We start from the raw sequence: 56732 nt of genomic DNA, 5'->3' as shown, positions 1-56732 counted from the left end.
GCGTCGAGCTGCAGCGCAAGAGCGGCGCCAAGTGGGAATACGTGCCCTACAAGGGCGGCGTGCAGGCCGTGCTCGACACCGTGTCGGGTCAGACGCAGGTGCTGATGAACGGCATGCTCGCCACCTATCCGCATGTCCAGAGCGGCAAGCTCAAGCTGATTGCAGTGTCCAAGCCGACGCGCATGCCGCTGATCGGCAACGTGCCGACCATCGCGGAGCAGGGTGTGCCCGGCTACGAGTCGGGCACATGGCAGGGCGTGGTCGCGGCGCGTGGCACGCCCGATGCGGTGATTGCCCGCCTCAACAAGGAGCTGGTCCGCATCATCCGCACGCCCGACATCCGCRCCCGCCTCGCGGGGCAGGGCGCCGAGGTCGTGACCATGACCGCGCCCGAGCAGGACCAGTTCTTCGCGAAAGAACGTGCGCGCTGGGCTCAGGTGATCAAAGAGGCCAGCGTCAAGCTCGACTGACCGGCCACCACCCCTTTTCTTTTTCCTCATCCAAATCTTCACTGGACTTTTCCCGATGAACCCGCAAGAACTCAAGACCATCATGGGCTCCGGCCTGYTCTCGTTCCCGTTGACCGACTTCGACAGCAACGGCGACTTCAACAAGAAGGGCTACGTCGAGCGTCTCGAGTGGCTCGCCCCCTACGGCGCGAGCGCGCTGTTCGCCGCAGGCGGCACCGGCGAGTTCTTCTCGCTGACCGGCGACGAGTACCCCGGCATCATCCAGGCCGCGGTCGACACCTGCCGCGGCGTGGTGCCGATCATTGCCGGCGCCGGCGGCCCGACGCGCTTTGCGATCCAGTGCGCACAAGCCGCCGAGAAGGCCGGCGCGCACGGCATCCTGCTGCTGCCGCACTACCTCACCGAAGCCGGCCAGGAAGGCCTGGCCGCGCACGTCGAGGCCGTGTGCAAGAGCGTGAAGTTCGGCGTGATCGTCTACAACCGCGCGTCCAGCCGCCTCAAGCCCGACACGCTGGCCGGCCTGGCCGAGCGCAACCCGAACCTCGTCGGCTTCAAGGACGGCGTGGGCGACATCGAGGCGATGGTCGCGATCTACCAGAAGATGGGCGACCGATTCGCCTACCTGGGCGGCCTGCCCACGGCGGAAGTCTATGCAGCGGCCTACAAGGCCATGGGCACGCCGGTGTATTCGTCGGCGGTCTTCAACTTCATCCCGAAGACGGCGATGGACTTCTACCACGCGGTCGCGGCCGACGACCTGCCGACGCAGCACCGCCTGCTGAAGAACTTCTTCATGCCCTACCTCGAGCTGCGCAACCGCACGCCGGGCTACGCGGTGAGCATCGTGAAGGCGGGCGCCAAGATCGTCGGCCACGACGCAGGCCCGGTGCGCGCGCCGCTCACCGACCTCAAGCCGGCCGAGATGGAAGAGCTGAAGGCGTTGATCGCCACCCTCGGCCCGCAGTAAGCGGACCGGCTTTGCAGTCGGCAGCACAAGACACAACAACAGGAGACAACGACATGCTCGTCAAAAAACTTTTCCTCATTGCCGCTTCGGTCGCGATGTTCGCGGGCTGCGCCAACATCGCGCCCGCCGGCGGTGGCGGCGCATCATCGGCCCAGCCTGCGGTGGCTGCGGCTGCCGAGCGGCTGCGCATCGCGATGGTCGATCCGACCGCTGCAGCGCTGGGCGCACTCGTGTCCGACGACCTGAGCTACGGCCACTCGGGCGGCAAGGTCGACACCAAGGCCAGCTTCATCAGCGACCTGCTCGACGGCAAGTCGGACTTCGTGAGCATCACGATCACCGACCAGACCATCAAGGTGGTCGACGCCAACACCGCCATCGTGCGCCACACGCTGGCGGCCGACACCATCGATTCGGGCAAGCCCGGCAAGGTGGCGCTCAAGATTCTCGGCGTCTGGCAGAAGCAGGGCGGCGGTGACTGGAAGCTGTTAGCCCGTCAGGCCGTGCGCATCACTTCCTGATCGGTTGCGCGAATGAAGAAGAGAGGTTTTCTGGCGACGGGCCTCGCGCTGGCCGTCACCGCGCTGCTGCCCCTGCATGCCTCGGCGCAAGCCGACGCATGGCCGCAGCAGAAGCCGGTGACCATCGTCGTACCGTTCCCCGCCGGCGGCTCCACCGACATGGTGGCGCGCGCACTGGCGCTGCAATTGCAGACCAGGCTCGGCGGCAGCTTCGTCGTCGACAACCGGCCCGGCGCGACCGGCACGATCGGCACCGGCCAGGTCAAGCGCGCGGCACCCGACGGCTACACGCTGCTGGTGTCCTCGCTCGGCGCCTTCGTCGTCACGCCGCACCTGCAGAAGAGCGTGCCCTACGACGCCACCAAGGACTTCGACTACATCAGCGTGCCCGTGCAGGCGCCCAACGTGCTGGTCGCCAACGTCGCGCGGCCCGAGCACACCGTGGCCGATGTGCTGGCGCTGCTGCGCAAGACGCCCGGCAAGGTCTCGTTCGCGAGTTCGGGCAACGGCTCGTCCGACCATCTCTCGGCCGAGCTGTTCTGGCAGCAGAGCAAGACCGAGGGCGTGCACGTGCCTTACAAGGGCGGCGCTCCGGCGGTCAATGACCTGCTGGGCAACCAGGTCGACTTCTCGTTCCAGAACGTGAATGCCGTGCTGCCGCACATCCGCGCGGGCAAGCTGCGCGCCATTGCCGTCACCGGCGACAGGCGCTCGCCCGTGCTGCCCGACGTGCCCACGCTGGCCGAGGCCGGTGTGAAGGGCGCCGAGGTCTACTCGTGGCAAGGCATGGCCGCGCCCAAGGGACTGCCGTCCGCCCTGAAGAAGAAGCTGAGCGACGCGGTGATCGCCGCGATGCAGGACCCCGAGACGAAGAAGCGCATGCTCGACCAGGGCCTCGAAATCGTCGCCAGCACGCCCGAAGAATTCACCGCCTTCCAGCTGCGCGAATGGGCGCGATGGAAGACATTGATCGACACTCGCCATATCACTGCAGACTGAGGCACCGAGCCCGAAGATGACAAGTCCTGAATCCGTTGTTTCCAAAGTCGTGTCGGGCGCGCCCGTCGTCACCGGCATGCGCGTAGTGCCCGTCGCGGGCCACGACAGCATGCTGATGAACTTGAGTGGCGCGCACGGCCCGTTCTTCACGCGCAACCTGCTGATCCTGACCGACAGCGCCGGCCACACCGGCGTCGGCGAAGTGCCCGGCGGCGAGAAGATCCGCCAGACGCTCGAAGATGCGCGCGACCTCATCGTGGGYCAGCCCATCGGCCGCCACAATGCCGTGCTCAACAGCCTGCGCAGCGCCTTCGCCGGGCGCGACAGCGGCGGCCGCGGGCAGCAGACCTTCGACCTGCGCGTGACCATCCATGCGGTGACGGCCGTCGAAGCCGCGCTGCTCGACCTGCTGGGCCAGTTCCTCGAAGTGCCCGTGGCCGCGCTGCTCGGCGAAGGCCAGCAGCGCGATGCGGTACAGATGCTCGGCTACCTCTTCTACGTGGGCGACCGCAACAAGACCGACCTGCCGTACGAGACCGATCCCGGCGCCGGCAACGACTGGTTCCGCCTGCGCCATGAAGAGGCGATGACGCCCGAGGCCATCGTGCGTCTGGCCGAGGCCACGCATGCGCGCTACGGCTTCACCGACTTCAAGCTCAAGGGCGGCGTGCTGCGCGGCGAGGAAGAAGTCGAGGCGATCCGCGCGCTGCACGAGCGCTTTCCGCAGGCGCGCGTCACGCTCGACCCGAACGGCGGCTGGCTGCTGCAGGACGCGATCCGCCTCTGCCGCGACCTGCACGGCGTGATGGCCTATGCCGAAGACCCGTGCGGCGCCGAAGGCGTGTTCTCGGGCCGCGAAGTGATGGCCGAGTTCCGCCGCGCCACGGGCCTGCCGACCGCCACCAACATGGTGGCCACCGACTGGCGCGAGATGGTGCACAGCCTCTCGCTGCAATCGGTCGACATTCCGCTGGCCGATCCGCACTTCTGGACGATGCAGGGCTCGGTGCGCGTGGCGCAGCTGTGCCAGGCCTGGGGCCTGACCTGGGGCTCGCATTCGAACAACCATTTCGACGTGTCGCTCGCGATGTTCACGCACGTGGCGGCCGCCGCGCCCGGCAAGGTCACGGCCATCGACACGCACTGGATCTGGCAGGACGGCCAACGCCTGACGAAAGCGCCGCTGCAGATCGAGGAAGGCTTCGTGAAAGTGCCGACACGAGGTGGCCTGGGTATCGAGCTCGACATGGCCGAAGTCGAGAAGGCCCACCAGCTCTACCTGAAGCACGGCCTCGGCGCCCGCAACGACGCGCAGGCCATGCAATACCTGATCCCCAATTGGAGCTTTGACAACAAGCGTCCATGCATGGTCCGATGAGGGTTTAATCTCGGAATCCCTTTCCGCAGCCGGGCCCCATCGCTCCGGCTTCTTTCTTTTTTCATTTCGCAGCAGCAAGGACCCCTCATGCAAAACTTCGACAACCTGATCGCAGGCGAATGGCGTGCCGGCGCAAGCTACAGCCCCAACGTCAACCCCAGCAACCTCGCCGACGTGCTGGGCCAGTACACGCAAGGCGACGCGGCGCACGTCGATGCCGCGGTAGCGGCTGCCACCGCCGCCTTCCCGGCCTGGGCCACCGGCAGCATCCAGGCGCGTTCCGATGCGCTCGACAAGATCGGCACCGAGATCCTTGCGCGCAAGGAAGAGCTCGGCACCCTGCTGGCGCGCGAAGAAGGCAAGACCAAGGCCGAAGGCATCGGCGAAGCCACGCGCGCGGGCCAGATCTTCAAGTTCTTCGCGGGCGAATGCCTGCGCCTGTCGGGCGAGCTGCTGCCGTCGGTGCGCCCCAACATCGGTGTGGAAATCACGCGCGAGCCGGTCGGCGTGGTCGGCCTCATCACGCCCTGGAACTTCCCCATTGCCATTCCCGCCTGGAAGATCGCCCCGGCACTGGCCTTCGGCAACTGCGTGGTCTTGAAGCCCGCCGACCTCGTGCCGGGCAGCGCCTGGGCGCTGTCCGAAATCATCAGCCGCTCGGGCATTCCGGCTGGCGTGTTCAACCTCGTGATGGGCCGCGGCAGCGTGATCGGCGAGGCGCTGGTCAACCACCCCGGCATCCATGCGATCAGCTTCACCGGCTCGGTGGGCGTGGGCCGCAACATCGCGGTCCAGTGCGTCACCAACCACAAGAAGGTGCAGCTCGAGATGGGCGGCAAGAATCCGCAGGTGATCCTGGACGACGCCGACCTCGCGCAGGCCGTGGAGCTGAGCGTGCAGAGCGCCTTCTACTCGACCGGCCAGCGCTGCACGGCGTCGAGCCGGCTCATCGTGACCGAAGGCATCTACCCGAAGTTCATCGAGGCGATGAAGGCGCGCATGGCGAAGATCAAGGTGGGCGATGCGCTGGCGCAGGGCACCGATGTGGGCCCCGTCTCGTCCAAGTCGCAGCTCGAGCAGGACTTGAACTACATCGAGATCGGCCAAGGCGAAGGCGCCACGCTCGCGGCCGGCGGCGAGCGCCTCAAGCTCGAGACCGACGGCTACTACATGTCGCCGGCGCTCTTCAGCGAAACGGCCGCTGCGATGCGCATCAACAAGGAAGAGATCTTCGGCCCCGTCGCGAGCGTGATCCGCGTGAAGAACTACGAAGAGGCGCTGGCCACGGCCAACGACACCGAGTTCGGTCTCTCGGCCGGCATTGCCACCACCTCGCTGAAGTACGCCACGCACTTCAAGCGCCACAGCCAGGCCGGCATGGTGATGGTCAACCTGCCGACGGCGGGCGTGGACTACCACGTGCCTTTCGGCGGGCGCAAGGGCTCGAGCTACGGCCCGCGCGAGCAGGGCAAGTACGCGCAGGAGTTCTTCACCACGGTGAAGACGGCCTACACGCTGGCCTGATTTTTCTCCGTGCCATCGTGCCTGCGGCGCATTGCGCGCCGCAGGCCGAGCGCGAGCAGCACGCCGAGCACGCCCGCCRCCGCGACGATGGCGGCCGCGGCGGACCAGCCCAGCGCATCCACCGCGCTGCCGACGGTCACGGGGCCGACCATCTGGCCCAGGTTGCTGCCCAGCATCAGCAGGCCCACGGCCATCGGGACGAGCCGCGGGCTCGGCGCCACCGTCGCGGACGTGCCGATCAAGGTCGCGGGCAGCATGCCGCCCACGCCTGAAAACACAAGGCACAGCACGAAGGTCGGCGTTTCGCCCAGCAGGGGCAGGAAGATGCCGAGCGCCGAGACGCTCATCACCGCGCTCGCCACGGCCACCAGCACCCAGCGCGCCACGCCGCGCTCCAGCAGCATGCCGGCCGCGAGGTTGCCCACGATGTTCGCGCAGCAGGCCACGGCGCTGAGAAGTCCTGCCGTGCCCACGCTCACGCCCATGCGCTCGATCAGCAGCACGGGCAGAAAACTGAAGAGCGCGAAAAACTGCAGGCTGTAGATCGCAAAGGACGCCGCGATCAGCGTCGGCGCGCCGGCCCTGACGGTCGCGGCCGCATCCCGGCCCACGCCGCGCCACGAGGTTGCCGCCGCGTCGTCTGCGTGGCGGGTGTCGCGCGAGACAGCCAGCAGCACCAGCACCGTCAACGCACCCGCCAGCGCCGCATTGCCCAGCCAGAAGCCGCGCCAGCCTTCGAGCACCGAACCGATGAAGAGCGCAATGGCGATCCCGGCCGGCATGAAGCAGCTCCAGATCGCGAAGGCGAGGTCCTTGCCGCCCGGCGCGACGATGCGCTGGAGCACCGCCGGGCCGGCGATGGTGATCAGCACGAATCCGAAACCCTCGATCACGCGCCCAAGCAGCAGCGCCGCAATGCCGTTGGCCAGCGCACCGGCGGCACTGCCGATGGCGATGGCCAGCAGCCCCGTGAGCAGCAAGCGCCTGTCGCCGGCGCGCGCGATCCATGCGCCCACCGGAATGGCGCCGACCACGCCGAGCAGCGAGAACATCGCCATCAGCCAGCCGATCATCGACAGGTCGAGCCCGAAGTCGGCGCGCAACTGAGGCACGGCGATCGCGACCTTGCCGACCTGCAGGGAGGCGACCACGCCGGCGATCACCACCATGCCCACGCCGAGCCATGGGGTCGCGGAGGGCAGGCGCCGGGCGGCGGCGGGCGGGGTGCCGGACATTTCAAGGGGTTGCTGCATGCCTCGACTGTGGCCTGAACCGGATATCAATGAAAGCAAATAAAATCGTCCAACTCAATCGATTGAACAGATCATGATCGACGTCCTCACCCTGAGCCAGATGCAGATGTTCGCGGTGGTGGCGGACGCGGGCAGCTTTCGTGCCGGCGCCGCCAGGCTGCACCGCGTGCAATCGGCCGTGAGCCATGCCATTGCCAATCTCGAAGCGCAGCTCCAGGTACGGCTCTTCGACCGCTCCGGCCACAAGCCGGTGCTCACGTCCGCGGGCCAGGCGCTGCTGGGCGACGTCAGGGTCATCCTGTCGAAGGTCGATGCGCTGCGCGCGCGCGCGCAGGGGCTGGAGCAGGGCATCGAGCTGGAGCTGTCGATCGCCATCGACACGCTGGTCTCGCCGGCCCTGGTGGCCGAGGCGATCCGCGGGCTGCATGCGGTCTACCCGAGCATCGCGATCCGCGCCGAGTACAGCTCGATGGGTGGCACCATCGATGCGTTGCATTCGGGCCGGTGCAACCTGGCCATTGCAGCCTTCGGCCATGCCGACGAAAAGATCAGCCGCGAATTCGTGATGCAACTCCAGATGGTGGCGGTGGCAGCGCCTTCGCATGCGCTGGCGGCCTGCGCGGGCCGGCGGGGTGGGGCGAAGGACCTCGACGCGGCGACTGCCGAGCACGTGCAGATCGTGCTCGAAGACCCGAGCACCTTGAGCGAAGGGCGCGATTTCGACGTGCTCTCGCCCACCACCTGGCGGGTCAACGACATGTACATCAAGCTCGCGCTGCTGCGCGCCGGGCTCGGTTGGGGAAAGATGCCTTCATGGCTGGTGGCGGACGACCTTGCGGCCGGAACGCTGGTGCATCTGCCGGTGGGCCGGATCGGTCCCGGCGGACAGACCGACCACCAGGCCTACTTCTGCCACCGCAGCGACAAGCCGCCGGGCGCGGGCGCCACGCTGCTGCGCGACTGCTTCATGGCGGAAGCGAAGAAGGCGGCGCGCGCCGGCGGCGCCGCATCAGGAACTCCACGAGTTCGAAGATCCCCTCGCTCAGCAGCGCCAATGCCGCCGCCGGCAGCGCCCCGGCCACGAGCAGCTCGCGGTCGTTGAGCGCCAGCCCCGTCACGATGCGTTCGCCGAATCCGCCCGCGCCGATGAAGGCCGCGATGGTGGCGGTGCCGATGGCAATGGCGGTGGCCGTTCGCACACCGGCCAGCAGCGTGGGCAGCGCCAGCGGCAGCAGCACGAGCTGCAGGCTTTGCGGCGGCGTCATGCCGAGCGCAGTGCCCGCGAGGCGCAGGCCGTTCGGCACTTCGGAAAGACCTGTCACCGTGTTGCGCATGATCGGCAGCAATGAGTAGAGCGTGAGCGCGATCAAGGCGGGCGCCGTGCCGATGGCGCCGAGCATCGAGATCAGCACCGCGAGCAGGGCCAGCGACGGCACGGTTTGCAGGATGCTGGCAAAGCCCAGCACGACGGCACGCAGTTGCACATGCGGAAACACCAGGATCGCGATCGGCACGCCGATCAGGATGGCAACGCCGACCGACACCGCCACGAGCAGCAGGTGCTGGCGCGTGAGCTGCCAGAGGTCAGGGCCGAAGAGCTTGGCGGTGAAGCCGCGCCGGGTTTCCTGCGGCGGTGCCGGTCCGGTCTTTCCGGCGCTGGCGAGGAAGTCGCGCGCGATGGCGTCGAAAGGCACGCCCTGCAGTTCGGCGCGTGCGTTCATCGCGATCATTGCGTGCTCGTCGACCTTGCCTTCGAGTGCCTGCAGCGCAGCCCATGCCTTCGGCAGCCGCTTCGGCAGGTCGAGCTTGTAGAGCACCACCGCGTCGTAGCGCGGAAAGTATTTCCTGTCGTCTTCGAGCACGCGCAGGCCCAGGTGCTCGATCTTGGCGTCGGTGGTGTAGATGTCGATCGCATCGATCTGCTTCGCCGCCACCGCTTCGTAGGCCAGCCCGTGGTCGAGGCCGGTCGGCGTCTGCGTGAAGCCGTAGCGCGCAGCCAGGCCCTTCCATCCGTCGGCGCGGCCGAGGAACTCGTTCGACAGGCCGAGCTTGAGTTCGGGGTGCTTCGCCAGGTCGCTCAGCGTGCGCAGGCCGAGCCGGTCGGCATCGGCTGCGCGCACCGCCAGTGCATAGCCGTCGTTGAAGCCGAGCGGAATGGCCACGCCCAGCCCCATCGGCGCGAGCGCCGCATTCATCGCCTCGCGCGTTTCCGCCGGCGAGCCCTTGAGGATTTCCAACGCAATGGTGCCGGTGTATTCGGCATAGAGGTCGATGGCGCCCGAGCGCAGCGCTTCGTAGACGATGGCCGTGTTGCCCAGGCCCTGCCGCACGACAGGCGGCGATGCAGTGTGCGGCGCTGCCGTCTGCGCGAGCAGTTCAGCAAGGATGTACGACTCGGTGAAGCGCTTGGAGCCGACGCGCAGCGTGTCGTCGGCGGCCTGCGCCGGTGCGGCGGCAAGCCAGGCCATCGAGAACAACAGGGCGGCGCGCCGAAGGCTGCGGAGCAGGTGCATCCGGGCCAGTGTATCGACATCCCTTCGTTTGGCGTACCCGCCGATTTCCTACACGCCGTGGTGCGCGGAGCCGATGCCGCGGGGGCGCGATGGGCCGCACAGTCGGTCGCCATGAAGTCCAAGCGCTCCAGGAAGAAATCCTCTCCAACCACCTTGCCGGGCCCCGATGTCCACGGCCTGCGCGAACTCCCGGGCCTGCAGGTCGATGGCTACAGCCTGCAGCTTCGCGACAAGGACGGCTTCGTCGGCGACCAGGCCAGCCAGACCGCTTTCAGGGAACTGCTCGAGCGCTGGCGCAAGCGCCGCCGCAAGACCGGCAAGGATCCGCTGGGCGTGTCGCATTCGCGCGACCTCAGCAAGGAGAAACTCGACCGCGCGCTGCAGGAAAAAAAGGCGTCCGAGGCCGCCGACGTGATGCATGGCGCCATCGAGGAGTTCGCCGAGGAACTGGCGTCCGTGATCCAGCGCTTCCTGCGCCAGCCTTCCTGGCAGAAGGTCGAACGCATCGTGATCGGCGGCGGCTTTCCCGAGAGCGACGTGGGGGAGCGCGCGATCCTGCAGGCCGACGCCATCCTCGAAGAGATGGACCAGCACGTGCAGCTTGGACGGCTCTCCCACGACGCCGACGACGGCGGCCTGATCGGCTGGGTGCATCTGACGCCCCCGGCCATGCTGAAGAAGCACGACGCCATCCTGGCCGTGGACATCGGCGGCACCAACGTGCGCTGCGGCATCGTCAAGACACGCCACCGCAAGGCGCCCGACTTCTCGCTCGCGAAGGTGGTGCGGCGCGAGAAATGGCGCCACGCCGAGGAGGAACCGAACCGCGGCAACATCGTCGAGCACATCGCCGGCATGCTCGAAGGTATGGTGCGCTACAGCGAGCGCAAGAAGATCCGGCTCGCGCCCTTCATCGGCATCGGCTGCCCGGGGCTGATCCGGCAGGACGGCTCGATCGCGCGCGGTGCGCAGAACCTGCCCGGCGACTGGGAGAGCCACGCCTTCCATCTGCCGAGCGCGCTGTGGCGCCGCATGCCGATGATCGGCTCGGGCCCGACGCTGGTGCTGATCCACAACGACGCGGTGGTGCAGGGGCTGAGCGAGCTGCCCTTCATGCGCGACGTGCGGCATTGGGGCGTGCTGACCATCGGCACGGGACTGGGCAACGCGAGCTTCACCAACAGGCCCTGAGGCCGCACCGGAGGGCCGGCCCTCGGGCCGGGCTCGAGGGGGCAACGGCAACAGGCGCARGGGTTGGGGTGCTCATTCCGATCGCTTCTGCGCAGCTTGCAATGCGAAGGATCTGGTGCTCTCGTTACCCCGAATAAACCGCATGCTTTCACTCTTTACTTGCGGGGAGCTGAAACTTCCATCACCTCACCGCCCAGCGCCTTGTAGACCGCCACCAGGCCGACCGCGAGCCGGCTGGTGCTCTGCGCCTGGTCGCGCCGCGCCTGCAGCAACGTGCGGCGCGCATCGAGTTCGACGCCGAAATCGGTGAGTCCGCCCGCATGGCGTGCATGCGCCAGCACCAGCGCATCGCGGCTGCGGCGTTCACGTTCGGCCAGCTCGGCATGGCGCTGGCGCTCGGCGGCGTAGGCGGAGAGCGCCGAGTCGATCTCGTGCCAGGCCTTGAGCACGGTCTGCTGGAAGGCCACGGCCGCTTCCTGCTGCTGCAGCTCGCGCAGGTCGACGGTGCCGCGGCGGCGGCCGTTGTCGAAGATCGGCAGGCTGATCGACGGGCCGACATGCCACTGCCGGCTGCCCCATTCGCCGAAGCGTTCGCTGCCCACCGATTCGTAGCCGAAGCCGGCACCCAGCGTCACGCGCGGATAGAGGTCGGCCACGGCCACGCCGATGCGGGCCGTGGCGGCATGCAGTTGCGCCTCGGCGGCCGCGATGTCGGGGCGACGGCGCGCGAGGTCGGCGGGCAGGCCCAGCGCGAGGGGAGGCAGCGCGGGGGCGTCGAGTGCGTCGCCGGTGGCGGTGTCCGCCAGCTCGGTGTTCAGCGCGCCGGGTGCGGCGCCGGCCAGCAGCGTGATGCGGTTCGTCGCATCGGCCTCCTGCTGCAGCAGCGCGGGAATGCGCGCACGCAGTTCTGCCACCAGCGCGCGCTGGCGCACCGGGTCCAGGTCGGTGACCAGGCCGCCGTCGGCGCGCGCCTGCACCAGTTCGAGCGACTCGGCGGCCGCTGCGATGTCGGCGCGTGCGATGCGCAGTTCGCGCTGTGTGCCGCGCAGCTCGAAATAGTTGCGCGCCATTTCGGCCTGCACGCTGAGCCGGGCCTGCCGGAGCAATGCGGACGAGGCGCTCACGTCGGCATCGGCCGCCTCGATGGCGCGGCGCACGCGGCCCCACAGGTCGATTTCCCATGAGGCGTCGAAGCCGGCCTGGTAGAGGTTGTAGGGCTCGCTGAGCGTGCGGATCAGCTGGTCCTTGTTGGAGATGGAAGAGCCCAGCGCGTCGATCATCCGCGTGGCCGCACCGCTTTCGCTCTGGCGTTGCCGTGTGACGCCAGCGCTGGCATTGACCTGCGGGCCTTGCTGGGCGGCCGTGGTGGTGCGCTGCACGCGGCTCTGCGCGAAGCGAAGGGCGGCGGTCTGCAGGTCGGGACTGCTCGCGAGCACCATGGCTTCGAGACGGTCGAGCAACGGATCGCCGAAGGCCTTCCAGTCGCCGGATGCGATGCCGCCGGCGGCGGCGCCTTGCCTTTCCGCGCCGAGCAGTGCCGGCGAGCCGCCATGCCAGGCGGACCAGTCGGCGGGCGCGCGGGCTTCGGCCGGCTTGTGGTCGGGCCCTACGGCGCAGCCGGCGAGGGCGAGTGCGGTCATGGCCGCCGCCGCGAGGCGATGCGGGCCCGATGCGTTGGGAGGAAGAGAGGGAAGGGGCATGGTGCGCTCCCGTTTATTTCAGTTTTCCATGGCGACAAAGCGCCACCCGCAGCCCGTGAAACCGGCACGAAGGCCGGGGGCGTTTCTTCGGGGCGCGTGCACAGGCCACCGGGTGCTCCCCTCCGCGAATGTCCCCCGCTTCGCTCCTCCTTTATTTCGCTGCGGGGAGCACCCGGTGCCCTGCGCACGAGAGGCGCAGCTGTAGTGCTGGCCGATCAACAAGTGCTCTGAGCGATCACGCCGATGGTGTGCTCTGCGCAGCGAAATAAAGGAGGAGGCTTGCGGCCCTAGGCCGCGCCGGGGGACATTCGCGGAGCGGAGCACACCGTCGGCGTGAGCGCGCCCTGAACAACGAACGTCAAACACAACAACTCGACGAACAGCAAAGCAAGGTTTCATCTCAAACAAGGCGGTTGCGGAACAGCCAGGCCGCCAGCGGCAGCGTGATGACCGCGATGATCGAGAGCGGAATCAGGTTGTGCCAGACCGCGCCCAGCCCCACGCCCTCCAGATATACGCGCTGCACCATATCGATCGCGAAGCGCAGCGGATTGGCCATGGTGATCACCTGCAGGATGTGCGGCATGTTGCGCACCGGTGTGGTCAGGCCCGACAGCAGCATCATCGGCATCAGCAGCACGAAGGTGTAGAGCATCGCCTGCTGCATGTTGGCCGACACGGCCGAGATCGAGAGGCCGATGCCCACGCTCGCGACCGTGAAGAACACCAGCCCCGTGTAGAGCGTGACGAGCGAGCCCGCCATCGGAATGCCGAACCAGAACAGGGCCACCAGCAGGATCAGCGACGACTGCGCGAGGCCGACCAGCACCGGTGGCAGCGCCTTGCCGATCATGATTTCGAGCGGCGACATCGGCGTGACCAGCAACTGGTCGAAGGTGCCTTGCTCGCGCTCGCGCGCCACCGAGAGCGCAGTGAGCAGCAGCGTCTGCAGCATGCTGAGCGCGGCGATCATGCCGGGCAGCAGGTTCCAGCGTGTTTCGAGGTTCGGGTTGAACCAGGCGCGCGATTCGACGAGCAGCGGCGCCGGCGGCGCACCCACGCGCGTGCGCAGCTCGGCGTTGTAGCGCGCGACCACCGCGCTCACGTACCCGGCCGCCGAGCCCGCCGTGTTGGAATTGCGCGCATCGAGGATCAGCTGGATGGCTGCGGGCTGCCCCGCGCTGAGCTGCTGCTCGAAGTTCGGTGCGATCTGGATCACGAGCAACGCTTTTTCGGTGTCGATCACCTCGCGGATGTCGGCCTGCGTGCGCAGCGTGGCCACGCGATGGAACACGCCCGTGCTGTCGAGGTGCGCAATCAGTTCCGCCGAGGCGCCGGTGTGGCTCTGGTCGAGCAGCGCATAGGGCACGTTCGAGAGATCGTAGGTTGCGGCATAGCCGAAGACGAGGCTTTGCATGATCGCGGGAACGAACAGGATCACGCGGCTTGCCGGGTCCTTGAGGATGGCGAGCAGCTCTTTCCTGCAGAGATTGGCGACGCGCAGCAGAAAGTCGATCATGGAATGGCGTCCTTCAGTCGAGGCTCTTGCGCGTGACGGCGCGGGCAAGCAGCAGCAGGCCCACGGCATAGGCGGCCAGGATCGCGCAGTTGCGCCAGATCAGCGGCCAGACGTCGCCCGCGAGGAACAGCGTCTTGATCAGGTCCATGAAATAGGTGGCCGGCAGGACGTGGCCGATCACGCGCACGGCGACAGGCACGTTGCGCAGGTCGAACAGGAAGCCCGACAGCATCATCGACGGCATGAAGGTCGCGATCAGCGCGACCTGGCTCGCAAGGAACTGGTTGCGCGTGACCGACGAGATCACGAGGCCCAGGCTCACGGCGACGATCAGGTAGAGCATCGAGCTGAACACCACCACGAACAGCGAGCCGTACATCGGCACCGCGAACAGGAAGCGCGCCGCCAGCAGGCAGAGCGCGAGGCCCAGCATGCCGACGGCGAAGTAGGGAATGATCTTGGCCAGCAATATCTCGACGGGCCGCACCGGCGTGACGAACAGCGCCTCCAGCGTGCCGCGCTCCCACTCGCGCGCCATCACCAGCGCGGTGAGGAAGGCGCCGACCAGCGTCATGATGAGCACGATCAGCCCCGGCACCAGGTACCAGGTGCTGGTGTTCGCGGCGTTGAACCACATGCGCTGCTCGACCGTGACGCTGCCGACAGGCGGCGCATCCGAACCTGTGTCGCTGCCCATGCGGTCGGCCTGCCGCACCGCCGACTGGGCGAGGGCGCCGCTGACGTAGGCGAGGATGATGGAAGCGCGCCCGGCATCGGCGCCATGCACGATCAGCTGCACGCGCGCGTTGCCCGCGGCCAGCGAGCGCGAGAAATCGCTCGGGATGCGCACGATGCCGTCGACCTTGCGCTCGCGCATCAGCGCTTCGGCGTCGTGCATGGAGCCCAGCAGCACCGGCGCGATGGTGGGTGACAGCTGCAGGCCCGCGATGGCTTCGTGGGCGGTCGGCGAGGCGTCTTCGAGCACCACGGCCACCGGCGCATTCTTCACGTCGAGCGACATACCGTAGCCGAAGATCAGGATCAGCACCATCGGCAGCAGGATGCCGATCGCGAGGTTGCTGCGGTCGCGCAGCAGCTGGCGGAACTCCTTGCGCGTGAGGGAAATCAGCCGGGACCAGAAGCCGCTCATGCCGGGGCTCCTTCGGGTTGTTCGGTGGCGCCTTCGCCTTCCTTGTCCTTGCGCCGCGCCTTCTCGACGATGCCGATGAAGGCCTGCTCCATGTCGATGCGCTTTTCGCCGTGCTCGCCATCGAGCGCCTGCGTGCGCACCTCTTGCGGCGTACCGATGGCCAGCACCTTGCCGGCGTCCTGGATCACGATGCGGTCGCAGTACTCGGCCTCTTCCATGAAGTGGGTCGTGATGACGACGGTGGTGCCGCCTTCGGCCAGCGCCGTGATGCGGCGCCAGAACGCGCGGCGCGCCAGCGGGTCGGCGCCGCTCGTAGGTTCGTCGAGGAACAGGATCTCGGGCTCGTGCAGCAGGCCCGTGGCCATCGCCAGCCGCTGCCGGTAGCCGCCGGGCAGCTGGCCGCTGGGCGCGTCGAGTTCGCGTTCGAGGTCGAACTGGCGCAGCACGGTGTCCATGCGGTCGCGCAGCCGCTGGCCGCGCAGGCCGTAGGCGCCGCCGAAGAACGAGAGGTTCTCGCGCACCGTGAGGTTGCCGTAGAGCGCGAACTTCTGCGAGACGTAGCCGATGCGCTGGCGGGCTTGGGCACGCGCATGGCGCAGGTCGACGCCGGCCACGCGCAGCCGTCCGCCGCTCGCGGGAAGCAGGCCGCAGAGCATGCGGAAGGTGGTGGTCTTGCCCGCGCCGTTGGGGCCGAGCAGGCCGAAGATTTCGCCGCGCCGCACGGAGAAGCTGGTGCTCGCGACGGCCACGAAATCGCCGAAGCGGCGCACCAGGTCTTTGACTTCGATGACCACCTCGCCGGGTTCGCCTGTGGCCGGCGCGGAGCTGGCCGCTGCAGCTGCGGTGTTGTTGAAGGCGGGCGCCTGCTGCGTGCGCAGCAGCGCCATGAAGCCGTCCTCGAGCCGCGCCGGCACCGGCTCGGCGCGCGCGCCGGCCAGCAGGACGCGCAGCGCCGCATCGTCCGTGCCCTGGCGGCGGATGAAGTGCACCTCGCCGCCTCGCGGCACGGCATCGACGATGTCCTGCTGCGCATCGAGCAGGCGGGCCTGCATGAGGCGCGGCGCTTCGCCGTTCGGCGGCGCAGCGACGAAGCACATGCCCTGTGCGTGGTCGCGAATCTCGGCCGGCGTGCCCTCTGCGAGCAGCTTGCCTTCGCGCAGCACGAACACGTGGCTGCAGCGCTCGGCCTCGTCGAGGTAGGCGGTGCTGACGATCACCGAGAGCTTCTCGTCGTCGACCAGCTGCTGCACGATCTGCCAGAGTTCGCGCCGCGAGAGCGGGTCGACGCCCACGGTCGGCTCGTCGAGCAGCAGCAGCTGCGGCGAGCGCACCAGCGTGCAGGCCAGGCCGAGCTTCTGCTTCATGCCGCCCGAGAGCTTGCCCGCGGGGCGGTCGGTGAAGCAGCCGAGGTCGGTCATTTCCATCAGCCGCGCATAGCGCTCGCGGCGCTGGCCGGCGGACACGCCGTGCAGGTCGGCGTAGAGGTCGAGGTTTTCCTGCACGCTCAGGTCGTCGTAGAGCCCGAAGCGCTGGGGCATGTAGCTGATGCGGTCCTGCACCGCCTGCGGGTCGGYCGACACGTCGATGCCGAGCACGCGCAGCGCGCCTTCATCGACGCGCATCAGGCCCGCCATCAGCCGCAGCAGCGTGGTCTTGCCGGCGCCGTCGGGGCCGACCAGCGCGGTGAGCGTGCCAGCGGGCACTTCGAGCGACACGCCGGCCAGCGCATGCACGGTCTGCTTCGACGCCTTGACCGTGAAGCGCTTGTGCAGGGAGCGTCCGGCCACCGCCGGCCCGGTGCCGGCCATCAGGGCTGTCCGGTGGAAGTGGGGGCGGCGAGCTGCAGCCGCACGGTGGCCGGCATGCCGAGCCGCAGGCGGTCCTGCCTGTCGTCGACCATCACGCGGATCTCGTAGACGAGGCTGCTGCGCAGCTCCTCGGTCTGCACGGTCTTGGGCGTGAACTCGGCGACCGACGAGATGTAGCCCACCTTGCCGGCGATGGCCTCGCCGGGCTGGCTGTCGGTGGTCACGCTGGCGGCCTGGCCCGGCTTCACCCGGCCGAGGTCGGGTTCGGCCACATAGGCGCGCACCCACTTGGGATCGGTGATCGCGAGCGTGAAGGCAGGGCGCTGCGGCGAGGCCATGTCGCCCGGTTCGAGCAGGCGGGCGCGCACCACGGCGTCGATGGGCGCCCTGAGCTCGGCCTCTGCGAGCTGGTGGTTCATGAGCGCGAGATCGGCGCGCGCGGATTCGAGCTGGGCCTGTGCCTGCGCGATGTCTTCCTTGCGCGGGCCGGTGACGACGAGCTGCCGCGCCTTGCGCGCGTTGTCGAGCTGCGCCAGCGCCACCTTGCGCCGGGCTTGCGCGCTGTCGAGGTCCTGCTGGCTCACCGCGCGGCCGGCGGTGGTCTGGCCGATGGCCTGCAAGCGCGCGAGCTGCTGCTGCGCAAGCTCGGCATCGGCCTGCGCGGCGGCCACCTGGGCGCCGGCCTGTGCCACTTCCTCGGGACGGCTGCCGGTCTTCAGGCGCAGCAGGGCCTGTTCCTGCACGCCGATGCGCGCCTGCGACTGCGCCACGCGCAGCACCAGCGAGCGGGTGTCGAGCCTGCCCAGCAACTGCCCTGCGCGCACAGGGTCGCCTTCGCGGACCGCGAGTTCGGCCACGCGCTCGCTGGCATTGAAGGCCAGCGAGACCTGGCGCACGTCGACATTGCCGTAGAGCACGAGCTGGTCGGAAGGCGTGGATGTGCGGTGGAAGTACCACCAGCCGCCGGCCGCGCCGACCAGGGCCACGACGGCAACGGCAATCAAGGGTTTCTTGTTCATGGGCGTGGTTCCTGCCGGTTTCCGGACCGGGACGTGGGCGGATGTTATCAAATTGAAATTTGAATTTGAAGTATTTTTTCAATTCGATTACCCTTGACCCATGGCCACCCGCTCTTCCAGCACCTCTTCCCGGGCTCCCCGGCAGCCCCCGGCGCGCACGCAGCGCACCGACGGCAACACCACGCGCCTGCACATCCTCGAAACAGCCGGCCARCTGTTTGCCGAGCGCGRTTTCGCCGAGAGCACGAGCAAGGAAATCTGCACGCGGGCCGGCACCAACATGGCGGCGGTCAACTACCACTTCGGCAGCCGGGACGGTCTTTACGAGGCCGTGCTGATCGAGGCGCACCGCCAGCTCGTGAGCGTCGACGAACTGGTCAGCCTGGCCAGCCTCGCCGGCGATCCCCGGCTCAAGCTGCGCGCCTTTCTCACGCACCTGATCGAGCTGGGCAGCCAGCCCAAGGCGCCCTGGGGATTCCGTGTGGTGCTGCGCGAGGCGCTGTCGCCGTCACCGGCGATGCCCGTGATGATCCGCCGGGCGGTGCTGCCCAAGGCCAAGCTGCTGCGCGGGCTGATCGGCGGTGTCATGGGGCTGCCCGACGACCATCCTTCGGTGCAGCGCGCGCTGCTGTTCACGGTGCTGCCGTGCATCGTGATGACGGTCGCGCCCAAGGACCTGGGCAACAAGGTGCTGCCGGCGCTGAAGGACGCCGAAGCCCTGGCGGAAGACCTGATGCGCTATGTGCTCGCCGGCCTCGACGCCGTGGCGAAGGAGGCGCAGGGCCGCGCGCCGGCTACAGCTGGAAAGCGACGGTGAGCAGCAGCCCTTCGGCCACGTCGCGCACCAGGCCCGGGCGCTGCGCGCGGTAGGGTTCGCCGGCCGAGGCGGTGGTGTCGATCCACTCGGCCAGCCAGTCGATCTCGTGCGGGCCGTAGAACACCACGGCGGCTTCGTGGTTCAGCAGCAGGCTGCGCAAGTCGAGGTTGATCGAGCCGCACATCGCCAGCTCGTCGTCGACCACCACCGCCTTGGCGTGGGCCATGAAGGGCAGCATCCGGAAGCTCACGCCCGCGCGCGCCAGGTCGCGCATGGCGCGGGCGCGCACGAAGTCGGCGAGGCGGTGGTTCGACTTGGCAGGCATCGCGATCGTCACCTGCACGCCACGCCGGGCGGCCAGCCGCAGCGCATCGCGCAGGCCGTCGCCGGGCACGAAATAGGGCGTGATTGCCAGCACGCGGTGTTCGGCGCGGAAGCAGGCGTCGATCAGCAGCGCATGCGCGGTGTCCTCGGTCTGGTCGGGGCCGCTCGGCAGGAACTGGGCCATGGCGGTGCCCGGTCCTTCCATGTCGCTGGCCGTGATCGCGCGGGCCCTGCGGCCGCGCACCGAGCTCCAGTCGTGGTCGAACTGCCGGGCGGCCGCCGCGGCCACGCTGCCGCGCAGGTCGAAGGAGAGGTCGTGCCAGGCCTCGGGGTGCTTGTCGTTGCCGGTGAAGTACTCGCCCGCGAGGTTGCGCCCGCCCGACCAGAGCCAGCCGTCGTCGGCGATGGTGAACTTGCGGTGGTTGCGCAGGTTGCGCGGACCGATGCGGCGCAGGCTGAAGAAGGGGCGGAACACGGCAACCTCGCCGCCCGCTGCGCGCAGCAGGTCGAAGTGGTGGCGCGGCAGCGAGAGGGCCCCGAAGCCGTCGAGCAGCACGCGCACCTTGACGCCCTCGCGCGAGCGTTGCACCAGCCGTGCGATCACCGCATGGCCCAGCGGGTCGTCGCCGATGATGAAGGTGCACACGTCGATGCGCGCGCGCGCACCGTCGATCACCTGCCACAGCGCCTCGCGCGCGGCCTCGCCGTCGGCGTGCAGGCGGATCGCGCAGCGCCCCGGCGACGCCAGGCCGAAGCTCTCGATCAGGTCGGCGGCCCAATGCCCCGGCGGCATGGCGCGCGGCGGCCGCGGCGAGCCGGCCGGGCGCAGCTTGCGCTGGCCGAACAGCAGGTACATCGGCAGGATGACATAGGGCAGCAGCACCAGCCCCATGACCCAGGCGATGGCCGTGGCGGGGGCGCGCTGTTCGCGGCGCGCGCGCGTGGTCAGTACGTAGACGAGCAGCGCAAAAGTGACGACGAGAAAATGCTGCGAGGGAGAGGGCAGCCAGTCGAACTCTGTATTCGGCATGGGGGCAATGATGCCTCGGCGCGCCGCCGCAGGATCAGCGTTGCAGGAAGGCCGGCACGCCGCGGCCTTGCGAAGCGAGGAACTGCATCATCGGATCGACCACCGCGCGCACCGCGGGCCGGTCGCCCACGCGGTCGCGCCAGGCCACGAGCCGCGGCGTCGCATCGGTCATGCCGGCGCCCTTGCGGTCGGCGAAGACGTGGGCCATGTAGAGGGCGATGTCGGCGAAGGAGTACGGCCCCGCGAGGTGGTCGCGCGTGGCCAGCAGGCCTTCCATTTCCTCGTAGAAGCGCGCACAGCCGGCGCAGGCGGCGACCGCCGGGGCGCTCTGCATGTCGTGCTGCAGTCCGAAGAGCTTGATCACGTTCGGAAAGAAGACCTCGTCGGACTTCTGCTCCAGCTGCCGCGCGCGTGCCCGTTCGGCAACGCCTTCGGGCCACAGCGCGAGCGATGCGGGTGGGGGATACCGGTCTTCGAGGTACTCGAAGATCTGCGTCGAGTCGAAGAGCTCGACATCGCCGTCGATCAGCACCGGCACCTGCTGCTTGACGGGATTGATGCGCAGCACATCGGGGTGCTTGGGCTCGTAGGCGTCGCCCTCGATGAACGGCACCATGACGAGTTCGAAGGCAATGCCTTTCTCGAGCGCGGCGATCTGCACCTTCGCGCCGAACATGCTGAGGGGGCCTGAGAGGATTTTCGTGGTGGTTGTCGTCATGCCCCCGACTTCACCATGAAAGGCGCGTCAGGTCGAGCCCCAGACCTCCTGCGCCGTCTCGACCACCAGGCGCAGCTTGTTGCGCTGCGCTTCCACCGCGATGTTGTTGCCGTGCACCGTGCTCGAGAAGCCGCACTGCGGCGACAGCGCGAGCTGTTCGAGCGGGGCGTACTTGGCGGCGTCCTCGATGCGGCGCTTGAGCTCGTCCTTGTCTTCCATCTCGCCGAACTTGGTGGTCACGAGGCCGAGCACCACCGTCTTGCCCTTGGGCAGGTAGCGCAGCGGCTTGAAGTCGCCCGAGCGGGCGTCGTCGTATTCCATGAAGTAGGCGTCGAGGTCCATCTCCTTCAGCAGCGCCTCGGCCACCGGCTCGTAGTTGCCGGCCGCGGCGTGGGTGCTCTTGAAGTTGCCGCGGCACAGGTGCATGGCCAGCAGCATGCCCGGCGGCTTCTGCGCGACCACCTTGTTGATGAAGGCGGCATAGCGGTGGGGCAGTTCGTTCGGGTCGTCCCCGCGCTTGCGGGCGGCTTCGCGCATGTGCTCGTCGCAGAGGTAGGCGAGGTTGGTGTCGTCCATCTGTACGTAGGTGCAGCCGGCGGCGGCCAGCGAGCGCAGTTCGTCGCCATACGCTTTGGCCACGTCGTCGTAGAACACCGGGTCGAGCTCGGGGTATGCGTCCTTGCTGATGCCGGCGCGGCCGCCGCGGAAGTGCAGCATCGTCGGCGACGGGATCGTCACCTTGGGCGTGCGGCCGGCCGAGACCTGGCTCTTGAGGTACTGGAAGTCGGCGAGCTGGATGTCCTTGACGTGGCGCACCTTGTCGATCACGCGCATCGCGGGTGGCGCGAGTTCCTCGGTGCCATCGGGCCGGCGGATGGTGACCGGAATATCGGTCTTCACGCCGCCGAGCTGGTCGAGGAAGTCGATGTGGAAGTAGGTGCGGCGGAATTCGCCGTCGGTGATGCTTTTCAGGCCGATGTCTTCCTGGAACTTGACGATCTCGGTGATGGCCTGGTCTTCGACCTTGCGCAGTTGCTCGGGCGTGATCTCGCCCTTGGCTTTCTGCTCACGGGCTTCGAGCAGGTACTTGGGGCGCAGGAAGCTGCCGACGTGGTCGTAGCGGGCGGGCAGGGCGGCGTGCTGGGACATGGGTGAACTCCGTCGTGGCTGGAAACGAACGGAACATCCTATCGCCTTCAAAGACAAATAACCTGTATACGTTGAACTCGGTGTTTACCCTTGTTTTTGGTGTTTTGAGCTGGATATTTTCTGGTTTCTGTATACATTGAGTATTCATGAAAACGCCCACGACCGCCTTTCCACTGAACGCCTGGTATGCCGCCGCCTACGACGTCGAAGTGCGTCATGCGCTGCTGCCGCGCACGATCTGCAACCAGAAGGTGGTGCTGTTCCGCCGCACCGACGGACAGGTCGCCGTGCTCGAAGACGCCTGCTGGCACCGGCTGATGCCGCTGTCGCTCGGCCGTCTGGAAGGCGACGAGGTGGTGTGCGGTTACCACGGCCTGGTCTACAACAGCCAGGGCCGCTGCACCCACATGCCGAGCCAGGAAACGCTCAACCCCTCGGCCTGCGTGCGCAACTTCCCGGTGGTCGAGAAGCACCGCTTCGTCTGGATCTGGCCCGGCGATCCGGCCAAGGCCGACCCGGCGCTGGTGCCCGACATGCACTGGAACGACGACCCCGCCTGGGCCGGCGACGGCAAGATGATCCGCGTCCACTGCGACTACCGCCTCGTGGTCGACAACCTCATGGACCTCACGCACGAGACCTTCGTGCACGGCTCGTCGATCGGCAACCGCGAAGTGGCCGAGGCGCCATTCGTGGCCACCCATGGCGACCGCTCGGCCACCGTCACGCGATGGATGGAAAACATCGACCCCCCACCGTTCTGGGGCGGCCAGATCCGCCATGCGCGCGGCCATACCGGCAAGGTCGACCGCTGGCAGATCATCCATTTCGAAGGCCCGTGCACGGTGAACATCGACGTCGGCGTGGCGGAGGCCGGCAGCGGCGCGGTGCCGAAGGACGGCAACCCCGGCGACCGCAGCAAGGGCGTCAACGGCTACGTGCTCAACACCATCACGCCCGAGACCGACAAGACCTGTCTCTACTTCTGGGCCTTTGCACGCAACTACTGCCTGGGCGAGCAGCGCCTCACGCACGAGCTGCGGGAAGGCGTGGCGGGCATCTTCCGCGAGGACGAGCTCGTGCTCGAAGCGCAGCAGAAGGCGATGGACGACCACCCCGACCACCAGTTCTACAACCTCAACATCGACGCCGGATCGATGTGGGCGCGCCGGTTGATCGATCGCATGGTCGAGAAGGAAAAGCCCGCGCGCGCCGCGATCCCGATCCACCCCGCCGAGGTGCAGCGCGCATGAAAGTCGCGGCCGTATCCCCCGCCGAGCCCGGCGACAGCGGCAGTTCGCAGGCCGTGAAGGCGCAACTGCGGCTGCGCGAGATGATCCTCGCGGGCGAGCTGCCCGGCGGCGCGCGCATTGCCGAGGTCGCCATTTCCGAGCAACTCGGCGTGTCGCGCACGCCGGTGCGCAGCGCGCTGATGCGGCTCGAGCAGGAGGGCCTGCTCGAAGCCTTGCCCAACGGCGGCTACGCGGTGCGAACATTTTCCGAGCGCGATGTGGCCGATGCCATCGAGCTGCGCGGCACGCTCGAAGGGCTGGTGGCCCGGCTCGCCGCCGAGCGCGGCGCGGCGCCCGTGGTGCTGCGCGAAGCGCGCGCCTGCCTGGCGCGCATCGACGAACTGCTGCGCGAGCCTGCGCTCGACGACGCGGCGTTCTCGCGCTACGTGACGCACAACGAGAAATTCCATGCGCTGCTGTGCGAGATGGCCGGCAGCCCGGTGATCGCGCAGCAGCTCGAACGCGTCATCAACCTGCCGTTCGCGTCGCCCTCGGGCTTCGTCATCGTGCAGGCCAATTCGCCGGCCGCGCGCGACATGCTCGTGATCGCGCAGGACCAGCATGTGCAGGTGCTCGACGCCATCGAATCCGGCGAGGGCTCGCGCGCCGAGGCGCTGATGCGCGAGCACAGCCGCATCGCGCGCCGCAACCTGCGCGAGGCGCTGCACGGCACGCCCACCGCCGAGCAGCGTCCGCTGCCCGGCGTGCAGCTGATCCGCCGGCGCGGCTGACCGGCCGTCTTCCCTTTCCCCCTCTGTTGGTGTTTCCCGATGAAAAGCGATCTTCAATGGATGCAGGCGCAGGTCGTTGCGCTGCGCGATGTCACGCCCACAGTGCGCGAATTCGAACTTCGGCCCGACGACGGTTCTGCCGGATCCTATGAACCCGGCGCCCACCTGCAGGTGCAGGTGATGACGGCGCAGGGCAGGCTGCAGACGCGCTCCTACTCGCTGGTCGGCGAGGGCGACGGCCAGTGCTGGCGCATCGCGGTCAAGCGGCTGGACGACGGCCGCGGCGGCTCGCTCGCGATGTGGCGGCTGGCCCCCGGGGAGCGGCTGCAGGTGAGCGCACCGCAGAACCACTTTCCGCTCGACCTCTCGGCCCCCGGCTACCTGCTGGTGGCGGGCGGCATCGGCATCACGCCGCTGGTGCTGATGGCGCAGCGCCTCGGTGCGCATGCGCGGCGCAGCGGCGTGCCGGTGAAGATGCTCTACGGCGCCCGCCACGCCGGCGAGTTCGGCTACCTCGCGCACTTGCAAGAAGCACTGGGCGAAGGCGTCGTGGCCCATGAAGGCGCGGCGCCCATCGACTTCGCCTCCGCCATCGCCGCGCTGCCGCCCGGCGGCCAGCTCTACACCTGCGGCCCGGTGCCGATGCTCGAAGCCGTCAAGCGCGCCTGGCATGCCGCTGGCCGGCCCATCGAGGACCTGCGCTTCGAAACCTTCGGCAGCAGCGGCCGGCTGGCGACGCAGGCCTTCACGGTGCGCATTCCCCGGCACGACCTGGCGATCACCGTGCCGGCCGACTGCACCCTGCTCGAAGCGCTCGACGCGGCCGGCGTCCAGACCCTGTGGGACTGCAAGCGCGGCGAATGCGGCCTCTGCGCGATGGACGTGCTGGCGGTCGACGGCGAGATCGACCACCGCGACGTGTTCCTCAGCGAGCACGAGAAGCAGTCGGCCACCCGCATCTGCGCCTGTGTGTCACGCGCCGTGGGTACGCTCACGCTCGACTCCGCCTACCGCGCCGACAGCTGAAAACCAGCCTTGCGCGATCATCGCGCAGTTCATTTGTTTATCGCGCAACAAAGGCCTGCGACAGGGGCCGGCTAGGTGATTGCCTGCTCCGCCGAATGTTGCAAAGTGTTGAAAATAGCCCCGGTTCGCGTTCCGCCCCTCAAAGGAAAAAACATGCAAAGACGCCATCTCATCCAGACCGCCGCCCTCTCGGCACTTGCGCTTTCAATGTCGCTGGCCAGTGCCCAGGACGCCAACAAGTTCAAGATCGGCCTGATCCTTCCGATGACGGGCCAGTCGGCCTCCACCGGCCGCCAGATCGAAGCCGCCGCGCGTCTTTACATGGCTCAGAACGGCGACACCGTCGCCGGCAAGAAGGTCGAGCTGATCGTCAAGGACGACACCGGCCTGCCCGACGTGACCAAGCGCCTCGCGCAGGAACTGGTGGTGAACGACAAGGTCAACGTGCTGGCCGGCTTCGGCCTGACGCCGCTGGCCCTTGCCGTGGCGCCGATTGCCACGCAGTCGAAGACGCCCGAGGTCGTGATGGCCGCGGCCACCTCCAGCATCACCGAAGCCTCGCCGTACATCATCCGTTCGAGCTTCACGCTGCCGCAGGTGTCGGTGGCCATGGGCGACTGGGCGCCGAAGAACGGCGTGAAGACGGTCGTCACGCTGGTGGCCGACTACGGCCCCGGCAACGACGCCGAAAAATTCTTCAGCGAGCGCTTCCAGCTCAACGGCGGCAAGGTGATCGAGAAGTTGCGCGTGCCGCTGCGCAACCCCGATTTCGCGCCGTTCCTGCAGAAGGTGCGCGACGCCAAGCCCGATGCGCTGTTCGTCTTCGTGCCTTCGGGCGCGGGCGCGGCGGTGATGAAGCAGTTCCTGGAGCGCGGCATGGACAAGGCCGGCATCAAGATGATCGCCACCGGCGACGTGACGGACGACGATCAACTGAACGACATGGGCGACGGTGCGCTCGGCGTGGTCACCTCGCACCACTACTCGGCCGCGCACCCCTCGGCCGCGAACAAGAAGTTCGTCGAGGCCTTCCAGAAGGCCAACCCGAAGATGCGCCCCAACTTCATGGCCGTTGGCGGCTATGACGGCATGCGCGTGATCTACGAGGCGCTCAAGGCCACCAAGGGGCAGGGCGGCGGCGACGCGCTGCTGGCGGCCATGAAGGGCCAGGTCTTCGAGAGCCCGCGCGGCCAAGTATTGATCGATGCGCAGACGCGCGACATCGTGCAGGACGTGTACCTGCGCAAGGTCGAGAAGAAGGACGGGCAGCTCTACAACGTCGAGTTCGACGTGATCAAAGGCGTCAAGGATCCGGGCAAGGCAAAGTGAAGCTCGCTTCCGGGGGGCATGAGGTGCGTTGTTGTTCAGGGCGCGATCCCGCCGACGGTGTGCTCTGCTCCGCGAATGTCCCCCGGCGCGGCCTAGGGCCGCATGCCTCCTCCTTTATTTCGCTGCGCAGAGCACACCATCGGCGTGATCGCTCAGCGCAGCGGTTGATCGGCCAGCACGACAGCCGCGCCTCTCGTGCACAGGGCACCGGGTRCTCCCCGCAGCGAAATAAAGGAGGAGCGAAGCGGGGGACATTCGCGGAGGGGAGTACCCGGTGGCCTGTGCACGCACCCCGAACACAGCGCCCCGAACATCAGCACCCCGAAAAACAGATATGTTGACCATTCTTTTCGACGGCATCGCCTACGGCATGCTGCTCTTCGTGTTGGCCGTCGGCCTGGCCGTGACGCTCGGCCTGATGAACTTCATCAACCTGGCCCACGGCGCCTTCGCCATGGCGGGCGGCTACCTCACGGTGTTCGCGATGCAGAAGCTCGGCCTGCCGTTCCTGGCCTGCCTGCCGCTCGCGTTCATCGTCGTCGCACTGGCCGGGGCGCTGCTCGAGCGCACGCTCTACCGGCCGATGTACGGCAAGCCGCACCTCGACCAGGTGCTTTTTTCCATCGGCCTCGCCTTCATGGCGGTGGCGGCCATCGACTACTTCGTCGGCTCGTCGCAGCAGAACGTGCAACTGCCCGAGTGGCTGCGCGGCCGCAGCGAGTTCGGCGACGGTGCGCTGCTGCTGGGCATGGGCCACTACCGCATCTTCATCATCGCGGTGTGCGCGGTGCTCACGGTGGTGCTGCAGCTCATCCTCTCGAAGACGCGCTTCGGCAGCCGGCTGCGCGCCGCGGTCGACGACCCGCGCGTGGCGGCGGGGCTGGGCATCAACGTCAACGTGGTGTTCCTGCTGACCTTCGCGGTGGGCTCGGGGCTCGCGGGGCTGGGCGGTGCGCTGGGTGCTGAGATCCTCGGGCTCGATCCGACCTTTCCGCTCAAGTACATGATCTATTTCCTGATCGTGGTGTCGGTCGGCGGCACCTCGTCGATCACCGGGCCGCTCGCGGCCGCGCTGCTGCTCGGCATTGCCGACGTGGCGGGCAAGTACTTCATTCCGAAGATGGGGGCGTTCACCGTCTACCTGCTGATGATCCTGATCTTGATGTGGCGCCCCCAAGGGCTCTTCACGCGCAAAGGGGGTCGTTGAATGAGCGCGCCTTCTTCCCCGGCGACCTATGAATCGGCCCTGCTGCGCACGGCGCGCTGGCGGCCCTGGGAGTTCGTGATCTGGGCGGCGGCCTTCGCATTGCCGCTGGTGGTGCCTTCGCACTCGCTGCTGGTCAACGAGATCGCCATCGTCGCGCTGTTCGCGATGTCACTCGACCTGATCCTCGGCTACACCGGCATCGTCTCGCTGGGCCATGCGGCGTTCTTCGGCTTCGGCGCGTATGCGGCGGCACTGTTCGCCAAGCTCGTGATGCCGGACCCGATGGTGGGGCTGGCGGTGGCGACCGTGCTGTCGGCGGTGCTGGGGCTGATCGCCAGCGTGACGATCCTGCGCGGCACCGACCTCACGCGGCTGATGGTCACGCTCGGCACGGCGCTGCTGCTGCTCGAACTCGCCAACAAGCTCGACTGGCTCACCGGCGGCGCCGACGGCCTGCAGGGCGTGGTGATGGGCCCGGTACTCGGCCTGTTCGAGTTCGACCTGTACGGCCGCACGGCCGCCTGGTATTCGCTGGCCGTGATGCTGGTGCTGTTCCTCGTGATGCGCCGGCTGGTGCATTCGCCGTTCGGCGCCACGCTCAAGGCAATCCGCGACAACCGGCTGCGCGCGATGGCCATCGGCATTCCGGTGGTCTCGCGGCTCGCGGTCATCTACACCGTGGCGGCCGGCATCGCCGGTGCCGCGGGTGCGCTGCTGGCGCAGACCACCGGCTTCGCCTCGCTCGACGTGCTGGCCTTCGACCGCTCGGCCGACGTGCTGCTGATGCTGGTGATCGGCGGCGTGGGCTGGCTCTACGGCGGCGTGGCGGGCGCCATCGTCTTCAAGCTGCTGCAGAACTGGCTCTCGGCCGTGACGCCGCAGTACTGGATGTTCTGGATCGGGCTCATCCTCGTGCTGCTGGTGCTCGTGGGGCGCGATCGTTTGCTGAAGCCCTGGACATGGTTCGGCGCGGGCAAGAAGAAGGGTGGTGCGGCATGACCGACACCGTGCTTTCGACCCAAGGGCTGGTGATGCGCTTCGGCGGCATCACCGCCACCAACAACGTCACGATGGAACTGAAGCGCGGCGCGCGCCATGCGCTGATTGGCCCCAACGGGGCCGGCAAGACCACGCTGATCAACCTGCTGACGGGCGTGCTGACGCCGACCGAAGGCCGCATCTCGCTGCTCGGCGAAGACATCACGAACCTCGCGCCGCACAAGCGCGTGGCGCGGGGCCTGGTGCGCACTTTCCAGATCAACCAATTGTTCGACTCGATGACGCCGCTCGAAACGCTGGCGCTCGTGGTGTCGCAGCAGAGGGGCATCGCTGCGCAGTGGTGGCGGCCGCTCGGCGGCACCAAGGGCATCGCGGAACGGGCGGGGCAACTGCTGGAGCAGTTCCACCTCGCGGATGTGGCGAAGCAGCAGACGAAGTTCATGGCCTACGGCAAGCGCCGCCTGCTGGAGATTGCGATTGCGCTGGCCTGCGAGCCGCGCGTGCTGCTGCTCGACGAACCCGTGGCGGGCGTGCCCGCCGGCGAGCGCGAGGAACTGCTGCAGACCGTGGCCGCATTGCCGGCCGACGTGTCGGTGCTGCTGATCGAGCACGACATGGACCTGGTGTTCAGCTTCGCCGATCGCATGACGGTGCTGGTCAACGGCACGCTGCTGACCGAAGGCGACCCCGAAACCATCGCCAACGATCCGAAGGTCAAAGAGGTCTATCTGGGTCACGGGGAGAACGCCCATGTCTGAACTGCTGCGCATCGAGAACCTGAGCGCCGGCTACGGCGAGGCCGTGGTGCTGCACGACGTGGCGTTTGCGCTCGGCGAAGGGCAGACGCTGGCGCTGCTGGGTCGCAACGGAACAGGCAAGACCACGCTGATCAACACGCTGGCGGGCGCGACGCGCCAGCACGGCGGAACCATTGCGCTCGGTGGCCTGGCCTTGCACAAGCTCGCGCCGCACCAGCGCGCGGCGGCGGGCATCGGCTGGGTGCCGCAGGAGCGCAACATCTTCAAGTCGCTCACGGTGCACGAGAACCTCACCGCGGTGGAGCGCCCGGGCAAGTGGAATCCGCAGCGCGTCTACGAGATGTTCCCGCGCCTGGCCGAACGCAAGACCAATCTCGGCACGCAGCTCTCGGGCGGCGAACAGCAGATGCTGGCCGTGGGTCGCGCATTGGTGCTCAACCCGAAGCTGCTGCTGCTCGACGAGCCGCTCGAAGGCCTCGCGCCGATCATCGTGGAAGAACTGCTGCGCGCCATCCGCCGCATCACGCAGGACGAAGGTCTGGCCGCGATCATCGTGGAGCAGCACCCGCAGGCGATCCTTGCGATCTCCGACCACGCGGTGGTGCTCGACCACGGCACCATCGTCCACGTCGACAGCGCAGCGGCATTGCGCAGCCAGCCGCAGGTGCTCGAACGGCTGCTGGGCGTGGCACGCTGATGAACGCCCCCCGAAGCGCCTTCGGCGCCTCCCCCCACTGGGGGGCGCACCCGGCGGCCCGGCAGAGCCGGTTCCGCGGGAGCCCTGGTCTGAGTCCGCTGCGTTCTCATGCGTCACGATGTGGGCAGCGCCCGGTGTAGCAATCGGCCCCTGACGACAAAACCACAAGGAGACAAAAAATGGCGTTCCCGAAGACTTTGTTTTGCGGGAGCGCCATGCTGGCCTCCGCCGCACTGCTCGCCGCTTGCGGCACCACCGGCCCGAAGAGCCTCGGCCTCGGCCCCGATCCGGCGGCGGCCTGCGCGGCCCTCGTCGCGCCGGTCGCACCCGCTGCGATCGGCCTGCCGAGCGGGGCGGCGACCATCGACTCCGCGACCCTCGCGCCTGCCGTCGCGCTCGCCGTGGCCGAGCGCGGCCCCAGCCCCGCGTCGCGCATCACGCCGGCGACGCCCGCGCATTGCAAGGTGCTCGGCCGCATCGCGCCGCTCGACGCCAGTGCGCCCCCGATCCTGTTCCAGGTCAACCTGCCGCTCGCATGGAACGGGCGCAGCGTGCAGTACGGCGGCGGCGGTTTCAACGGCACGCTGATCACCGGCCTCGCGCTCGTGCCGGCGGCTCGCTTCGAGTTGCCGACGCCGCTGGCGCAAGGCTACGTGACCTATGGCACCGATTCCGGCCACCAGAACGTGGCGGGCCAGCCGCCGCAGGCCTTTGCGCTCAACGACGAGGCGCTGACGAATTTCGCCCATGCCTCGTACAAGAAGGTGCGCGACGTGGCGGTGGCGCTGATGCAGCGCGCCTACGGCCAGGCGCCGCAGAAGCTCTACTTCATGGGCAGCTCGGAGGGTGGGCGCGAGGCGCTCACGATGGCGCAGCGCTATCCGCAGGACTTCGACGGCATCTTCAGCCGCGTGCCCGTCATCAACTGGACGGGTCTGCAGCACGCGGGCACGCGCAACGGCATCGCGACCTTCGGCGAAGGCTGGCTGCGGCCCGCGCAGGTGCAACTGGTACACAACGCGGTGCTCGCGTCGTGCGACGCGGCGGACGGCGTGGCCGATCGCATCGTGTCGAACCCGGTGGCCTGCCTGCAGCGCTTCGATCCGGCCAGCCTGCGCTGCGCGGCGGGCACGAGCGGCGACAACTGCCTCAACGATGCACAGGTGCAGGCGGTGCGCACGCTGCGCTCGCCGTGGCGCTCACCGGTGCCGCTGGCCAACGGCGTCACCGAGTACCCGGGCTGGGGCATCGGCGGCGAGGCGACGCCGGCCTTTGCGTCGACGGGCGGCTGGAACGCCTGGTGGACGGGCACCGCCGCGCCGACCGTGCCGCCGCAGCCGAGCAACGGCATCGCGTGGTTCTATGGCAGCGGTGCGTTGCAGTACTTCTATGCACGCAATCCATCCATTGACGTGCGCAACTACCGCGCGGAGGACTTCGCGGCGCGCATCGCCACCGTGTCGCAGCTGATGGATTCGACCAACCCCGACCTGAGCGCCTTCAACGCACGCGGCGGCAAGCTGCTGATGCTGGAGCACATGGCCGACTACGCGCAGAGCCCGTTCGCGGGCATCCGTTACTACGAGTCGGTGGTCGCACGCATGGGCCGCGACAACGTGGACCGCTTCATGCGCCTCTACACCGCGCCCGGTGTCGACCATGTGGGCAGCGGTGCACCGGCCAATGTCGACATGCTGGGCGCCTTGGCCGACTGGGTCGAGCGCGGCCGCGCACCGGCCGGCCTTCAGCTGGTGGAGCAGGAGGTGCAGCCGCCATTCAAGGTCACCCGCGGGCGCCCGTTGTGCGAGTGGCCGCTGTGGCCGCGCTACGCGGGCGGCGATGCGTCACAGGCGGCCAGCTTCCAGTGCAGCAGGTAGTGCAAGCCTAGATCGCGCAGCCGTCGGGGCCGCACCCCGCGGGCGCTGCATCGGCGCCTGTCGCTGCAGCGGGCTGCGGCGCTGCGGCCAACGCGCCGAGCCGGGCCTTCCATTCGTCCGCTCGGCCCAGCCAGGGGCCGATGTCGATGCGGCTTGCAGGGCCATCGGCGGGCGTCAGGACGAAGGTCGGGAAGCCCTGGCCGCCCGCGCGTTGCAGCAGTTGGCGGCTCGCGGCGATGTGCTGCGAGGTCGCTTCGCCGGACAGCCGAACGAAGGCCGACTTGAAAGCCTCGGCATCGAAGCCGAGGTCGATCGCCAGCGCGGTGAGCACATCCGCATCGGCAATGCGTCGGCCTTCGACATAGTGCGCCTGCTGCACGCGGTGCGCCATGTCCAGCCCGCCGCCTGCCCGCAGCGCTTCGGCTGCGAGGATCGCCGTGGTTGGCGGTTCGGAGTCCATCGTCGCGCCGCTGTCGCGCAGCAGTCCTTCGAGGTAGCGTTCGCCAAAAGGCTGGCCGGTGAGTTCGGCAATGCGCAGGTCGTGCGGCCTGACGTACTCCCGCCATTGCGGGGTGATCGGGCGCCGGTTGGCCCCGGTCATCATGCCGCCGCCGTGGAATTCGACCTTGAGGCCCGGCACACCGCGTGCCGCTTCGACCAACGGCGCGACCGCGTAGCACCAGCCGCACATCGGATCGAAGATGTAGTGCAGCGTGGCGGTGCTGCCGTCGTTGTTCACTGCGGCCATTTCATTTCTCCCTTGATGACCTTGGCGCTCAGTTCGAGCGACGAGGTGTCTTCCAGCTTCGGGTAGCGCTTCTTCATCGCGGTGATGAGTGCGGCCGAGTCCTTGGCTTTCTTCGCTTCGGTCTCGAAGGCCTGCAGGTAGCCGCGCGTGAACTTCACCGAAGCGAGCGTATAGGGCATGCTGCCATCCGCATTCGGCAGGTAGTGGCCGGGCACCACGGTCTTGGGGTGCAGGGCCTCGATGCGGCCGAGCGTCTTGATCCAGTCGCGGCGAGAGGCGGGCGTTTGCGTGTCGGCCACCCACACATGGATGTTGGCCGAGACCGGGATGCCGCCGACCACGGTCTTGATCGAGGGAATCCACGCAAAGCTGCGTTCGGGCGTGGGGCTGTCGAGGCCGACGATCTGGATCTTGCGGCCTTCGAGCTCGAGGCTGTCGCCGGCGAGCGGCTGGGGCACGACCACCGCCTTGGGGGCGTTGTCCTTCAGGATCGGACCCCAATGGGCGAGCTTGCCGTCTTTCGAGGCCTGGATTGCGGCCACCGTTTGCGGCGTGGCGACGATCTTCGCGTCGGGGAAGGCGGCCTGGATCACGTCGAGGCCGAAGTAGTAGTCGGGGTCGCTGTGGCTGATGTAGACCGTGGTCAGCTTCTTGCCGCTGGCCTTGATCTTCTGCACCAGCGCCTCGGCGTCGTTGCGCTGGAACTGCGCGTCGATCAGCACGGCGTCGGTCTGGCCGGTGATGAGCCCGGACGACACCGGGAACATCGACTTCGTGCCGGGGTTGTAAACATCGAGCTTGAGCGGCTCGGCGGCATGGGCGGCCAGCGGCGCGAGGGCCAGTGTGGCGGAAAGGGCGGCAGCGGAAATCAGGGCTCGGCGGAACATGTCGGTGGTCTTTCGGTCGGTGGATGGGCGCATGACAGCGTGGACAGGTCGAATGTTAGGTTGCGCGAATCGAAACAAAAACCACCGTCACCGCAATGGATAGTTTCCATTTCCGGTCGAATCAAGCGGCTTTTGGCGCGTCCGTGGCGCGCCGTTGGAGGTGTGCGACCAGCAGCTGCGCAGAAGGCGACAGCGCTGCCTCGTCCCGGAAGCAGATCGCGAAACGCCGGTGAGCCCAGGTGTCGGTCAGCGGCATCAGGTGAAGGCCGAAGGCTTCCGCAAAGGGCCGCGCCACTTCCACGGGCACCACGCTGATCGCGAGCCCGGCCCGCACCACGCGCAGGGCGGCGTCGAAGTTGGACACCAGCACGCGGTACACCAGCGGCTTGCCGGCGACGGCCGCCTCGCGCGCCAACATCAGCTGCACCGCGCTCAGCGCGGGCATGCCGACGAATTCGTGGTCGAGCACCTCTTCGAAGCGCACCTGGGTGTGGCGTGCCACGGGGTGTGTGGGGTGCGCGACGATCGCGAGATGGTCGGATCGGTAGTCGCGCCGCTCCAGGCCGTCGAGGTCGGCGGCGTCCCAGCACAGGCCGATGGAGGCGCTGCCCTCGCGGATGCCGCGCACGATCTCGGGGCTGACGCGCTCTTCCATGTCGACCCGGATGTTGCGGTGCGCGGGGTTCTGCAGGAAATCCGCCACGTCCTCGGCCAGCGATTCGGCCATGACGGAGGCGGAGGCCAGGATGCGCACATGCCCGCGGGCGCCGCCGGCGTAGGCGGCCATGTCGCGCTCGATGCGGTGGGCGCTGCCGAGCATGGCGCGGGCGTGCTCCAGCAGCGTCTCGCCGGCCGGCGTGGGCACCACGCCGCGGCGCTTGCGCAGCAGCAGCGGTGTGCCGACGGTGTCTTCGAGCTGGGCCAGGCGCTTGCTGATGGCCGAGCCGACGATGCTGGCCTGCTCCCCGGCCCGCGCGATGCTGCGGGTTTCGCAGACGGAGACGAAAAGCCGCAGCGTGGTCAGGTCGAGGTCTCTCATGGTATTCCGTATTGGAAGCAAATGGCTTCCAAAATATACCTTCTGGATCGAATCGGAACTTCTAATATCCACGCCGTACCTCACGACGGAGACAAGTCTTGATTCACGCCTTCCTGCCGCCACGCGCGGTTGTCCGCGAAGTGGGGCTGCGCGACGGCCTCCAGAGCATCGCGAGAACCCTGCCCACCGCACACAAGCTCGAATGGATCCGCGGCGCGCACGCGGCCGGGCAACGCGAGATCGAGGTCGGCTCCTTCGTGCCGGCACGCCTGCTGCCCCAACTGGCCGACACGGCCGAGCTGCTGGCGCATGCGAAGACGCTGCCGGGGCTTTTCGCTTCGGTGCTGGTGCCCAACCTGCGGGGCGCGGAACTGGCCATTGCAGGCGAGGCCGACCTGATGATGGTGCCGCTTTCGGCCAGCCATGCGCACAGCCTCGCCAACCTGCGCAAGACGCCCGACGAGGTGGTGGCCGAGGTCGCCCGCATCCGCGCCGCGCGCGACGCGGCGGGCTCGAAGACCTTGATCGACGGCGGCGTGGGCACCGCCTTCGGTTGCACGCTCCAGGGCCATGTGGCGCCCGACGAGGTGCTGCGCCTGATGCAGGCGCTGCTCGACGCGGGCGCCGACCGCGTGAGCCTGGCGGACACCGTGGGCTACGCCGATCCCGCGATGGTTCGAAGCCTGTTTGAGCGGGCGCTGCGCATCGCGGGCGACCGCCTCTGGTGCGGCCATTTCCACGACACGCGCGGCCTCGGGCTCGCGAATGTCTATGCGGCGCTGGAGGTCGGCATCACGCGCTTCGACGCCTGCCTGGCCGGCATCGGCGGCTGCCCGCACGCGCCCGGTGCCAGCGGCAATGTCGACACCGAAGACCTGGTCTTCATGCTCGAGAGCATGGGCGTTGCGACTGGCGTCGACCTGCCGAAGCTGCTCGACCTGCGCCAGCGCGTGGCAGGTTGGCTCGACGGCGAGACGCTGCAGGGCACGGTGTGGCGCGCGGGCTTCCCGAAGACCTTCGTGCCGACGGCCGGGGTGGCCGCATGAGCACGACGGCGGCTGAAGAAAAGCGCCTGCCGCTCGCGGGCATCCGCGTGGTCGAGTTCACGCACATGGTCATGGGCCCGACCTGCGGCATGGTGCTGGCCGACCTGGGCGCGGAGGTCATCAAGGTCGAGCCGATCGACGGCGACCGCACCCGGCACCTGCTGGGCGCGGGCGCGGGCTTCTTCCCGATGTTCAACCGCAACAAGAAGAGCATCGCGCTCGACCTGCGCCACCGCCAAGGGCTGGAGGCCGCATTGCGCCTGTGCGCCACCGCCGACGTGGTGGCGCAGAACTTCAGGCCCGGCACGATGGACAAGTACGGCCTCGGCTACGCCGCGCTCGGCAAGCTCAATCCGCGCCTGGTCTACGTGAACCACACGGGCTTCCTGCCCGGCCCGTACGAGCATCGCACCGCGCTCGACGAGGTGGTGCAGATGATGGGCGGGCTGGCCTACATGACGGGCCGCCCGGGCGATCCGCTGCGCGCCGGCAGCAGCGTGAACGACATCATGGGCGGCATGTTCGGGGCCATCGGCGCGATCGCCGCGCTGATGCAGCGCGCCGAAACGGGCAAGGGGCAGGAGGTGCAGTCCGCACTGTTCGAGAACAACGTGTTCCTGGTCGGCCAGCACATGCTGCAGTACGCGATCACGGGCCAGGCCGCGGCGCCGATGCCCGAGCGCATTTCGGCCTGGGCGCTCTACGACGTCTTCACCGTGAAGGACGATGAGCAGATCTTCCTGGCTGCGGTGAGCGACGCCCAGTGGGTCGTCTTCTGCGACGCGCTGGGCTTCGACGACCTGAAGGCCGACGCCGCGCTGCGCACCAACAACGACAGGGTCCGCATGCGGCCCACGTTGCTGGYGGACTTGCGGCAGCGGCTCGCCGACCGCTCGGCCGCCGAGCTGTCGGCGATCTTCGAGGCGCGCGGCCTGCCGTTTGCGCCCATCACGCGGCCGGAAGACCTCTACGACGACCCGCACCTGAAGGCCACGGGCGGCCTTGCCGACATCCGCCTGCCCGACGGCGAGCGCGCCGGGCAGATGGCGCAGACGACCCTGTTCCCGATCACGCTCGACGGCGAGCGCCTGGGCGTGCGCCTGCATCCGCCCACGCTCGGCGAGCACACGCGCGAACTGCTGGCCGAACTGGGTTATGCCGACGCACAGGTGGATGCGATGCATGCCGACGCGGCCGTGAGCTGAGGCCAACGAATCTTCAAAACCATAAAGAGAGACAAGACCCATGACCACGAACCTTCTTCCGATCACTCGCCGCACGGTGCTGGGCTTCGGCGCCAGCGCCGCCGCACTGGCCGCCTGCCCCGCGCTGGCGCAGGGCTCCGACAAACCCATCCGCTTCATCCTGCCGATCAGCGCCGGCTCGGGCGTCGACAACATCGTGCGCGCCGCCTCGGTTGCGCTCGGCAAGGCCTTCGGCCAGCCCGTGGTGATCGAGAACATGCCGGGCGCGGGCGGCATCACCGGCACGGCCGCCATCGTCAAGGCCGCGCCCGACGGGCTCACGCTCGGCATGGTGTCGAACAACCACGTCATCAACCCGAGCGTGTTCAAGAAGATGCCCTTCGATGCGATCAACGACATCACACCGATCAGCGTGGTGGGCGCGACGCCGCTGGTGTTGCTGGTGAACCCGAAGCTGCCTGCGAAGAACGTGAAGGAACTGGTGGCGCTGCTGCGCGCCAAGCCCGAGGGCTACAACTACGCATCGTCGGGCAACGGCACCATCATCCACCTGGCCGGTGAGATGTTCATGGACGAGGCCGGCGTGAAGGCGCGGCACATTCCCTACAAGGGCACGGGGCCGATGGTGACCGACATGATGGCGGGCCAGGTCGAGATCGGCGTGGTCGCGCTGCCCGCGGTGCAGCAGCACATCAAGAGCGGCGCGTTGCGCGCCATCGGCATTTGCGGGCCGGCACGCTCGCAGGCCGCGCCCGACATTCCGACCATTGCGGAGCAGGGGCTGCCGAACTACAGCGTCGAAGGCTGGTTTGCTGTGATCGGGCCGCCGAAGATGCAGGCCGCCGACATCCAGCGCGTGCACGATGCCGTGGTCGCGGCCTTCTCGAGCGCCGAGGTGCGCGAGGCGATGGACAAGCAGGGCAACATCGTCAAGCCCACGTCGCCGGAACAGGCCGCGAGCTACTTCCGCAGCGAGGCCGCGCGCTACGCCGCACTGGTGAAGAAGGCGAACGTGGTGGTGGAGTGATGCACGCCGGGCTCAGGCCGCGCTCGTGAGCTTGAGCCCGAGGATGCCCGCGACGACCAGGCCGACGCAGGCCAGTCGTGCCGCGTTGGCGGGTTCCTGAAACAGCACGATGCCGAGCACCACCGTGCCGACGGCGCCGATGCCGGTCCACACCGCGTAGGCCGTGCCCACGGGCAGCGAGCGCATCGCCCAGCCCAGCAGCACCACGCTGAGCACCATCGAGATGACCGTGCCGACCGAGGGCCAGAACCTGGTAAATCCTTCGGTGTACTTGAGGCCGATGGCCCAGCCCATTTCGAGCAGACCCGCCACGAACAACATGATCCATGCCATGCGCGCTCCTTGGAAAAAGGGGTTTCAGTTCTCCGGCCGTACGGCACGGTAGAGGGCGCGCACGAAATCCGACTGGGTGATCATGCCGGTGAGGCGCTTCTCACTGTCGATGATGGGGATATGGTGGTGGCCGCCTTCGGAGAAGAGCGGCACCAGGTCGACGACCGGGCGCTCGGCGCTGGCCACGCGCACCTGGCGCGTCATGATCTGGCCGACTACCTCGGGCTTGTTCGACACCACGGTGCGGGTGGCGCGAATCAGGTCGCGCAGCCGGCCGGCAATGCCTTCGTGATGCTGCAGGTCGAGCTGGCGGAAGAAGTCGGCCTGCGTGACGATGCCGACCACGCGGCGCGTGCGGTCCGTGACCGGCAGCGCCTTGATGCGGTGTTCGTGCATCAGCGCCCAGGCCTCCTGCAGCGGCGTGCCGAATTCCACCGATACCGGCTCGCGCGACATGATGTCGGCGCAATGCAGCGTGCCGAGGCGCCGCTTGTACGACTCGAGTTCGGTCTGCTGGATCAGCGACTCGAGATCGTCGCGGCTGATGTCGAGCACCTGGTTGTAGCGGGCCAGCACCGCATCGATGTCGGCCTGGCTGAAGCGGTCGTCGGGCGAGGGCGGGCGCGCCACCTGCACATGCGGATAGCGGCGGCCCGTGAGCGAGTTGTAGGCGACGCCGGCCAGCACCAGCAGCACCGAGTTCGTGAGGGCGGGGAACAGGGCCGACGAGAAATGCGTGGTGTGGGTGAGCACGGCCAGCAGCGCCGCCGCGCCGCCGGGCGGATGCAGGCAGCGCGCCGTGAACATGAGGCCGATGGCGGCGGCCACCGCGACGGCGGCCGCCAGGGCGGTGTCGGGGATCCAGTTCGCGCAGGCGATGCCGACCAGTGCCGACAGCGTGTTGCCGCCGACGACCGACCAGGGCTGGGCAAGCGGGCTCGAGGGCACGGCGAACACCAGCACGGCCGTGGCGCCCAGCGGCGCGATCAGCCAGACGGCGCTCTCCAGCGGGCCGGCCAGCCAGCGGCACAACAGGGCGGTGATCAGCAGCCCGATGGCCGCGCCGCCCACGGCGCGCAGGCGCTCGCGTGCATCGACGGTGGTGCGGCCCGGCAGCCAGGCGCGGGCGTAGGCCAGGAGCGTTGAGCGTTGCATCGAGCCGCTCCCCTCAGCCTTCGTTGGCGACCCTGCGGCCGATGTCGGGCCAGCGGCCGTGCAGCCAGACCCAGGCGACCAGGCCGATGGCGAGCATCAGCGTGGAGGTGACCGCGAGCGCCAGCGTGGAATGCATCACCAGCGGTGCGATCGCACCGGCCACCAGGCCGTTGGCGGTCGAGCCGATCACGGCCTGCAGCGACGAGGCCATGCCGCGGCGCTCGGGATGCAGGTCGAGCACCAGCAGCGTGACCACGGGCACCATCAGCGCCCAGCCGAAGGCGAACACCGCGAGCGGCCACAGCGCCCACGCCACGTGCGCATCGAAGAAGAAGTTGGCCGCCACGTTGACCACCGAGGTGACCAGCATGATCAGGAAGCCGTCGCGGATCTGCCGCTTGGGCGTCACCTTGCCGGCCATGCGGCCGCTGGCGCGCGCGCCGAGCATGATGCCGCCGATGGTCAGCAGGAAGAACCAGAAGAACTGCTGGGGCTGCAGGGCCAGGTGGTCGCCGAGGAAGGCGGGTGCGGCCAGCACGTAGAGGAACATGCCGTTGAAGGGCACGCCGCTCGCAAGCGCAAGCAGCAGGAAGCGAGGGTCGGAGCACAGGTCCCAGTAGCCGCGCATCAGGTGCCGCACGTGGAAGGACTGGCGGTGCGAGGCATGCAGCGTCTCGGGCAGCAGCTTGTAGTTGGCGACGAACAGCACCACGCCCACGGCCACGAGGAACCAGAACACCGCATGCCAGCCCGCATGCACGAACAGGAAGCCGCCGATGATCGGCGCGATGGCCGGGGCCACCCCGAAGTAGATCGTGACCTGGCTCATCACCCGCTGCGCCTCGGCCGGCGGGAACATGTCGCGGATCACCGCGCGCGAGACCACGATGCCCGCACCGGTCGAGAGGCCCTGCAGCCCGCGGAACAGCACGAGCTGCGTGATGTTCTGCGACAGCGCGCAGCCCAGCGAGGCGATGGTGAACACCGCGAGTCCCCACAGCACCACGGGCCGGCGGCCGAAGCTGTCCGACAGCGCGCCGTGGAACAGGTTCATGAACGCGAAGCCGAACAGGTAGGCCGAAAGCGTCTGCTGCATTTCGGCCGGCGTGGCGCCGATGGAACGCGCGATGCCCGAGAAGGCCGGAATGTAGGTGTCGATGGAAAAGGGCCCGAGCATGCCCAGCACGGCGAGCAGCACGGCCAGCGCCCAGCGCGGGGCCTGCCAGAGCTTGTCTGCATCGGGATTCATGAGGTTTGCTCCATTCTTCTTGTCGTGAAGGCCAAAAAAGAAAGCGCCCTTGCGGGCGCCTCCTCGTCGGGGAAATACCGGGAGACCGGCTTAGAGCGTATCAATAAAGCTGCGCAGCTTGTCGGAACGGCTCGGGTGCTTGAGCTTGCGCAGCGCCTTCGCTTCGATCTGGCGGATGCGCTCGCGGGTCACGTCGAACTGCTTGCCGACTTCTTCCAGTGTGTGGTCCGTGCTCATCTCGATGCCGAAGCGCATGCGCAGCACCTTGGCTTCGCGCGGCGTGAGCGAGTCGAGGATGTCCTTGACCACGTCGCGCAGGCCCGCCTGCATCGCGGCTTCGATGGGCGCCGTGTTGCTGCTGTCCTCGATGAAGTCGCCCAGGTGCGAATCGTCGTCGTCGCCGATGGGGGTTTCCATCGAGATCGGCTCCTTCGCAATCTTCATGATCTTGCGGATCTTGTCTTCCGGGATCTCCATCTTCGCGGCCAGGATGCCGGCGTCGGGCTCGAAGCCGAACTCCTGCAGATGCTGGCGCGAGATGCGGTTCATCTTGTTGATCGTCTCGATCATGTGCACCGGGATGCGGATGGTGCGCGCCTGGTCGGCGATCGAGCGGGTGATGGCCTGGCGGATCCACCACGTGGCGTAGGTCGAGAACTTGTAGCCGCGACGGTATTCGAACTTGTCCACCGCCTTCATCAGGCCGATGTTGCCTTCCTGGATCAAATCGAGGAACTGCAGGCCGCGGTTGGTGTACTTCTTGGCGATGGAAATCACGAGGCGCAGGTTGGCCTCGATCATTTCCTTCTTGGCGTCGCGCGAAGACGATTCGCCTTCGTTCATGCGCTTGTTGATGTCCTTGAGCTGGGTCAGCGGCACCACCACGCGCGACTGGATGTCGGTGAGGCGTTGCTGCAGTTCCTGCACCGGCGGAATGTTGCGCGCGAGCACGGCGCTCCAGGGCTTGCCGGCAGCGGCCTGCTTCTCGACCCACTTGAGGTTCAGCAGGTTCGAGGCGATGCGGTTGCCGTTCTTGTCGTAGCCGCTGAAGTCGCGAATGAACTCGTCCTGCGGGAAGCCGCACTTGTCCACGATGATGCGACGCAGCTCGCGTTCCTTCTTGCGCACGTCGTCGACCTGCGTGCGCACCAAGTCGCACAGCTTCTCGATGGTCTTGGCCGTGAAGCGGATGGTCATCAGCTCATCGGACACGGCCTGCTGGGCCTTGGCGTACGCCGGCGTGCCGTAGCCTTCCTTCTCGTAGATCTTGTGGATTTTCTCGAACATGGAGGCGATGCGGTCGAAGCGATCGAGCGCTTCACGCTTGAGTTCCTCGAGCTTCTTGGTGAGCGCCTTGGAGCCGCCCTTGCCGTCGTCGTCGTCTTCTTCGTCGAATTCGTCGAAGTCTTCTTCGGCCACGTAGTCGTCGGCCTCGTTGGGGTTCGAGAAGCCGTCGACGATGGTCGAGATGACGACCTTGCCTTCACGAATCGTTGCGGCCATTTCGAGGATCGCGGCGATGGTGGCGGGGGAGGCCGAAATGGCTTCCATCATGGCCATCAGGCCGCCTTCGATGCGCTTGGCGATTTCGATCTCGCCTTCGCGGGTCAGCAGCTCGACCGTGCCCATTTCGCGCATGTACATGCGGACCGGGTCGGTGGTGCGGCCGAATTCGCTGTCCACCGTGGAGAGCGCGGCTTCGGCTTCTTCCTCGGCTTCTTCCACCGTGGTGGCGGTGGGGGCAGTGTTGTTCAGCAGCAGGGTTTCGGCATCGGGCGTTTGCTCGTACACCGCCACGCCCATGTCGTTGAGCATGGTGACCACGACTTCCATGGTCTCGGCGTCGACCAGCTTGTCGGGCAGGTGGTCGGAGATTTCGCCGTGCGTGAGGTAGCCGCGGGTCTTGCCGAGCGTGATCAGGGTCTTCAGGCGCGAGCGGCGCTTGGCCAGGTCTTCTTCGGAGAGCACGGTCTCGTCGAGGCCGAACTCCTTCATCAAGGCGCGTTCCTTCGCCTTGCTGATCTTCATGCGCAGGGGCTTGACCTTCTCTTCGGTGGTCGTCGCAGCCGCCGGCTCTTCGCCGGCCAGGTCGTCCTCGATGTCCGACAGGTCGATGTCGCTCTCGGCGGCTTCATTGCCGGCCTTGGGCTTGCGGCCGCGCTTGGCGCCGGTGGCAGGTGCGGCGGCACCGGCAGCCTTGGGCGGGCGGCCGACTTTCTTGGCAGCGGGGGCGGCGGCAACCGTCTTGGCGGCGGCTTTCTTGGGATCGTCGAGGGAGGTCGATTTCGTGGGCACGGTTTTCACTTTCGTTGCGGCTGCCGATTTGGACGCGGCGGCACCCGTCTTAGTTGCCGGCATCGCGCCGGCTTTCAACGGTTTTTCTGCGACAGGCTTTTTGGCGACGCTTTTGGCGAGTGAAATAGCAGGCTTCTTTGAACTGGGCATACGACCTCGTTACGACAAGAATGAACAAGCGGAAATCACAGGCGCACTGCCATTCGGGCAGCGCCACCACAGCCCGCGCACAGGCACGGACATAAAACAATTGGGAAAGAGGAACGAGTTCCTCAGCAGGCAAGATGTCGGGCGAACATTTGGTGTGCAGTCCTTGCGGTTATTGACCCTTTCCGCCGGAATTTACCGTTGGAGTGCGTTGCGCTAGGGGTCGGCCCGGAGGTGCTGCTGTCGCTCTTGCCTAATTTCGCCAGTTGCGAAGCCTTACATTATAGCGCATTGCGTAAATTTCAAGCAGTTTCTGAACCGCGCGGGCTCAGGCGGTTGCGCAATTCCAACCGCCGCGCCTCGAGCGCCTTGTAGCGCTCCAGGGCCTTCGGGTCTTTTCCGACCGAGGCGATGGCCTCGCTCTGCTGGGCCTTGAGGCGGTCGTCCAGCATGAAATCGAGCACGCTGGAGAGCTCCATGGCGGCATCGGCAAGGTGCTGCTCCTCTTCGCCCTCCGCCACCGGGGCGTTGTCGGCGACGTTCATGAGCCGCTCGGCCAGTGCCTCGAAATCCAGCCCCCGCATGCCTTCGCGCAGCGCAGCCCATGGCTGCACGCCGTGCTCGTGCAACTGGCTGTCGAGCCAGGTGAAGAGCGCGCCGTGCGGGCCGGGCAGCTCGCACAGCAAGAGGTGGAGTTCGTGCGAGAGCGCATCCCACTGCGCCATGTTCGACAGCAGCAGCCGCACCGCCACATCGGGCCGGCTCGGGGGCTTGCCCCGTCCACGCAATGGCTCGATCGGCGCCTCGTACTTGCCGCCCCAGCGCTTGCCTTTGACGAACTTGCCCCGCGGTTTGCTATCGTTTTCGTAGCGAGGCGCCTCGTATTCCATGGGGGGCGGCATGTCCGGATAGCCGCCGTCGTCGCCCCCCGGTTCGCTGTAGCGCGGCGCGGGCGGCGCCGCGGCCTTGCGCGGGCCGGGGGTGGCGGCCCAGAGTTCCGAGAGCGCCGGCGCATCGAGCTGCACCAGCGTGGCGATCTCGCTGAGCAGCTGCCGCTTGAGGGCGCCGTCCGGCATGGCGCTCCAGAGCGGGCGCACGTTGCTGGTCATGTGGGCGCGGCCTTCGGCGGTGGTCAGGTCGCAGCCTTCGCGGGCGGCCTCGAGCATGAAGCGCGACAGCGGCGTCGCCTCGGTCACGAAGCGGGCGAAGGCCTCGGCGCCGAATTCGCGGATGAAGCTGTCGGGGTCGTGCTCGGCCGGCAGGAACAGGAACTTGATGCTGCGCACGTCGGTGGCATAGGGCAGGGCGCCGTCGAGCGCCTTGCGCGCGGCGCGGCGGCCGGCGGCATCGCCGTCGAAGCTGAACACCACCGATTCGGTGAAGCGGAAGAGCTTTTGCACATGCTCGGTCGTGCAGGCGGTGCCGAGGGTGGCCACCGCATTCGGAAAACCGAGCTGGGCGAGGGCGACCACGTCCATGTAGCCCTCGGTCACCAGGGCGTAGCCGCGGTCGCGGAAGGCGGCGCGGGCTTCATAAAGGCCGTAGAGCTCGCGGCCCTTGCTGAACACCGGCGTTTCGGGCGAATTCAGGTACTTGGGCTTTTCGTCGCCGAGCACGCGCCCGCCGAAGCCGATGCATTCGCCCTTGACGTTGCGGATGGGGAACATCACGCGGTCGCGGAAGCGGTCGTAGCGCTTGGCTTCGCTGTCGCTGAGCTGGCCTTCCTCGTTGTTGACGATCACCAGCCCGCTCTCGGCGAGCAGCGGGTCGTCGTAGTCGGGAAAGACGCCGGCCAGCGAGCGCCAGCCGGCGGGCGCATAGCCGATGCCGAATTGCCTGGCCACTTCGCCGGAAACGCCCCGGCCCTTGAGGTATTCGATGGCCCCGGGCGCCTGCCRCAGCGCCTTGCGATAGGCCTCGCCGGCCTTTTCGAGCACGTCGGTCAGCGTGGCCTGCTTCTGGCGCTGGGTGGCCGCGCGGGCGCGTTCGGCGGGCGAAGCGTCGTCCTCGGGCACCTGCAGGCCGTACTGGCCGGCAAGGTCGTGCACCGCTTCGACGAAGCCCATGCCCGCGTGCTCCATCAGGAAGCCGATCGCGTTGCCATGCACCCCGCAGCCGAAGCAGTGATAGAACTGCTTGGTCGGACTGACGGAAAAAGAGGGAGATTTCTCGCCGTGGAAGGGGCAAAGCCCCATGAAATTGGCGCCGGCCTTCTTGAGCTGCACATAGCGGCCGACGATTTCGACCACATCGGCACGCGCGATGAGTTCCTGGATGAATGAAGCGGGGATGGTCATGTAGGCGAAGAGCGGCAAATCATACGCAAGCGGCCGCATGCCCGCGGCCGGACGGCATACTGAATGTGATACGGATTCCCACCGCATGACGACGCCCAACCCATTGCAACACGCCGCGCCGCTGCTGCGCCATCCCCTGAGATTCATCTGGGACGCGCTCAAGGCCTTTCGCGCCAACCAGGGCCTGCTGCTTGCGGGCGCGGTGGCCTATTACGCGCTGCTGTCCATCGTGCCGCTGCTGATCGTGAGCGTGATCGCGCTGTCGCATGTCATCGAGCAGGCCGAACTGCTGCGCACCATCGGGCGGTACCTCGAATGGCTGCTGCCGGGGCAGTCGAAGGCCATCGTGACGGAGCTGTCGAGCTTTCTCGACCACCGCGACGTGATGGGGCCGGTGCTGCTGGTGACGATGATCTTCTTCAGCTCGCTCGCCTTCAGCATTCTCGAGAGTGCGATGGCGGTGATCTTTCATCACCGCAAGGCGGATCACAAGCGCCACTTCCTGGTCTCGGCCGTCATGCCCTACGTCTACATCCTGTGCCTGTGCGTGGGGCTGCTGCTGGTGACGCTGGTATCGGGCGCATTGCAACTGGTCGGACAGGAAAGCGTCGACCTGCTGGGCCGCAGCTGGTCGCTGTCGGGTGTTTCGGGCCTGCTGCTCTACCTGCTGGGGCTGGGCGGCGAGATCTTCATGCTGACCTCGCTCTACCTCGTGATGCCGGCGGGCCGGATGTCGCTGCGCCACGCGCTGCTGGGCGGCGTGACCGCCGCACTGCTGTGGGAGGCCACGCGGCGCGTGCTGATCTGGTACTTCTCGACCCTGTCGCAGGTCAACGTGGTCTACGGCTCGCTCACCACGGCGATCGTGGTGCTGCTGAGCCTGGAGATCGCCGCCACGCTCGTGCTGCTGGGTGCCCAGGTGATCGCCCAGTACGAGCGGCTGGACCGCACCGGCAGCACGGCGGTGCCGCCGCTCACCGGGGCGGAAGTCGAATCGCTCCGTCGAGACGAATCACCTCCCCGTTGAGCATGTCGTTTTCGATGATGTGCTTGGCGAGCTTGGCGTAGTCCTCGGGCGTGCCCAGGCGCGAGGGGAAGGGCACGCTGGCGGCCAGCGCGTCCTGCACTTCCTGCGGCATGCCGAAGAGCATGGGCGTGCCGAAGATGCCGGGGGCGATGGTCATGTTGCGGATGCCGTTGCGTGCCAGGTCGCGCGCGATCGGCAAGGTCATGCCGACCACGCCGCCCTTCGAGGCGCTGTAGGCGGCCTGGCCGATCTGGCCGTCGTAGGCGGCGACCGAAGCGGTCGAGATCAGCACGCCGCGCTCGCCGGTGGCCTCGGGCTCGTTCTTGCTCATCGCGTCGGCCGCGAGGCGGATCATGTTGAAGCTGCCGATCAGGTTGACCGTGACCGTCTTGCTGAATACGGCGAGTGCGTGGGGGCCGTTCTTGCCGACCGTCTTCTCGGCCGGCGCAATGCCGGCGCAGTTGACCAGGCCCACCAGCTTGCCGAGCTTCGTGGCTGCGGCAACGACGGCCTGGCCATCGGCCTCCTGGCTCACGTCGCACTTGACGAACACGCCGCCGATGTCACGCGCGACGGCCTCGCCCTTGTCGGCCTGCATGTCGGCGATCACCACCTTGCCGCCGTTCGCCGCCAGCATGCGCGCCGCGCCTTCGCCGAGGCCCGAAGCGCCCCCGGTCACGATAAAAACCTTGCCGTCGATTTGCATGAAGAGTCTCCTGAAATGAGACCGGCATTATCGAAGACGAAAAAAAGGCCTCGTCCGAAGACGAGGCCCTGAATTGGATCCGTGAGGACCCAAGGAGACAACTGGTGGTGGTCGAAAGCTTAGCGCTTGCGCGAAGCCGTCGCGGTCTTCGCAGCGGCGACGGCTTGCGTCGACACGGCGTTGAAGTTGGCTTCGGCGACGTCGGAAGCCTGCTTGACAGCCTTCTGGACCGATTCGAAAGCGTTGTTGGCGGCAGCCACGGCGCTCTTCAGCACGGCAACGGCGGTTTCCGAGCCGGCGGGTGCGTTCTTGGAAGCGCTGTCGACCAGGCCGACGAAGGCTTGCTGGGCTTCAGCGGCCTTGGCTTCGAAAGCCTTGGAGAACTCGGCGCCGGTGCCTTGGGCGATGTCATACAGATGACGGCTGTAGGCGGCGGTCTTTTCGGCCAGGGGCTGGAACAGGCTGGCTTGCAGCGTCAGCAGCTCTTGTGCGTCCTTGACGTTCAGGGCGGCTTGAGCGGTGCCGGCGGCTTCAGCCAGGGCGGCCTTGGAAGCGGTGACGTTCAGCTCGACGAGCTTCTCGACGCCTTCGAAAGCCTTGGTGGTCAGGCCGAACAGGGTTTCGAGGTTTGCTTTTTGGGCGGCGAGGATTTGGTCAGCGGTCAGGGCCATTTGGGATCTCCAGAAGGGATGGTTGAGCGGTCGGTTCACGTTGCGCTGCCTCGTCATTCATGTTGCGGTGCAGCATGGCCTCAAGTATAGGCAGCTGAGTTTTACGATCAAGGGGTTTTTGCTGCTATGCAGCAATCTAGAGGCCGCCTTCTAAATCGGGCCCATCGCAGAATGCGGGGCATGCGCGCCTTCTATTCCGGCCAGTTCGTGCTGCCCCTGCCGCCGGGGCATCGCTTTCCCATGTCGCGCTACGCCTTGCTGCGCGACCGCCTGCTGGAGCACCTGCCGGCCGTCGAGATGGACCAGGCCCCGCGCGCCAGCGACGGCGAGCTGGCGCTGGCCCACACGCCGCAGTGGATCGCCGCCATCAGCGACGGCAGCGTGAGCCCGCAGGCGATGCGCGAGATCGGCTTTCCCTGGAGCGAGGCCATGGTCGAGCGGTCGCGCCGTTCCACCGGTGCGACCATTGCGGCCTGCCGGGCCGCCTTCGCCTGCGGCGTGGCGGCCAACATGGCCGGCGGCACGCACCACGCCCATGCCGACAAGGGCGGCGGCTTCTGCGTCTTCAACGATGCGGCGGTGGCGGCCCGGCTGATGCAGGCGGAGCACGGACGAAGCGGGCGCCAGCTCAAGGTCGCGGTGATCGATCTCGACGTGCACCAGGGCAACGGCACGGCCAGCATCTTCCGCAACGACCCGAGCGTCTTCACGCTCTCGCTGCATGGCCAGAAGAATTTCCCGTTCCGCAAGGAGGCCAGCGACCTCGACGTGGAACTGCCCGACGGCTGCGGCGACGCCGACTACCTCACCGCCCTGGAGCACGCCCTCGACGAGCTCGACCGCCGCTTCTCGCCCGGTCTCGTGATCTACCTCGCAGGGGCCGATCCCTTCGAGCGCGACCGGCTCGGCCGCCTCAAGCTCAGCTTCGACGGGCTCGAGGCGCGCGACAGGCGCGTGTTCGACTGGACCTGGCAGCGCCGCATCCCGACGGCCTTTGCCATGGCCGGCGGCTATGCCAGCGACATCGCCGAGACCGTGCAGGTGCAGCTCGGCACCTTCAGGGTCGCCTTCGACTACTGGCGCCGCTGGCAAAATGCCGCGCGATGAGCTCCGCCACCAAACCCACGCCGCATTCCCGCGGCAGCTACCGTGCGTTTCGCAGCATCCCGACGCGCTGGGCCGACAACGACATGTACGGCCACGTCAACAACGTCGTCTACTACAGCTGGTTCGACACCGCGGTGAACGCGCTGCTCATCGAGCGTGGCGCACTCGACATCCACGCGGGCCAGACCATCGGCTTCGTGGTCGAGACGCAGTGCAACTACTTCGCGCCGATCGCGTTCCCCGAGACGGTGGAGGCGGGCATCCGGGTGGCCCAGGCGGGGCGTTCGAGCGTGCGCTATGAAATCGCGCTGTTTGCCGAGGGCTCGGACACGGCCGCCGCCCAGGGCCACTTCGTGCACGTCTACGTGGACCGTGCAACCCAGCGGCCGGTGCCGTTGCCCGAGGCGCTGCAGCGCGTGGTCGATGCGCTGAAAGCCTGACCCACGAAAAACGGCGCCCGAGGGCGCCGTTGTCCTTTGTCGTGCGGCCGATCGGGCCGCGATGCCTTACATGGTCTTCTTCATGGCCTTGATATCGGCCTTGCCCTGGGCTTCGTCGGCCTTGGCCTGCTTCACGCAGGCGGCCTTGGCGTCGCCCTTCTGGTCGTCGCACTTTTCCTTCGCGACTTCGTAGGTGGCCTTCACCTTCTCTTCAGCCACCTTGCGGGCGTGGCCGTCGCTCGGCTGGTAAGCCTGTTCCAACTCGGCCTTGGCCACGTCTTCCTTGCCCTTGGCTTCCTTCTGGCAGACGTCCTTGGCGTTGTCCTTCATCGTGTCGCACTGGGCCTTGGCGACCTTGTACTCGGCCTCGATCTTTTCCTTGGCGACCTTGTACTCGTCCTTGGTCATCGCACCGGCCTGGGTGGCGACGAAACAGGTGGAGGCGAGGGCGAGCATGAGCAGATGTCTTTTCATTGGAGTTTTCCTTCGAGGTGGATGATGAGATGGCGGGTGCGCGGCAGCCGGCCCTGCGTCAATACTTTTCGAACCAGAGCGCGTCGGGCGAGCGGCCGTCGCGCGATTCCCAGTCCTTGACCTGCTTTTCGGCTTCTTCGCGGCTGATGCCGTGGCGTTCCTGGATGCGGCCGAGCAACTGGTCGCGCTTGCCGGCGATGACGTCGAAGTCGTCGTCGGTCAGCTTGCCCCATTGCTCCTTGACCTTGCCCTTGAGCTGTTTCCAGTTGCCTTCGATGGTGTCCTTGTTCATGCGAATCTCCTTGAAAGGTTGATTCGGCGGCCTGTATCGCCGCCGTGAATCAATGTCCCGCGAGGCATTCACCCTGCCGGTAGGACGTACTGTCCAGCCCCCGTAGGCAGAGGCCGACGCAGCCCGTGATAATCGAACGGCCGCCGAAAGTTTGAGACACCGCGCACCGACGACCATGATCATTCACAGCCTGCTCGACACCGACCTCTACAAGTTCACGATGATGCAGGTCGTTCTGCATCACTTCCCGGGCGCCCGGGTCGAGTACCGGTTCAAGTGCCGCAACCCCGGCATCGACCTGGCGCAGTTCGCGGGCCAGATCCGCGACGAGGTGCGCAGCCTGTGCTCGCTGCAGTTCCGCGATGCCGAACTCGCCTACCTGCGGTCGATGCGTTTCATCAAGAGCGATTTCGTCGACTTCCTCGGGCTCTTCCGGCTCAACGAGAAGTACATCAACATCATTCCGCAGTCCTCGGGCGAGCTCGAGATCCGCATCCAGGGGCCGTGGCTGCACACCATCCTGTTCGAGATCCCGGTGCTGGCGATCGTCAACGAGGTCTATTTCCGCAACACGCAGAAAAAACCCGACTTCGTGGAAGGACGCCGCCGGCTCGAGACCAAGATCGCCCAGCTGCAGGACGCCGGCCTGGCCGACCTCAAGATCGCCGACTACGGCACGCGCCGCCGCTTCTCCAAGGACTGGCACGAAGAGGTCCTGCGCACCCTGAACATGCGGCTGGGCGCCGTCACGCCGCCACCGGTGCACACGAAGCCCGGCGACCGGCTGCCCCAGCTCGCGGGCACCAGCAATGTGCTGTACGCCATGAAACTAGGCCTGATCCCGCTGGGCACCATGGCGCACGAATACCTGCAGGCCTGCCAGGCGCTCGGGCCCCGGCTGCGCGACAGCCAGATCTTCGGCTTCGAGAGCTGGGCGCGCGAATACCGCGGCGACCTCGGCATCGCGCTGTCCGATGTGTACGGCATGAGCGCCTTCCTGCGCGACTTCGACCTGTATTTCTGCAAGCTGTTCGACGGCGCCCGCCACGACAGCGGCGATCCGTTCCAGTGGGGCGAGCGCATGCTGGCCCACTATGTCGCGAACCGCGTCGATCCGCTCACCAAGACGCTGATCTTCAGCGACGGCCTCACGGTGCCGCGCACCATCGAGCTCTACCAGCAGTTCCGCGGCCGCTGCCAGCTGGCCTTCGGCATCGGCACCAACCTCACCAACGACCTCGGCTACGAGCCGTTGCAGATCGTCATCAAGATGATCCACTGCAACGGGCAGCCGGTGGCCAAGCTGTCGGACACGCCGTCCAAGAACATGTGCGAGGACGAAAAATACCTGGCCTACCTGCGCCAGGTGTTCGAGATCGAGGCATGAGGCGCCCCCCAGTTGCTGGAAGAGGCCTTGTCTTTTTGATGCTGTTGGTGCCGGGGCTTGCAGTGGCCGCCGATCTCGACGGCGCCCGGCTCTCGCCGCTCTGGGGCGTGCCGTTCGCCGGCATCCTGCTGTCGATCGCGCTGCTGCCGCTTGCCACGCCGTCCTTCTGGCATCACCACTACGGCAAGATTTCCGCCGCCTGGGCGCTGGCTTTCCTGCTGCCCTTTGCCGCGACCTACGGCGCGGGATTGGCGGGCGCGCAGCTCGTGCATGCGCTGGTGGCCGAGTACATCCCGTTCATCATCCTGTTGACCGCGCTCTTCACGGTGGCGGGTGGCATCCATATTCGCGGCAACCTGCATGGCGCGCCCGGCCTCAACACGGCGATCCTCGCGATCGGCGCGGTGCTCGCGAGCTTCATGGGAACCACGGGCGCCTCGATGCTGCTGATCCGGCCGCTGATCCGCGCCAACGACAACCGCGTCCACCGGGTGCATGTGATCGTGTTCTTCATCTTCATCGTCTCGAACGTGGGCGGCGCGCTCACGCCGCTGGGCGACCCGCCGCTGTTCCTCGGGTTCCTCAAGGGCGTGAGCTTCTTCTGGACCGCGCAGAACATCCTGCCCGAAACGCTCTTCATCCTCGCCGTGCTGCTGGCGCTGTTCTATGTCATCGACCGCCACTACTACCGCAAGGAAGGCGTGCTGCCGGTCGATCCGACGCCCGACACGCAGCGCATCGGCTTCGACGGTGCCGCCAATTTCTGGCTGCTCGGGGGCGTTGTCGCGCTGGTGCTGCTCAGCGGCTTCTGGAAATCGCCGGTGGCGTTCGACGTGTTCGGCACCGAAGTCGGCCTGCCGGGCCTGGTGCGCGATGTGGGGCTGGCGTTGATCGCCGTGGTTTCATACAAGCTCACATCGCCCAGGGTGCACGCCGACAACCAGTTCGAATGGGGCCCGATGGCCGAAGTGGCCAAGCTGTTCGCGGGCATCTTCCTGACCATCATTCCGGTGATCGCGATGCTGAAGGCCGGCACGCAGGGGCCGTTCGGCGCCGTCGTGTCGGCCGTGACGCGCGCCGACGGCCAGCCCGATCCGGCAATGTATTTCTGGGCCACCGGCGTGCTGAGCTCGTTCCTCGACAATGCGCCGACCTACCTGGTGTTCTTCAACACTGCAGGCGGCGATCCGGCCGCGCTGATGACCACCTACGCGACCACGCTCGCCGCCATCTCGGCCGGCGCCGTCTTCATGGGCGCCAACACCTACATCGGCAACGCGCCCAACCTCATGGTCAAGGCCATTGCCGAGAGCCGCGGCGTGCCCATGCCGAGCTTCTTCGGCTACATGGCGTGGTCCGTGGCCATCCTGGTTCCGTTGTTCGTCCTCTCTACCTTCATCTTCTTTCGCTGAGCACAAACATCATGAGCAAGCCCAAGATCCTGGTCGCACGCGCGATCTTTCCCGAAACCATCGAACGCCTGTCGCAGCATTTCGAGGTCGAGTCGAATCCCTCCGACGAGACCTGGAGCAAAGAGCAGCTCATCGCCAGGCTGAAAGGCAAGCAGGGCGCCTTCACCACCGGCAGCGAGCGCATCGATGCCACGGTGCTCGACGCCTGCCCCGACCTGAAGATCTGCGCCAACATGGCCGTGGGCTACAACAACTTCGACGTCGATGCGATGGCCGCGCACGGCGTGCTCGGCACCAACGCGCCCGACGTGCTGACCGAGACCACGGCCGACTTCGGCTTCGCGCTGCTGATGGCCACGGCGCGCCGCATCACCGAAAGCGAACACTTCCTGCGCGCGGGCAAGTGGGAAAAGTGGAGCTACGACATGTTCGCGGGCTCCGACATCCATGGCGCCACGCTCGGCATCATCGGCATGGGCCGCATCGGGCAGGGCATTGCCAAGCGCGGTGCGCACGGCTTCGGCATGAAGGTGATCTATCACAACCGCTCGCGCCTCGATGCAACGCTCGAAGCCGAATGCAAGGCCAGCTACGCGAGCAAGGAAGAGCTGCTCAAGACGGCCGACCACGTGGTGCTGGTGGTGCCTTACTCGCCGGCTTCGCACCACACCATCGGCGCCGCCGAAATCGCACTGATGAAGCCGACCGCCACGCTGGTGAACATCGCGCGCGGCGGCATCGTCGACGACGCGGCGCTGGCCGCGGCGCTGCGCGAGAAGCGCATCGCTGCGGCGGGCCTCGACGTGTTCGAAGGCGAGCCCAAGGTCCACCCCGACCTCCTGACCGTGCCCAACGTGGTGCTGACGCCGCACATCGCGAGCGCGACCGTGCCCACGCGCCGCGCCATGGCCGACCTCGCGGCCGACAACCTGATCGCCTACTTCGGCGGCAAAGGACCGCTGACGCCCGTCACGCCCGTTCCGCCGGCCGGCAAATAACAACCAACGAGCAGCGACACCGCGCCCGACCTTGGAACTTCCCGAATTGGTTCTCCTTTTGCTGGCTGCGTTCGCAGTCATCCAGATCGTTCTGGTGATCTGGCTGCTCGCGCGCCGGCAGCCCAAGCCCGACCACAGCGACATGCTGGGCGTGCTGGCCACGATGAGTGCCGCCAACGAACGCACCGAGCGCGAACTGCGCCATGAAATCGGCGAAAGCTCGCGCGGTGCGCGGCAGGAAACCGCGCAGGCCTTCGCCACCTTCCAGCAGTCGCTGGTGCAGCAAGGCGCCGAAGCCACGCGCACGCAGAACGCCCAGCTCGATGCTTTCTCGCTGCAGCTCGCCTCCTTGCAGAAGACCCTGGCCGATACGCTCAATACCCAGTTGCAGGGCCTGAGCGAATCGAACGCGCGCCGCCTCGCCGAAGTGCGCACGACCATGGAAACGCAGCTCGCGCAGCTGCAGCAGACCAACACCGCCAAGCTCGACGAGATGCGCAAGACCGTCGACGAGAAGCTGCAGAGCACGCTCGAAGCCCGCCTCGGCGAAAGTTTCAAGCAGGTGGCCGACCGGCTCGAGCAGGTGCACAAGGGCCTCGGCGAAATGCAGACGCTGGCCGTCGGTGTCGGCAGCCTGCAGCGCGTGCTGACCAACGTGAAGACGCGCGGCGTGTTCGGCGAGGTACAGCTCGAGGCGCTGCTCGAGCAGGTGCTCACCGCCGACCAGTACGCCAAGCAGGTCGAGACCAAGCCGCGCAGCGGGCAGCGTGTCGATTTCGCGATCCGCTTCCCGGGCCGGGGCGACGACGGCGCGCCGGTCTGGCTGCCGATCGACGCCAAGTTTCCGCGCGACGACTACGAGCGATTGATCGACGCGCACGAGCGCGCCGATGCAGCCGGCGCCGAACTGGCGGCCAAGGCGCTCGAAGCGCGCATCCGCACCGAGGCCCGGTCGATCGCCGAGAACTACCTCGCGGCGCCGCACACCACCGACTTCGCCATTCTTTTCCTGCCGGTCGAGAGCCTCTACGCCGAGGTGCTGCGTCGGCCTGGCCTGATGGATGCCATCCAGCGCCAGCACCGCGTGACGCTGGCCGGGCCGACCACCTTGCTTGCCATGCTCAACAGCCTGCACATGGGCTTTCGCACGCTGGCGCTGGAGCAGCAGGCCTCGGAGGTCTGGAAGGTGCTGGGCGCGGTCAAGACCGAGTTCGAGCGCTATGGCGAATGGGTCTCGCGCATCAAGGAGCAGGTGGCCAAGGCTTCCGACACGCTCGACAAGGCCGACACGCGCGCCAAGCAGATGCGCCTCGCGCTGCGCAAGGTCGAGGCGCTGCCCGAAGCCCAGTCGCAGGTGCTCCTGCCTCCCACCGCCGACAGCGAGATCGACGACACCCCGTGAAAGGCTCCGAACTGCTGCGCGTGATCGGCGCCCAGGTCTGCCTGCACGCCACCATGGCTGGCATGCGACTCGCAACGCCGCTGCTGGCGCTGCAACAGGGGTACAGCGCAGCGGCCGTCGGCTTGCTGATTGCGCTGTTCGCGCTGACCCAGGTCTTTCTGGCCCTGCCGGCGGGGCGCTTTACCGACCGGCATGGGTTCAAGCGGCCGCTCTGGCTGTCGGTTCTCGCCGCGTCGGCCGGCGCCGGTCTCGCGGTGATCTTCCCGACCTTTCCGGTCATGTGTCTTGCCGCGCTGCTGACGGGGGGCGCGACCGGTGCGACGGTCATCGCGCTGCAGCGGCATGTGGGCCGTTCCGCCACCAACCCCACGCAGCTCAAGCGCGTGTTCAGCTGGCTTGCCATCGCGCCCGCGGTGGCCAATTTCGTTGGGCCTTTCCTGGCCGGCCTGTTGATCGACCATGCCGGGCACGCGCCCGCAGACATGCTGGCGTTCCGCGTCTCTTTCGCGGTGCTGGCGTTCCTGCCTGTCATCTGCTGGATACTCGCGCGCGGCGCGCACGAGCCACCGCGCACCGCGCCTGTCGCAGGGGCTGCGCCGACGCGGGCCTGGGACCTGCTGCGCGAGCCGATGTTCCGCCGCCTGCTGTTCGTGAACTGGCTGCAGTCGTCGAGCTGGGACGTGCATGCCTTCGTGTTGCCCGTGCTGGGGCATGACCGCGGCATCAGCGCTTCGGTGATCGGCTCCATCCTCGGTGCGTTCGCCATCGCGGCCGCCGCGATTCGCGTGGTGCTGCCCATCGTGGCGTCGCGCGCTTCGGAGCGCAGCGTGATCCTGAGCTCGACCATCGTCACCGCCGCGATGTTCGCGATCTACCCGCTGCTCAACTCGGCCTTGGGCATGGGCATGTGCTCCGTGGTCCTCGGCTTTGCGCTGGGCGCGGTGCAGCCGATGGTGATGAGCATGCTCCACCAGATCACGCCGCACGCGCGGCACGGCGAGGCGCTGGGCCTGCGGCTGATGACCATCAACGCCTCGAGCGTGGCGATGCCGATGCTGTTCGGCTCGCTGGGTGCGCTGATCGGCATTGCGGGCGTGTTCTGGGTCGTGGGCGGCGTGCTGGTGCTGGGCGCACGGGCGACTTGGGGCTTGAAGATCTAGGGTGAAATCTTTGCTCTTCGAATCGTCGCGTTGTGGGTCATTCAGGGCGCGATCCCGCCGACGGTGTGCTCTGCTCCGCGAATGTCCCCCGGCGCGGCCTAGGGCCGCAGGCCTCCTCCTTTATTTCGCTGCGCAGAGCACACCATCGGCGTGATCGCTCAGAGCAGCGGTTGATCGGCCAGCACAACGGCCGCGCCTCTCGTGCACAGGGCACCGGGTGCTCCCCACCCCGAATGTACCCCCCTTCGCGCCACCGTTATTT

Annotated in this window: 51 protein-coding genes and 1 pseudogene (1 of these 52 running past the window's edge); 30 read left to right on the top strand and 22 right to left on the bottom strand. The window is 67.6% G+C overall.

Translation table 11 applies throughout. The annotated features are described in order from the left end of the window. From AC1DXX_RS15400 to AC1DXX_RS15375, 6 genes are all read left to right on the top strand, one after another. Positions 1–470, top strand: the 3' portion of a protein-coding gene (locus AC1DXX_RS15400) for a Bug family tripartite tricarboxylate transporter substrate binding protein (protein ID WP_478135070.1). The gene continues 520 nt to the left of window position 1, outside the view; only the last 470 of its 990 coding nucleotides appear in the window; its start codon lies beyond the left edge, outside the window; its stop codon occupies positions 468–470. Positions 471–525: 55 nt separating this feature from the next. Further along, positions 526–1437 carry a 5-dehydro-4-deoxyglucarate dehydratase gene (kdgD, locus tag AC1DXX_RS15395; RefSeq protein ID WP_478135069.1) on the top strand — a complete coding sequence of 304 codons (912 nt, stop codon included), beginning with the start codon at positions 526–528 and terminating at the stop codon, positions 1435–1437. A gap of 53 nt (positions 1438–1490) precedes the next feature. Further along, positions 1491–1958 carry a nuclear transport factor 2 family protein gene (locus AC1DXX_RS15390; RefSeq protein ID WP_478135068.1) on the top strand — a complete coding sequence of 156 codons (468 nt, stop codon included), beginning with the start codon at positions 1491–1493 and terminating at the stop codon, positions 1956–1958. 12 nt (positions 1959–1970) lie between these two features. After that, complete coding sequence (locus AC1DXX_RS15385; RefSeq protein ID WP_478135067.1) at positions 1971–2957, top strand: Bug family tripartite tricarboxylate transporter substrate binding protein; 987 nt, start codon at positions 1971–1973, stop codon at positions 2955–2957. Between the two features lie 16 nt (positions 2958–2973). Beyond that, a complete protein-coding gene (gene gudD, locus AC1DXX_RS15380) occupies positions 2974–4335 on the top strand; it encodes a glucarate dehydratase (protein ID WP_478135066.1) in 1362 nt (453 codons plus the stop codon). Between the two features lie 87 nt (positions 4336–4422). Beyond that, positions 4423–5859, top strand: coding sequence for an aldehyde dehydrogenase family protein (locus AC1DXX_RS15375; RefSeq protein ID WP_478135065.1), 1437 nt, complete (start codon positions 4423–4425; stop codon positions 5857–5859). On the opposite strand, the gene AC1DXX_RS15370 is transcribed toward AC1DXX_RS15375, so the two are convergent. Next, a complete protein-coding gene (locus AC1DXX_RS15370) occupies positions 5844–7112 on the bottom strand; it encodes an MFS transporter (protein WP_478135064.1) in 1269 nt (422 codons plus the stop codon). The two genes, AC1DXX_RS15375 and AC1DXX_RS15370, sit on opposite strands and share 16 nt — an antisense overlap. A 73-nt stretch (positions 7113–7185) precedes the next feature. Between AC1DXX_RS15370 and AC1DXX_RS15365 the strand changes: the two are divergent. Next, a pseudogene (locus AC1DXX_RS15365) lies at positions 7186–8028 on the top strand (LysR family transcriptional regulator); the annotation flags it as partial. Between the two features lie 49 nt (positions 8029–8077). Here the strand turns inward: AC1DXX_RS15365 and AC1DXX_RS15360 are convergent. Beyond that, a complete protein-coding gene (locus AC1DXX_RS15360) occupies positions 8078–9625 on the bottom strand; it encodes an ABC transporter permease/substrate-binding protein (RefSeq protein WP_478135063.1) in 1548 nt (515 codons plus the stop codon). A gap of 111 nt (positions 9626–9736) precedes the next feature. Between AC1DXX_RS15360 and AC1DXX_RS15355 the strand changes: the two genes are divergently transcribed. Continuing rightward, positions 9737–10816 carry an ROK family protein gene (locus AC1DXX_RS15355; protein WP_478135062.1) on the top strand — a complete coding sequence of 360 codons (1080 nt, stop codon included), beginning with the start codon at positions 9737–9739 and terminating at the stop codon, positions 10814–10816. A gap of 155 nt (positions 10817–10971) precedes the next feature. On the opposite strand, the gene AC1DXX_RS15350 is transcribed toward AC1DXX_RS15355, so the two are convergent. The 5 genes from AC1DXX_RS15350 to AC1DXX_RS15330 form a co-directional block, all read right to left on the bottom strand. Next, the gene (locus AC1DXX_RS15350; protein ID WP_478135086.1) at positions 10972–12456 is read right to left on the bottom strand and encodes an efflux transporter outer membrane subunit; all 1485 of its coding nucleotides are present in this window, start codon (positions 12454–12456) and stop codon (positions 10972–10974) included. A gap of 460 nt (positions 12457–12916) precedes the next feature. Continuing rightward, positions 12917–14035: an ABC transporter permease gene (locus AC1DXX_RS15345; RefSeq protein WP_478135061.1), complete on the bottom strand. Its 1119-nt coding sequence runs from the start codon at positions 14033–14035 to the stop codon at positions 12917–12919. 13 nt (positions 14036–14048) lie between these two features. Then, complete coding sequence (locus tag AC1DXX_RS15340; protein ID WP_478135060.1) at positions 14049–15185, bottom strand: ABC transporter permease; 1137 nt, start codon at positions 15183–15185, stop codon at positions 14049–14051. Continuing rightward, positions 15182–16993, bottom strand: a complete 1812-nt coding sequence (locus AC1DXX_RS15335) for an ATP-binding cassette domain-containing protein (RefSeq protein ID WP_478135059.1) — start codon at positions 16991–16993, stop codon at positions 15182–15184. Before AC1DXX_RS15335 ends, AC1DXX_RS15340 begins: the two co-directional genes overlap by 4 nt. Then, entirely contained in the window at positions 16993–18012 is a 1020-nt protein-coding gene (locus AC1DXX_RS15330) for an HlyD family secretion protein (RefSeq protein WP_478135058.1), read from the bottom strand. Before AC1DXX_RS15330 ends, AC1DXX_RS15335 begins: the two co-directional genes overlap by 1 nt. A gap of 100 nt (positions 18013–18112) precedes the next feature. On the opposite strand from AC1DXX_RS15330, the gene AC1DXX_RS15325 reads away from it, so the two are divergent. After that, entirely contained in the window at positions 18113–18829 is a 717-nt protein-coding gene (locus tag AC1DXX_RS15325) for a TetR/AcrR family transcriptional regulator (RefSeq protein WP_478135057.1), read from the top strand. Here AC1DXX_RS15325 and AC1DXX_RS15320 read toward each other — a convergent pair. The 3 genes from AC1DXX_RS15320 to AC1DXX_RS15310 are packed head-to-tail and all read right to left on the bottom strand — an operon-like array spanning position 18807 to position 22050. Then, on the bottom strand, positions 18807–20183 hold the full coding sequence (locus AC1DXX_RS15320; protein ID WP_478135056.1) for a phospholipase D-like domain-containing protein: 1377 nt from the start codon (positions 20181–20183) through the stop codon (positions 18807–18809). The two genes, AC1DXX_RS15325 and AC1DXX_RS15320, sit on opposite strands and share 23 nt — an antisense overlap. Before the next feature lie 34 nt (positions 20184–20217). Further along, positions 20218–20901 carry a glutathione S-transferase family protein gene (locus tag AC1DXX_RS15315; protein WP_478135055.1) on the bottom strand — a complete coding sequence of 228 codons (684 nt, stop codon included), beginning with the start codon at positions 20899–20901 and terminating at the stop codon, positions 20218–20220. A gap of 27 nt (positions 20902–20928) precedes the next feature. Further along, complete coding sequence (locus tag AC1DXX_RS15310) at positions 20929–22050, bottom strand: 5-methyltetrahydropteroyltriglutamate--homocysteine S-methyltransferase (RefSeq protein ID WP_478135054.1); 1122 nt, start codon at positions 22048–22050, stop codon at positions 20929–20931. Positions 22051–22196: 146 nt separating this feature from the next. On the opposite strand from AC1DXX_RS15310, the gene AC1DXX_RS15305 reads away from it, so the two are divergent. The 9 genes from AC1DXX_RS15305 (at position 22197) to AC1DXX_RS15265 (ending at position 31966) form a co-directional block, all read left to right on the top strand. Further along, complete coding sequence (locus AC1DXX_RS15305) at positions 22197–23303, top strand: aromatic ring-hydroxylating dioxygenase subunit alpha (protein ID WP_478135053.1); 1107 nt, start codon at positions 22197–22199, stop codon at positions 23301–23303. Continuing rightward, positions 23300–24073, top strand: coding sequence for a GntR family transcriptional regulator (locus AC1DXX_RS15300; protein WP_478135052.1), 774 nt, complete (start codon positions 23300–23302; stop codon positions 24071–24073). Before AC1DXX_RS15305 ends, AC1DXX_RS15300 begins: the two co-directional genes overlap by 4 nt. 39 nt (positions 24074–24112) lie before the next feature. Next, positions 24113–25099 (top strand): PDR/VanB family oxidoreductase, encoded by a 987-nt coding sequence (locus AC1DXX_RS15295; protein ID WP_478135051.1) that lies wholly within the window; start codon positions 24113–24115, stop codon positions 25097–25099. Between the two features lie 153 nt (positions 25100–25252). Continuing rightward, positions 25253–26428, top strand: coding sequence for an ABC transporter substrate-binding protein (locus tag AC1DXX_RS15290; RefSeq protein ID WP_478135050.1), 1176 nt, complete (start codon positions 25253–25255; stop codon positions 26426–26428). Between the two features lie 334 nt (positions 26429–26762). Then, positions 26763–27635 carry a branched-chain amino acid ABC transporter permease gene (locus AC1DXX_RS15285; RefSeq protein WP_478135049.1) on the top strand — a complete coding sequence of 291 codons (873 nt, stop codon included), beginning with the start codon at positions 26763–26765 and terminating at the stop codon, positions 27633–27635. After that, the gene (locus tag AC1DXX_RS15280; RefSeq protein ID WP_478135048.1) at positions 27636–28634 is read left to right on the top strand and encodes a branched-chain amino acid ABC transporter permease; all 999 of its coding nucleotides are present in this window, start codon (positions 27636–27638) and stop codon (positions 28632–28634) included. Next, complete coding sequence (locus AC1DXX_RS15275; protein ID WP_478135047.1) at positions 28631–29392, top strand: ABC transporter ATP-binding protein; 762 nt, start codon at positions 28631–28633, stop codon at positions 29390–29392. Before AC1DXX_RS15280 ends, AC1DXX_RS15275 begins: the two co-directional genes overlap by 4 nt. Continuing rightward, entirely contained in the window at positions 29385–30089 is a 705-nt protein-coding gene (locus tag AC1DXX_RS15270; protein ID WP_478135046.1) for an ABC transporter ATP-binding protein, read from the top strand. Before AC1DXX_RS15275 ends, AC1DXX_RS15270 begins: the two co-directional genes overlap by 8 nt. 179 nt (positions 30090–30268) lie before the next feature. Continuing rightward, positions 30269–31966, top strand: coding sequence for a tannase/feruloyl esterase family alpha/beta hydrolase (locus tag AC1DXX_RS15265; RefSeq protein ID WP_478135045.1), 1698 nt, complete (start codon positions 30269–30271; stop codon positions 31964–31966). Positions 31967–31973: 7 nt separating this feature from the next. Here AC1DXX_RS15265 and AC1DXX_RS15260 read toward each other — a convergent pair whose 3' ends face one another. From AC1DXX_RS15260 to AC1DXX_RS15250, 3 genes are all read right to left on the bottom strand, one after another. Then, on the bottom strand, positions 31974–32714 hold the full coding sequence (locus tag AC1DXX_RS15260; protein WP_478135044.1) for a DsbA family protein: 741 nt from the start codon (positions 32712–32714) through the stop codon (positions 31974–31976). Next, positions 32702–33601: an MBL fold metallo-hydrolase gene (locus tag AC1DXX_RS15255; protein ID WP_478135085.1), complete on the bottom strand. Its 900-nt coding sequence runs from the start codon at positions 33599–33601 to the stop codon at positions 32702–32704. The genes AC1DXX_RS15260 and AC1DXX_RS15255 overlap by 13 nt, the downstream gene beginning before the upstream one ends. A 121-nt stretch (positions 33602–33722) precedes the next feature. Next, the gene (locus AC1DXX_RS15250) at positions 33723–34640 is read right to left on the bottom strand and encodes a LysR family transcriptional regulator (protein WP_478135043.1); all 918 of its coding nucleotides are present in this window, start codon (positions 34638–34640) and stop codon (positions 33723–33725) included. A gap of 98 nt (positions 34641–34738) precedes the next feature. Between AC1DXX_RS15250 and AC1DXX_RS15245 the strand changes: the two genes are divergently transcribed. The 3 genes from AC1DXX_RS15245 to AC1DXX_RS15235 are packed head-to-tail and all read left to right on the top strand — an operon-like array spanning position 34739 to position 37918. Next, positions 34739–35686 (top strand): hydroxymethylglutaryl-CoA lyase, encoded by a 948-nt coding sequence (locus AC1DXX_RS15245; protein WP_478135042.1) that lies wholly within the window; start codon positions 34739–34741, stop codon positions 35684–35686. Next, positions 35683–36891 (top strand): CaiB/BaiF CoA transferase family protein, encoded by a 1209-nt coding sequence (locus tag AC1DXX_RS15240; RefSeq protein WP_478135041.1) that lies wholly within the window; start codon positions 35683–35685, stop codon positions 36889–36891. Before AC1DXX_RS15245 ends, AC1DXX_RS15240 begins: the two co-directional genes overlap by 4 nt. A 40-nt stretch (positions 36892–36931) precedes the next feature. Further along, positions 36932–37918, top strand: a complete 987-nt coding sequence (locus tag AC1DXX_RS15235; RefSeq protein ID WP_478135040.1) for a tripartite tricarboxylate transporter substrate binding protein — start codon at positions 36932–36934, stop codon at positions 37916–37918. A gap of 12 nt (positions 37919–37930) precedes the next feature. Here the strand turns inward: AC1DXX_RS15235 and sugE are convergent, their stop codons facing one another. The 4 genes from sugE to rpoD form a co-directional block, all read right to left on the bottom strand. Beyond that, positions 37931–38251 carry a quaternary ammonium compound efflux SMR transporter SugE gene (gene sugE / locus AC1DXX_RS15230; RefSeq protein WP_478135039.1) on the bottom strand — a complete coding sequence of 107 codons (321 nt, stop codon included), beginning with the start codon at positions 38249–38251 and terminating at the stop codon, positions 37931–37933. Between the two features lie 24 nt (positions 38252–38275). Further along, positions 38276–39406, bottom strand: a complete 1131-nt coding sequence (locus tag AC1DXX_RS15225) for an HPP family protein (protein ID WP_478135038.1) — start codon at positions 39404–39406, stop codon at positions 38276–38278. Positions 39407–39419: 13 nt separating this feature from the next. Continuing rightward, complete coding sequence (locus tag AC1DXX_RS15220) at positions 39420–40655, bottom strand: multidrug effflux MFS transporter (RefSeq protein WP_478135037.1); 1236 nt, start codon at positions 40653–40655, stop codon at positions 39420–39422. 90 nt (positions 40656–40745) lie between these two features. Beyond that, positions 40746–43013, bottom strand: a complete 2268-nt coding sequence (gene rpoD / locus AC1DXX_RS15215; protein WP_478135036.1) for an RNA polymerase sigma factor RpoD — start codon at positions 43011–43013, stop codon at positions 40746–40748. On the opposite strand from rpoD, the gene AC1DXX_RS15210 reads away from it, so the two are divergent. Beyond that, positions 42943–43317 carry a hypothetical protein gene (locus AC1DXX_RS15210; protein ID WP_478135088.1) on the top strand — a complete coding sequence of 125 codons (375 nt, stop codon included), beginning with the start codon at positions 42943–42945 and terminating at the stop codon, positions 43315–43317. The genes rpoD and AC1DXX_RS15210 overlap by 71 nt on opposite strands. 82 nt (positions 43318–43399) lie before the next feature. Here AC1DXX_RS15210 and dnaG read toward each other — a convergent pair whose 3' ends face one another. Beyond that, the gene (gene dnaG / locus AC1DXX_RS15205; protein WP_478135035.1) at positions 43400–45394 is read right to left on the bottom strand and encodes a DNA primase; all 1995 of its coding nucleotides are present in this window, start codon (positions 45392–45394) and stop codon (positions 43400–43402) included. 85 nt (positions 45395–45479) lie between these two features. On the opposite strand from dnaG, the gene AC1DXX_RS15200 reads away from it, so the two are divergent. After that, positions 45480–46421, top strand: a complete 942-nt coding sequence (locus tag AC1DXX_RS15200) for a YihY/virulence factor BrkB family protein (protein WP_478135034.1) — start codon at positions 45480–45482, stop codon at positions 46419–46421. On the opposite strand, the gene AC1DXX_RS15195 is transcribed toward AC1DXX_RS15200, so the two are convergent. Continuing rightward, on the bottom strand, positions 46369–47127 hold the full coding sequence (locus AC1DXX_RS15195; protein WP_478135033.1) for a 3-hydroxyacyl-CoA dehydrogenase: 759 nt from the start codon (positions 47125–47127) through the stop codon (positions 46369–46371). The genes AC1DXX_RS15200 and AC1DXX_RS15195 overlap by 53 nt on opposite strands. Before the next feature lie 119 nt (positions 47128–47246). Continuing rightward, positions 47247–47798, bottom strand: a complete 552-nt coding sequence (locus AC1DXX_RS15190) for a phasin family protein (RefSeq protein WP_478135084.1) — start codon at positions 47796–47798, stop codon at positions 47247–47249. 171 nt (positions 47799–47969) lie between these two features. On the opposite strand from AC1DXX_RS15190, the gene AC1DXX_RS15185 reads away from it, so the two are divergent. Then, complete coding sequence (locus AC1DXX_RS15185; RefSeq protein WP_478135032.1) at positions 47970–48905, top strand: histone deacetylase family protein; 936 nt, start codon at positions 47970–47972, stop codon at positions 48903–48905. Next, positions 48902–49345, top strand: a complete 444-nt coding sequence (locus AC1DXX_RS15180; protein WP_478135031.1) for an acyl-CoA thioesterase — start codon at positions 48902–48904, stop codon at positions 49343–49345. The genes AC1DXX_RS15185 and AC1DXX_RS15180 overlap by 4 nt, the downstream gene beginning before the upstream one ends. A 66-nt stretch (positions 49346–49411) precedes the next feature. Here the strand turns inward: AC1DXX_RS15180 and AC1DXX_RS15175 are convergent, their stop codons facing one another. Both AC1DXX_RS15175 and AC1DXX_RS15170 read right to left on the bottom strand, forming a co-directional pair. Next, on the bottom strand, positions 49412–49819 hold the full coding sequence (locus AC1DXX_RS15175) for a hypothetical protein (RefSeq protein WP_478135030.1): 408 nt from the start codon (positions 49817–49819) through the stop codon (positions 49412–49414). 58 nt (positions 49820–49877) lie between these two features. Continuing rightward, the gene (locus tag AC1DXX_RS15170; protein ID WP_478135029.1) at positions 49878–50111 is read right to left on the bottom strand and encodes a CsbD family protein; all 234 of its coding nucleotides are present in this window, start codon (positions 50109–50111) and stop codon (positions 49878–49880) included. A gap of 175 nt (positions 50112–50286) precedes the next feature. Between AC1DXX_RS15170 and pncB the strand changes: the two genes are divergently transcribed. The 5 genes from pncB to AC1DXX_RS15145 are packed head-to-tail and all read left to right on the top strand — an operon-like array spanning position 50287 to position 56470. Then, positions 50287–51498, top strand: coding sequence for a nicotinate phosphoribosyltransferase (gene pncB, locus AC1DXX_RS15165; protein ID WP_478135028.1), 1212 nt, complete (start codon positions 50287–50289; stop codon positions 51496–51498). Positions 51499–51536: 38 nt separating this feature from the next. Beyond that, positions 51537–52910 (top strand): sodium:proton antiporter, encoded by a 1374-nt coding sequence (locus AC1DXX_RS15160; protein WP_478135027.1) that lies wholly within the window; start codon positions 51537–51539, stop codon positions 52908–52910. 11 nt (positions 52911–52921) lie between these two features. Next, entirely contained in the window at positions 52922–53908 is a 987-nt protein-coding gene (locus AC1DXX_RS15155; RefSeq protein WP_478135026.1) for a 2-hydroxyacid dehydrogenase, read from the top strand. A gap of 46 nt (positions 53909–53954) precedes the next feature. Then, entirely contained in the window at positions 53955–55310 is a 1356-nt protein-coding gene (locus AC1DXX_RS15150; RefSeq protein ID WP_478135025.1) for a DNA recombination protein RmuC, read from the top strand. Next, positions 55307–56470 (top strand): MFS transporter, encoded by a 1164-nt coding sequence (locus AC1DXX_RS15145; RefSeq protein WP_478135024.1) that lies wholly within the window; start codon positions 55307–55309, stop codon positions 56468–56470. The genes AC1DXX_RS15150 and AC1DXX_RS15145 overlap by 4 nt, the downstream gene beginning before the upstream one ends. Positions 56471–56732: the final 262 nt, after the last annotated feature.

The sequence above is a fragment of the Variovorax sp. P4_B10 genome (genome assembly GCF_056402375.1).
Note: the sequence above shows the minus strand (reverse complement) of the source record. Positions and strands in the feature narration are given on the sequence as shown.

Bases quoted from the DNA above. Each gene is read 5' to 3' on its own strand.
- AC1DXX_RS15390 (WP_478135068.1), top strand. From the start codon at position 1,491: ATGCTCGTCAAAAAACTTTTCCTCATTGCCGCTTCGGTCGCGATGTTC.
- AC1DXX_RS15320 (WP_478135056.1), bottom strand. From the start codon at position 20,183: ATGCCGAATACAGAGTTCGACTGGCTGCCCTCTCCCTCGCAGCATTTT.
- AC1DXX_RS15315 (WP_478135055.1), bottom strand. From the start codon at position 20,901: ATGACGACAACCACCACGAAAATCCTCTCAGGCCCCCTCAGCATGTTC.
- AC1DXX_RS15300 (WP_478135052.1), top strand. From the start codon at position 23,300: ATGAAAGTCGCGGCCGTATCCCCCGCCGAGCCCGGCGACAGCGGCAGT.
- AC1DXX_RS15360 (WP_478135063.1), bottom strand. From the start codon at position 9,625: ATGCACCTGCTCCGCAGCCTTCGGCGCGCCGCCCTGTTGTTCTCGATG.
- AC1DXX_RS15160 (WP_478135027.1), top strand. From the start codon at position 51,537: ATGCTGTTGGTGCCGGGGCTTGCAGTGGCCGCCGATCTCGACGGCGCC.
- AC1DXX_RS15225 (WP_478135038.1), bottom strand. From the start codon at position 39,406: ATGCAACGCTCAACGCTCCTGGCCTACGCCCGCGCCTGGCTGCCGGGC.
- AC1DXX_RS15180 (WP_478135031.1), top strand. From the start codon at position 48,902: ATGAGCTCCGCCACCAAACCCACGCCGCATTCCCGCGGCAGCTACCGT.
- AC1DXX_RS15255 (WP_478135085.1), bottom strand. From the start codon at position 33,601: ATGTTCCGCCGAGCCCTGATTTCCGCTGCCGCCCTTTCCGCCACACTG.
- AC1DXX_RS15270 (WP_478135046.1), top strand. From the start codon at position 29,385: ATGTCTGAACTGCTGCGCATCGAGAACCTGAGCGCCGGCTACGGCGAG.
- AC1DXX_RS15235 (WP_478135040.1), top strand. From the start codon at position 36,932: ATGACCACGAACCTTCTTCCGATCACTCGCCGCACGGTGCTGGGCTTC.
- AC1DXX_RS15200 (WP_478135034.1), top strand. From the start codon at position 45,480: ATGACGACGCCCAACCCATTGCAACACGCCGCGCCGCTGCTGCGCCAT.
- AC1DXX_RS15220 (WP_478135037.1), bottom strand. From the start codon at position 40,655: ATGAATCCCGATGCAGACAAGCTCTGGCAGGCCCCGCGCTGGGCGCTG.
- AC1DXX_RS15185 (WP_478135032.1), top strand. From the start codon at position 47,970: ATGCGGGGCATGCGCGCCTTCTATTCCGGCCAGTTCGTGCTGCCCCTG.
- AC1DXX_RS15330 (WP_478135058.1), bottom strand. From the start codon at position 18,012: ATGAACAAGAAACCCTTGATTGCCGTTGCCGTCGTGGCCCTGGTCGGC.
- AC1DXX_RS15265 (WP_478135045.1), top strand. From the start codon at position 30,269: ATGGCGTTCCCGAAGACTTTGTTTTGCGGGAGCGCCATGCTGGCCTCC.
- AC1DXX_RS15340 (WP_478135060.1), bottom strand. From the start codon at position 15,185: ATGAGCGGCTTCTGGTCCCGGCTGATTTCCCTCACGCGCAAGGAGTTC.
- AC1DXX_RS15345 (WP_478135061.1), bottom strand. From the start codon at position 14,035: ATGATCGACTTTCTGCTGCGCGTCGCCAATCTCTGCAGGAAAGAGCTG.
- pncB (WP_478135028.1), top strand. From the start codon at position 50,287: ATGATCATTCACAGCCTGCTCGACACCGACCTCTACAAGTTCACGATG.
- AC1DXX_RS15195 (WP_478135033.1), bottom strand. From the start codon at position 47,127: ATGCAAATCGACGGCAAGGTTTTTATCGTGACCGGGGGCGCTTCGGGC.
- AC1DXX_RS15350 (WP_478135086.1), bottom strand. From the start codon at position 12,456: ATGACCGCACTCGCCCTCGCCGGCTGCGCCGTAGGGCCCGACCACAAG.
- AC1DXX_RS15175 (WP_478135030.1), bottom strand. From the start codon at position 49,819: ATGAAAAGACATCTGCTCATGCTCGCCCTCGCCTCCACCTGTTTCGTC.
- AC1DXX_RS15155 (WP_478135026.1), top strand. From the start codon at position 52,922: ATGAGCAAGCCCAAGATCCTGGTCGCACGCGCGATCTTTCCCGAAACC.
- AC1DXX_RS15310 (WP_478135054.1), bottom strand. From the start codon at position 22,050: ATGTCCCAGCACGCCGCCCTGCCCGCCCGCTACGACCACGTCGGCAGC.
- AC1DXX_RS15285 (WP_478135049.1), top strand. From the start codon at position 26,763: ATGTTGACCATTCTTTTCGACGGCATCGCCTACGGCATGCTGCTCTTC.
- AC1DXX_RS15355 (WP_478135062.1), top strand. From the start codon at position 9,737: ATGAAGTCCAAGCGCTCCAGGAAGAAATCCTCTCCAACCACCTTGCCG.
- AC1DXX_RS15280 (WP_478135048.1), top strand. From the start codon at position 27,636: ATGAGCGCGCCTTCTTCCCCGGCGACCTATGAATCGGCCCTGCTGCGC.
- AC1DXX_RS15375 (WP_478135065.1), top strand. From the start codon at position 4,423: ATGCAAAACTTCGACAACCTGATCGCAGGCGAATGGCGTGCCGGCGCA.
- AC1DXX_RS15275 (WP_478135047.1), top strand. From the start codon at position 28,631: ATGACCGACACCGTGCTTTCGACCCAAGGGCTGGTGATGCGCTTCGGC.
- AC1DXX_RS15385 (WP_478135067.1), top strand. From the start codon at position 1,971: ATGAAGAAGAGAGGTTTTCTGGCGACGGGCCTCGCGCTGGCCGTCACC.
- AC1DXX_RS15305 (WP_478135053.1), top strand. From the start codon at position 22,197: ATGAAAACGCCCACGACCGCCTTTCCACTGAACGCCTGGTATGCCGCC.
- AC1DXX_RS15290 (WP_478135050.1), top strand. From the start codon at position 25,253: ATGCAAAGACGCCATCTCATCCAGACCGCCGCCCTCTCGGCACTTGCG.
- AC1DXX_RS15190 (WP_478135084.1), bottom strand. From the start codon at position 47,798: ATGGCCCTGACCGCTGACCAAATCCTCGCCGCCCAAAAAGCAAACCTC.
- AC1DXX_RS15260 (WP_478135044.1), bottom strand. From the start codon at position 32,714: ATGGCCGCAGTGAACAACGACGGCAGCACCGCCACGCTGCACTACATC.
- sugE (WP_478135039.1), bottom strand. From the start codon at position 38,251: ATGGCATGGATCATGTTGTTCGTGGCGGGTCTGCTCGAAATGGGCTGG.
- AC1DXX_RS15250 (WP_478135043.1), bottom strand. From the start codon at position 34,640: ATGAGAGACCTCGACCTGACCACGCTGCGGCTTTTCGTCTCCGTCTGC.
- rpoD (WP_478135036.1), bottom strand. From the start codon at position 43,013: ATGCCGGCAACTAAGACGGGTGCCGCCGCGTCCAAATCGGCAGCCGCA.
- AC1DXX_RS15295 (WP_478135051.1), top strand. From the start codon at position 24,113: ATGAAAAGCGATCTTCAATGGATGCAGGCGCAGGTCGTTGCGCTGCGC.
- AC1DXX_RS15170 (WP_478135029.1), bottom strand. From the start codon at position 50,111: ATGAACAAGGACACCATCGAAGGCAACTGGAAACAGCTCAAGGGCAAG.